60 protein-coding genes (2 of these 60 running past the window's edge) are annotated in these 55186 nt (G+C 64.1%); 30 read left to right on the top strand and 30 right to left on the bottom strand.

Annotation, left to right across the window (positions count from 1 at the left end; translation table 11 throughout):
- Both G3572_RS09245 and G3572_RS09240 read left to right on the top strand, forming a co-directional pair.
- Positions 1 to 388: the 3' portion of a DsbA family protein gene (locus G3572_RS09245; RefSeq protein ID WP_164611027.1), read on the top strand. It extends 296 nt beyond the left edge of the window; 388 of the gene's 684 nt are visible here — the last part of the coding sequence; the start codon falls outside the window, past its left edge; its stop codon occupies positions 386 to 388.
- The gene (locus tag G3572_RS09240; protein ID WP_164611025.1) at positions 385 to 1512 is read left to right on the top strand and encodes a CaiB/BaiF CoA transferase family protein; all 1128 of its coding nucleotides are present in this window, start codon (positions 385 to 387) and stop codon (positions 1510 to 1512) included. Before G3572_RS09245 ends, G3572_RS09240 begins: the two co-directional genes overlap by 4 nt.
- Before the next feature lie 13 nt (positions 1513 to 1525).
- Here the strand turns inward: G3572_RS09240 and lpxK are convergent, their stop codons facing one another.
- Genes lpxK through G3572_RS09225 form a run of 3 tightly spaced genes read right to left on the bottom strand, consistent with a single transcriptional unit; the run spans position 1526 to position 3954 of the window.
- Positions 1526 to 2500, bottom strand: coding sequence for a tetraacyldisaccharide 4'-kinase (lpxK, locus tag G3572_RS09235; RefSeq protein ID WP_164611023.1), 975 nt, complete (start codon positions 2498 to 2500; stop codon positions 1526 to 1528).
- Positions 2500 to 3696: a 3-deoxy-D-manno-octulosonic acid transferase gene (locus G3572_RS09230; protein ID WP_164611021.1), complete on the bottom strand. Its 1197-nt coding sequence runs from the start codon at positions 3694 to 3696 to the stop codon at positions 2500 to 2502. Before G3572_RS09230 ends, lpxK begins: the two co-directional genes overlap by 1 nt.
- A 12-nt stretch (positions 3697 to 3708) precedes the next feature.
- A complete protein-coding gene (locus G3572_RS09225; protein WP_164611019.1) occupies positions 3709 to 3954 on the bottom strand; it encodes a DUF4170 domain-containing protein in 246 nt (81 codons plus the stop codon).
- A gap of 327 nt (positions 3955 to 4281) precedes the next feature.
- Between G3572_RS09225 and G3572_RS09220 the strand changes: the two genes are divergently transcribed.
- From G3572_RS09220 to G3572_RS09200, 5 genes are read left to right on the top strand one after another with little or no spacing between them, the layout of a single operon-like run.
- On the top strand, positions 4282 to 4842 hold the full coding sequence (locus G3572_RS09220; RefSeq protein ID WP_164611017.1) for a lytic transglycosylase domain-containing protein: 561 nt from the start codon (positions 4282 to 4284) through the stop codon (positions 4840 to 4842).
- A gap of 7 nt (positions 4843 to 4849) precedes the next feature.
- Positions 4850 to 6925: a flagellar biosynthesis protein FlhA gene (locus G3572_RS09215; RefSeq protein ID WP_164611015.1), complete on the top strand. Its 2076-nt coding sequence runs from the start codon at positions 4850 to 4852 to the stop codon at positions 6923 to 6925.
- Positions 6922 to 7692, top strand: a complete 771-nt coding sequence (locus G3572_RS09210; protein WP_164611013.1) for a flagellar biosynthetic protein FliR — start codon at positions 6922 to 6924, stop codon at positions 7690 to 7692. Before G3572_RS09215 ends, G3572_RS09210 begins: the two co-directional genes overlap by 4 nt.
- 6 nt (positions 7693 to 7698) lie before the next feature.
- Positions 7699 to 8787: a flagellar type III secretion system protein FlhB gene (gene flhB, locus G3572_RS09205; RefSeq protein WP_164611011.1), complete on the top strand. Its 1089-nt coding sequence runs from the start codon at positions 7699 to 7701 to the stop codon at positions 8785 to 8787.
- Positions 8784 to 9113 (top strand): hypothetical protein, encoded by a 330-nt coding sequence (locus tag G3572_RS09200; RefSeq protein WP_164611009.1) that lies wholly within the window; start codon positions 8784 to 8786, stop codon positions 9111 to 9113. Before flhB ends, G3572_RS09200 begins: the two co-directional genes overlap by 4 nt.
- A 121-nt stretch (positions 9114 to 9234) precedes the next feature.
- Here G3572_RS09200 and G3572_RS09195 read toward each other — a convergent pair whose 3' ends face one another.
- The 9 genes from G3572_RS09195 to G3572_RS09155 are packed head-to-tail and all read right to left on the bottom strand — an operon-like array spanning position 9235 to position 13721.
- A complete protein-coding gene (locus G3572_RS09195; protein ID WP_164611008.1) occupies positions 9235 to 9708 on the bottom strand; it encodes a flagellar basal body-associated FliL family protein in 474 nt (157 codons plus the stop codon).
- A gap of 10 nt (positions 9709 to 9718) precedes the next feature.
- Positions 9719 to 10438, bottom strand: a complete 720-nt coding sequence (gene flgH / locus G3572_RS09190; protein WP_164611006.1) for a flagellar basal body L-ring protein FlgH — start codon at positions 10436 to 10438, stop codon at positions 9719 to 9721.
- Between the two features lie 9 nt (positions 10439 to 10447).
- A complete protein-coding gene (gene flgA / locus G3572_RS09185; RefSeq protein ID WP_205518651.1) occupies positions 10448 to 10867 on the bottom strand; it encodes a flagellar basal body P-ring formation chaperone FlgA in 420 nt (139 codons plus the stop codon).
- Positions 10867 to 11652: a flagellar basal-body rod protein FlgG gene (gene flgG, locus G3572_RS09180; protein ID WP_164611001.1), complete on the bottom strand. Its 786-nt coding sequence runs from the start codon at positions 11650 to 11652 to the stop codon at positions 10867 to 10869. Before flgG ends, flgA begins: the two co-directional genes overlap by 1 nt.
- 9 nt (positions 11653 to 11661) lie before the next feature.
- Positions 11662 to 12372 (bottom strand): flagellar hook-basal body complex protein, encoded by a 711-nt coding sequence (locus tag G3572_RS09175; protein ID WP_164610999.1) that lies wholly within the window; start codon positions 12370 to 12372, stop codon positions 11662 to 11664.
- 1 nt (position 12373) lies between these two features.
- Complete coding sequence (locus tag G3572_RS09170) at positions 12374 to 12640, bottom strand: flagellar biosynthetic protein FliQ (protein ID WP_164611321.1); 267 nt, start codon at positions 12638 to 12640, stop codon at positions 12374 to 12376.
- A gap of 8 nt (positions 12641 to 12648) precedes the next feature.
- A complete protein-coding gene (gene fliE, locus G3572_RS09165; RefSeq protein WP_164610997.1) occupies positions 12649 to 12939 on the bottom strand; it encodes a flagellar hook-basal body complex protein FliE in 291 nt (96 codons plus the stop codon).
- A 10-nt stretch (positions 12940 to 12949) separates the two neighbouring features.
- Positions 12950 to 13330 carry a flagellar basal body rod protein FlgC gene (flgC, locus tag G3572_RS09160; RefSeq protein ID WP_164610995.1) on the bottom strand — a complete coding sequence of 127 codons (381 nt, stop codon included), beginning with the start codon at positions 13328 to 13330 and terminating at the stop codon, positions 12950 to 12952.
- Between the two features lie 10 nt (positions 13331 to 13340).
- Complete coding sequence (locus tag G3572_RS09155; RefSeq protein ID WP_164610993.1) at positions 13341 to 13721, bottom strand: FlgB family protein; 381 nt, start codon at positions 13719 to 13721, stop codon at positions 13341 to 13343.
- Positions 13722 to 13805: 84 nt separating this feature from the next.
- Between G3572_RS09155 and G3572_RS09150 the strand changes: the two genes are divergently transcribed.
- Positions 13806 to 15116 carry a FliI/YscN family ATPase gene (locus tag G3572_RS09150; protein ID WP_164610991.1) on the top strand — a complete coding sequence of 437 codons (1311 nt, stop codon included), beginning with the start codon at positions 13806 to 13808 and terminating at the stop codon, positions 15114 to 15116.
- Here G3572_RS09150 and G3572_RS09145 read toward each other — a convergent pair whose 3' ends face one another.
- The 6 genes from G3572_RS09145 to G3572_RS09120 all read right to left on the bottom strand — a co-directional run bounded on the left by G3572_RS09145 (position 15117) and on the right by G3572_RS09120 (position 18879).
- Positions 15117 to 15932, bottom strand: coding sequence for a DUF1217 domain-containing protein (locus G3572_RS09145; RefSeq protein ID WP_164610989.1), 816 nt, complete (start codon positions 15930 to 15932; stop codon positions 15117 to 15119). It lies immediately after the preceding gene.
- Entirely contained in the window at positions 15929 to 16333 is a 405-nt protein-coding gene (gene flbT / locus G3572_RS09140; protein WP_164610987.1) for a flagellar biosynthesis repressor FlbT, read from the bottom strand. The genes G3572_RS09145 and flbT overlap by 4 nt, the downstream gene beginning before the upstream one ends.
- Positions 16330 to 16707, bottom strand: coding sequence for a flagellar biosynthesis regulator FlaF (flaF, locus tag G3572_RS09135; RefSeq protein WP_354004009.1), 378 nt, complete (start codon positions 16705 to 16707; stop codon positions 16330 to 16332). Before flaF ends, flbT begins: the two co-directional genes overlap by 4 nt.
- Before the next feature lie 67 nt (positions 16708 to 16774).
- Positions 16775 to 18085 carry a flagellin N-terminal helical domain-containing protein gene (locus G3572_RS09130; protein WP_164610985.1) on the bottom strand — a complete coding sequence of 437 codons (1311 nt, stop codon included), beginning with the start codon at positions 18083 to 18085 and terminating at the stop codon, positions 16775 to 16777.
- A gap of 196 nt (positions 18086 to 18281) precedes the next feature.
- Positions 18282 to 18602: a hypothetical protein gene (locus G3572_RS09125; RefSeq protein ID WP_164610983.1), complete on the bottom strand. Its 321-nt coding sequence runs from the start codon at positions 18600 to 18602 to the stop codon at positions 18282 to 18284.
- Positions 18592 to 18879, bottom strand: coding sequence for a rod-binding protein (locus G3572_RS09120; RefSeq protein WP_240335469.1), 288 nt, complete (start codon positions 18877 to 18879; stop codon positions 18592 to 18594). Before G3572_RS09120 ends, G3572_RS09125 begins: the two co-directional genes overlap by 11 nt.
- Positions 18880 to 18990: 111 nt before the next feature.
- On the opposite strand from G3572_RS09120, the gene fliK reads away from it, so the two are divergent.
- Entirely contained in the window at positions 18991 to 20454 is a 1464-nt protein-coding gene (gene fliK, locus G3572_RS09115) for a flagellar hook-length control protein FliK (RefSeq protein ID WP_164610981.1), read from the top strand.
- 12 nt (positions 20455 to 20466) lie between these two features.
- A complete protein-coding gene (locus tag G3572_RS09110) occupies positions 20467 to 21129 on the top strand; it encodes a flagellar hook capping FlgD N-terminal domain-containing protein (protein ID WP_164610979.1) in 663 nt (220 codons plus the stop codon).
- Positions 21130 to 21169: 40 nt separating this feature from the next.
- On the opposite strand, the gene ubiB is transcribed toward G3572_RS09110, so the two are convergent.
- On the bottom strand, positions 21170 to 22699 hold the full coding sequence (gene ubiB / locus G3572_RS09105) for a 2-polyprenylphenol 6-hydroxylase (RefSeq protein ID WP_164610977.1): 1530 nt from the start codon (positions 22697 to 22699) through the stop codon (positions 21170 to 21172).
- The gene (gene ubiE, locus G3572_RS09100; RefSeq protein WP_164610975.1) at positions 22700 to 23449 is read right to left on the bottom strand and encodes a bifunctional demethylmenaquinone methyltransferase/2-methoxy-6-polyprenyl-1,4-benzoquinol methylase UbiE; all 750 of its coding nucleotides are present in this window, start codon (positions 23447 to 23449) and stop codon (positions 22700 to 22702) included.
- 110 nt (positions 23450 to 23559) lie between these two features.
- On the opposite strand from ubiE, the gene mutM reads away from it, so the two are divergent.
- From mutM to G3572_RS09055, 9 genes are all read left to right on the top strand, one after another.
- Positions 23560 to 24411 carry a bifunctional DNA-formamidopyrimidine glycosylase/DNA-(apurinic or apyrimidinic site) lyase gene (gene mutM, locus G3572_RS09095; protein WP_164610973.1) on the top strand — a complete coding sequence of 284 codons (852 nt, stop codon included), beginning with the start codon at positions 23560 to 23562 and terminating at the stop codon, positions 24409 to 24411.
- A 61-nt stretch (positions 24412 to 24472) separates the two neighbouring features.
- A complete protein-coding gene (locus G3572_RS09090; RefSeq protein ID WP_164610971.1) occupies positions 24473 to 25249 on the top strand; it encodes an enoyl-CoA hydratase in 777 nt (258 codons plus the stop codon).
- A gap of 153 nt (positions 25250 to 25402) precedes the next feature.
- Complete coding sequence (rpsT, locus tag G3572_RS09085; RefSeq protein ID WP_100196539.1) at positions 25403 to 25678, top strand: 30S ribosomal protein S20; 276 nt, start codon at positions 25403 to 25405, stop codon at positions 25676 to 25678.
- A 526-nt stretch (positions 25679 to 26204) separates the two neighbouring features.
- Entirely contained in the window at positions 26205 to 27569 is a 1365-nt protein-coding gene (gene dnaA, locus G3572_RS09080; RefSeq protein WP_164610968.1) for a chromosomal replication initiator protein DnaA, read from the top strand.
- Between the two features lie 225 nt (positions 27570 to 27794).
- Positions 27795 to 28913, top strand: coding sequence for a DNA polymerase III subunit beta (gene dnaN / locus G3572_RS09075; RefSeq protein ID WP_164610966.1), 1119 nt, complete (start codon positions 27795 to 27797; stop codon positions 28911 to 28913).
- A gap of 73 nt (positions 28914 to 28986) precedes the next feature.
- The gene (recF, locus tag G3572_RS09070) at positions 28987 to 30075 is read left to right on the top strand and encodes a DNA replication/repair protein RecF (RefSeq protein WP_164610964.1); all 1089 of its coding nucleotides are present in this window, start codon (positions 28987 to 28989) and stop codon (positions 30073 to 30075) included.
- A complete protein-coding gene (locus G3572_RS09065) occupies positions 30072 to 30692 on the top strand; it encodes a LysE family translocator (RefSeq protein WP_164610962.1) in 621 nt (206 codons plus the stop codon). Before recF ends, G3572_RS09065 begins: the two co-directional genes overlap by 4 nt.
- Positions 30693 to 30773: 81 nt before the next feature.
- Complete coding sequence (gene gyrB / locus G3572_RS09060) at positions 30774 to 33224, top strand: DNA topoisomerase (ATP-hydrolyzing) subunit B (protein ID WP_164610959.1); 2451 nt, start codon at positions 30774 to 30776, stop codon at positions 33222 to 33224.
- Positions 33225 to 33413: 189 nt separating this feature from the next.
- Positions 33414 to 33584, top strand: coding sequence for a hypothetical protein (locus G3572_RS09055; protein WP_164610957.1), 171 nt, complete (start codon positions 33414 to 33416; stop codon positions 33582 to 33584).
- Positions 33585 to 33660: 76 nt separating this feature from the next.
- Here the strand turns inward: G3572_RS09055 and G3572_RS09050 are convergent, their stop codons facing one another.
- The gene (locus tag G3572_RS09050; protein WP_164610956.1) at positions 33661 to 34992 is read right to left on the bottom strand and encodes a formimidoylglutamate deiminase; all 1332 of its coding nucleotides are present in this window, start codon (positions 34990 to 34992) and stop codon (positions 33661 to 33663) included.
- Positions 34993 to 35091: 99 nt separating this feature from the next.
- Between G3572_RS09050 and hutI the strand changes: the two genes are divergently transcribed.
- The 5 genes from hutI to G3572_RS09025 are packed head-to-tail and all read left to right on the top strand — an operon-like array spanning position 35092 to position 40810.
- Positions 35092 to 36291 carry an imidazolonepropionase gene (gene hutI / locus G3572_RS09045; protein ID WP_205518650.1) on the top strand — a complete coding sequence of 400 codons (1200 nt, stop codon included), beginning with the start codon at positions 35092 to 35094 and terminating at the stop codon, positions 36289 to 36291.
- On the top strand, positions 36288 to 37820 hold the full coding sequence (hutH, locus tag G3572_RS09040; RefSeq protein WP_164610952.1) for a histidine ammonia-lyase: 1533 nt from the start codon (positions 36288 to 36290) through the stop codon (positions 37818 to 37820). The genes hutI and hutH overlap by 4 nt, the downstream gene beginning before the upstream one ends.
- A complete protein-coding gene (hutG, locus tag G3572_RS09035) occupies positions 37820 to 38611 on the top strand; it encodes an N-formylglutamate deformylase (RefSeq protein ID WP_164610951.1) in 792 nt (263 codons plus the stop codon). Before hutH ends, hutG begins: the two co-directional genes overlap by 1 nt.
- Before the next feature lie 10 nt (positions 38612 to 38621).
- Positions 38622 to 40307 carry a urocanate hydratase gene (hutU, locus tag G3572_RS09030; RefSeq protein WP_164610949.1) on the top strand — a complete coding sequence of 562 codons (1686 nt, stop codon included), beginning with the start codon at positions 38622 to 38624 and terminating at the stop codon, positions 40305 to 40307.
- Positions 40304 to 40810, top strand: a complete 507-nt coding sequence (locus tag G3572_RS09025; RefSeq protein ID WP_164610947.1) for a HutD/Ves family protein — start codon at positions 40304 to 40306, stop codon at positions 40808 to 40810. Before hutU ends, G3572_RS09025 begins: the two co-directional genes overlap by 4 nt.
- Here G3572_RS09025 and hutC read toward each other — a convergent pair.
- The 8 genes from hutC to G3572_RS08985 form a co-directional block, all read right to left on the bottom strand.
- Positions 40807 to 41523: a histidine utilization transcriptional repressor HutC gene (gene hutC, locus G3572_RS09020; RefSeq protein WP_164610945.1), complete on the bottom strand. Its 717-nt coding sequence runs from the start codon at positions 41521 to 41523 to the stop codon at positions 40807 to 40809. The genes G3572_RS09025 and hutC overlap by 4 nt on opposite strands.
- Before the next feature lie 64 nt (positions 41524 to 41587).
- Positions 41588 to 42721: an aromatic ring-hydroxylating oxygenase subunit alpha gene (locus G3572_RS09015; protein WP_164610943.1), complete on the bottom strand. Its 1134-nt coding sequence runs from the start codon at positions 42719 to 42721 to the stop codon at positions 41588 to 41590.
- Between the two features lie 95 nt (positions 42722 to 42816).
- A complete protein-coding gene (locus G3572_RS09010; RefSeq protein ID WP_164610941.1) occupies positions 42817 to 44076 on the bottom strand; it encodes a flavin-containing monooxygenase in 1260 nt (419 codons plus the stop codon).
- A gap of 93 nt (positions 44077 to 44169) precedes the next feature.
- Positions 44170 to 45114, bottom strand: a complete 945-nt coding sequence (locus G3572_RS09005) for a LysR family transcriptional regulator (RefSeq protein WP_164610939.1) — start codon at positions 45112 to 45114, stop codon at positions 44170 to 44172.
- A 12-nt stretch (positions 45115 to 45126) separates the two neighbouring features.
- A complete protein-coding gene (locus G3572_RS09000) occupies positions 45127 to 45798 on the bottom strand; it encodes a DUF1028 domain-containing protein (protein ID WP_164610937.1) in 672 nt (223 codons plus the stop codon).
- Positions 45795 to 46214 carry a RidA family protein gene (locus tag G3572_RS08995; protein WP_164610935.1) on the bottom strand — a complete coding sequence of 140 codons (420 nt, stop codon included), beginning with the start codon at positions 46212 to 46214 and terminating at the stop codon, positions 45795 to 45797. Before G3572_RS08995 ends, G3572_RS09000 begins: the two co-directional genes overlap by 4 nt.
- Before the next feature lie 91 nt (positions 46215 to 46305).
- Positions 46306 to 47466: an acetylornithine deacetylase gene (gene argE / locus G3572_RS08990; RefSeq protein WP_164610933.1), complete on the bottom strand. Its 1161-nt coding sequence runs from the start codon at positions 47464 to 47466 to the stop codon at positions 46306 to 46308.
- Positions 47463 to 48362, bottom strand: coding sequence for a phosphotransferase family protein (locus tag G3572_RS08985; protein ID WP_164610931.1), 900 nt, complete (start codon positions 48360 to 48362; stop codon positions 47463 to 47465). The genes argE and G3572_RS08985 overlap by 4 nt, the downstream gene beginning before the upstream one ends.
- A 68-nt stretch (positions 48363 to 48430) precedes the next feature.
- Between G3572_RS08985 and G3572_RS08980 the strand changes: the two genes are divergently transcribed.
- Positions 48431 to 49066 carry a class I SAM-dependent DNA methyltransferase gene (locus G3572_RS08980; RefSeq protein WP_164610929.1) on the top strand — a complete coding sequence of 212 codons (636 nt, stop codon included), beginning with the start codon at positions 48431 to 48433 and terminating at the stop codon, positions 49064 to 49066.
- Here the strand turns inward: G3572_RS08980 and G3572_RS08975 are convergent.
- The gene (locus G3572_RS08975; RefSeq protein ID WP_164610927.1) at positions 49037 to 49810 is read right to left on the bottom strand and encodes a DeoR/GlpR family DNA-binding transcription regulator; all 774 of its coding nucleotides are present in this window, start codon (positions 49808 to 49810) and stop codon (positions 49037 to 49039) included. The genes G3572_RS08980 and G3572_RS08975 overlap by 30 nt on opposite strands.
- A gap of 240 nt (positions 49811 to 50050) precedes the next feature.
- Here G3572_RS08975 and G3572_RS08970 point away from each other — a divergent pair, with 240 nt between their 5' ends.
- The 5 genes in view from G3572_RS08970 to G3572_RS08950 are tightly spaced (at most 6 nt apart) and all read left to right on the top strand, a layout consistent with a single transcriptional unit that may run on beyond the window.
- On the top strand, positions 50051 to 50986 hold the full coding sequence (locus G3572_RS08970) for an ABC transporter substrate-binding protein (protein WP_164610925.1): 936 nt from the start codon (positions 50051 to 50053) through the stop codon (positions 50984 to 50986).
- 6 nt (positions 50987 to 50992) lie between these two features.
- Positions 50993 to 52009 (top strand): quaternary amine ABC transporter ATP-binding protein, encoded by a 1017-nt coding sequence (locus G3572_RS08965; RefSeq protein ID WP_164610923.1) that lies wholly within the window; start codon positions 50993 to 50995, stop codon positions 52007 to 52009.
- Positions 52006 to 53991: an ABC transporter permease gene (locus tag G3572_RS08960; RefSeq protein WP_164610921.1), complete on the top strand. Its 1986-nt coding sequence runs from the start codon at positions 52006 to 52008 to the stop codon at positions 53989 to 53991. The genes G3572_RS08965 and G3572_RS08960 overlap by 4 nt, the downstream gene beginning before the upstream one ends.
- A complete protein-coding gene (locus G3572_RS08955) occupies positions 53988 to 54869 on the top strand; it encodes a phosphotransferase (RefSeq protein ID WP_164610919.1) in 882 nt (293 codons plus the stop codon). Before G3572_RS08960 ends, G3572_RS08955 begins: the two co-directional genes overlap by 4 nt.
- A gap of 1 nt (position 54870) precedes the next feature.
- Positions 54871 to 55186 carry the 5' portion of a GcvT family protein gene (locus G3572_RS08950; RefSeq protein WP_164610917.1) on the top strand. It continues 2117 nt past the right edge of the window, so the window shows 316 of its 2433 coding nt (coding positions 1-316); it begins with the start codon at positions 54871 to 54873; the stop codon falls past the right edge of the window.

The raw sequence follows: 55186 nt of genomic DNA, 5'->3' as shown, positions 1-55186 counted from the left end.
GATCCACTTCATTTACCGCGAGGTTTACTTTGACCGCTATGGCCTGTGGGCGGCAATGGTGGCCCGCTGTGGCGGCGAGATGAAATACTTCGGTGTGCAAGACATGCTTTATCGCGATGTCCAGAACTGGGCCGGTTCGGATGATCCGAATGTCGTCGTCGCCAATCTGAAAAAGATCGGGCGCACCGCGGGCATGGACGATGCCCAGCTCGATGCCTGCATGCAGGACGGCGCGAAGGCGCAAGCGATGGTGGATCACTACGAGACGGTGATGAAGGAGTATGAGGTGCAGGGCACCCCGACACTTATCATCAACGGCACCAAACATTCGAACATGTCCTATGCCGATCTGAAGGTCATTCTCGACGCAGAGCTTGCAAAGGAATGACGTCTCCGCTGGCCGGGGTTAAGGTCATTGAACTGGCGCGCATCCTTGCGGGCCCGTGGGCCGGACAAACCTTGGCCGATCTCGGAGCGGATGTCATCAAGGTGGAGGCCCCCGAAGGCGACGATACCCGTCGCTGGGGGCCGCCCTTCATCGAGCGCGAAGGCGACAGGTCGGCGGCCTATTTCCACGCGACAAATCGGGGTAAGCGCTCTGTCACATGCGATTTCCGCACCCCCGAAGGCCAGCAAACCGTGCGCCGTCTGGTGGCGGATGCCGATGTGGTGATCGAGAATTTCAAGGTGGGCGGTCTGGCGAAATACGGGCTGGATTATGATAGCCTGCACAGATTGAACCCCCGCTTGATCTACTGTTCCATCACTGGCTTTGGCCAGGACGGGCCCTATGCGCATCGCGCGGGATATGACTTCATCATTCAGGGCATGGCTGGACTGATGAGCGTGACCGGCTCTCCTGAAGGCCAGCCCCAGAAGGTGGGCGTCGCGGTGACCGATATCTTCACCGGCATCTATGCTGCTACGGCTATTCTTGCGGCTTTGCATCAACGGCACAGCACAGGCCTTGGCCAGCATATCGACATGGCGTTGATGGATGTCGCAGCCGCGACGATGGCCAATCAGGCGATGAACTATCTCGCGACAGGCTCCGCGCCCACCAAAATGGGCAATGCACATCCCAATCTGGCCCCCTATGCAGTCTTTGATTGCGCGGATGGCTGGCTGATCCTTGCGACGGGAAATGACAGCCAATATCAGCGGCTGTGCAAGATCCTTGGGTTGGCTGACATGGCGACCGCCCCTGACTTCCTGACCAACGCGGACCGCGTGCGCAATCGGGATGCCCTGACAGCCCGCCTGACAGCGGCAACACGCACTTGGTCAAAATCCGATCTTCTGGCTGCCTGCGAAGGAGAAGGCGTGCCCGCTGGTCCGATCAATGATCTGAAAGAGGTGTTTGCCGATCCGCAGATCGTGGCGCGCGGCATGCAAATTGCGCCGGATGGTGTGCCGGGGGTGCGCTCTCCGTTCCGCTTCTCGGGTGCAGAGCTTGCCTTGTACCGACCCGCGCCGAAACTTGGCGAACATCAGGCAGAGACAGAAAGCTGAGGGCAGGCCGGGGTCAAGCCAGCCCGGCGATCGCATGATCCAAGGCTGACCAATCCTCTACCTCCAACCGGACCACAAGCGTCAGGACCTTGGGCCGGAAACTCGCAGGCAGGCGGACCTGATCTTTCTCGGTGGTCACCAGTTGCGCGCCCAAGCCATCTGCTTCGGCTTCGAGTCGTCGCAGCAAAGTATCTGACAAGGGCTGATGGTCGTCGAGGGACACGGCCCGCACAATCTCGGCCCCTTGGCTCCGCAGAGTGGCAAAGAACTTTTCAGGATGCCCTATCCCAGCAAAGGCAAGCACGCGCTGCCCCTGCCAGTCCATGCCCATCTTCAACGGACGCAGCACACCGCGCAGGTGAGGCAGGGCAATCAGGTGGCCCCAATCGCGCTGAAACCGCTCTTGCGCCGCTGGGTCACCGATAGACAAAAGCGCATGCGCCCGTGCCAGTCCTGCCGCCACGGGTTCCCGCAACGGACCTGCGGGAAGGCACAGGCCATTGCCAAAGCCGCGCTCCGCATCGACCACTATCAAGGACAGATCCTTATGGACCGAGGGGTTCTGAAAGCCATCGTCCAACAGGATCAGCTTAGCGCCAGCTGCTTCGGCGGCCCGCGCGCCTGCCGCACGGTCCTTTGCCACCCAGGTGGGCGCGAAGGCGGCCAGCAAAAGGGGCTCATCGCCGACTTCGGCTGCGCTGTGCCGCAGCGGGTCGACCCTTACCGGACCGGCCAACGCTCCGCCATAACCACGCGATACAACCTGAGCGCCGGAAACCCGCATCAAAAGCGCAAGCGTCGCGGGTGTTTTGCCTGTGCCGCCTACATTCAGATTGCCAATGCAGATGACCGGAACCGACGCGCGATACCCGGTGCGTGCGACCCTGCGTGCCGTCGCAGCACCGTAGGCGAACCCCAAGGGCTGTAGCAATCGCGCGGCAAGGCCCGGTGCCGTTCGAGGGTTCATCCAGAACGCGGGCGGGCGCATCAGGTCTCTCCTGCCAAGGCACGGCGGACCACTGCCATCACCCGCTCGGTCACCTCTGCCCCGTCCGAAGCCACGATCCAAGCCGATTGCGCAAGTCGGGCCGCACGGTCTGGCGACAACAGGTCTGACAGGGCCTCGCCAAGATCTCCGGCACTCCCCACCGCGCGTGCCGCACGCGCTGCGCCAAGCCGCCCGAATGTGCTGCCAAACACACCCGGACGCGGTCCGTAGAGAATCGCCGAACCAAGCGCCGCCGGTTCCATCGGATTGCGCAGGCACCCTTGCCCCGCCAGACTTCCGCCCATGAAGGTGATCGGGGCAAGCCGATACCACAGCCCAAGCTCCGCCATGCCATCGGCCACGAACACCTCGACCTCGGGGTCGGGCTCCTGGTCCTCTGCCCGCTCTGCCACGATCCACCCCTCCTCGTCGGCAAGCCGCTTGGCCAAGGCAGGTGCGCGCCCTGGATCTTCCGGGGCAATGATCAGCAATAGGCGATGCGCCAGGCTTTGCGCAGCCCGGTGCGCGGCGATCACGGCGCTTTCCTCTGCCTCGGGCAGACCGGCGGCAAGCCAGACCGGCCTTGTCGCCAACAGCTTGGCCAATGCCGCGCGCTCTGCCTCGAGGCATGGCAGTGCAGCGCTGTCTTCTTCCATGCGACCGACCACACTGACCGCCGACAGCGCCGCCCCGTTCTTGCGAAATGCCCGGGCTGCGACTTCATCCATCGTCAGCACATGGCTGAACCCCTGCAGAGCAGACCGCATCAGCCCCGGGTACCACCCGTTGCGATCCTTCAACACATAGGGCGCCCGTCCGTCGACGATGATCGGACGCAGCCCGCGTTCCTCTGCGGCATGCAAAACGGCAGGGCGCAATTCGCCATCCGAAAACAGGGCTAAATCCGGTTGCCAATGGTCAAGAAACGCCCGCGCCTCGGCGGGACGATCCTCGGGCGGCTGCGCCCTGAGAATGCCTTGGCGTGCAGGCAAGGCATCCGCACAGGTCATCAAAACCGAGACATTTTCTTCATCGATCAGACGACTTGCAAGTTCCAGAAGGCCACGCGCCGTTTCGACGCTTGGGGCGTGCATCCAGACCAGCCGGCCAGTCGGCCGCTCCGCCCACACGGTTGCGATGGACGGCGCGCGCCGGGGACGCAAATTGTAAAGCGTCAGGCCAAGCGAATGCACCATCTGTCTGGACGATTACCGGCCCAGTTCTTCCGTGGGCGATGCTGGCTGCTCTTCATCCCGCAGGCGATGAATATGTGCGATGAAATAGCGCATATGGGCATTGTCCACCGTGCGCTGCGCCTCTGCCTTCCACGCCTTGTGCGCCGAGGCATAATCGGGAAACATTCCCACAATATGAATGTCGTTCACATTGGCAAAAGTCGATTTCGACGGATCTATCAATTCGCCGCCGAAAACCAAATGCAGCCGTTGGGTCATCTGTCCGCTCCGTCACTTTTGGGGGTTGCATCCACCATCGCGCGCAAGGGTAACGAGGCCAGAGGCAGGGTCAACCCCGCTTCCGGCCCGTAAACGTTTCCGTTTTGGAAAGATTCGCTTCGTATGGTCCGAAAGATCGCCAGAACGGCGCTTGCAACCACATAGGTGAATCCCATGCAACAAAGGCCCGTCTTGCTGCTTGGCTGGGGGCTGTGTTCTTGGCTGTTGCTTCAGGCGTGGTCACCACCCCTCGCATGGGCGCGCATGCCGGCAGGCGCAGCGCAGCTTTGCGATGTTGCTGCAGCAGATGCGGCCGCAAAAACCGGCGTGCCGCTCGACATTCTTCTGGCGATTTCACGGGTTGAATCGGGCCGCAACGTGGGTGGCGTTCTGTCACCGTGGCCTTGGACCGTCAATCAAGCGGGTGATGGTGCATTTTTCGACTCGTTGGGCGATGCAACAGATCATGTTCTGCGCGCCTTGGCGGATGGGCAACGAAACATCGACATCGGCTGCTTTCAGATCAACATCCGTTGGCATGCGGCAGAGTTTACCTCGCTTGAGGCGATGTTTGATCCTGACCAGAATGCCCACTACGCAGCGCGCTTTCTGCTGAAGCTGTTCGATGAATTCGGATCATGGGACGCCGCGATCGGCGCCTACCACTCCCGGCAAAGCGGGGCCGCCACTTCCTATCAGGCCAAGGTGTCGGCCCTGCTCGCAACGGTCCCCCAGACCCCACGTGCCGCGTCATTCAGCGACGATCAACCGGCCAGATCGGCCCTGCGCAGCAATCGCTACCCACTTCTTCGACCGGTCGGGGCGGGCGGGCTTGGCTCATTGGTAGCCAGCGCCCAAGACCGGCCCGCCGTGCCCTTGTTCCGGTAGGCTCATGATGACCGTCACGCCCACGCTCGCCCTGTTGTTCCGCCCCACAATCCTCCTTGCCTTGGCGCTCATGGCTGTCATCGTGATGATGGTGCTGCCTGTTCCGGCGTGGCTGCTCGATATCGGGCTTGCCCTGTCTTTCGCGCTCGCCATCCTGATGCTGACGGTAACCCTTTTCATCGAACGTCCGCTCGATTTCTCCGCCTTTCCGACCATCCTGCTATCCTCCCTGATGTTGCGCCTCTCGCTCAACGTCTCCTCGACCAAGCTGATCATCGGAGAGGGACACACCGGCACCGACGCCGCAGGCGCGGTGATCGCGGGGTTTGCCAGTTTCATCATGGGCGGCAATGTGCTGTTGGGTCTGGTCATCTTCTGTGTGCTGCTGATCGTGAACTTCATGGTCATCACCAAGGGCGCTGGCCGGATGGCCGAAGTGGGCGCGCGCTTTGCCCTTGACGGCATGCCGGGGCGACAGTTGGCAATTGATGCCGACATGGCTGCCGGAGCGATCGATCACACCGAAGCAAAAGAGCGGCGAGAGCGTGAACTGGCCGAGACAAACTTTTTCGGCTCACTTGATGGTGCGTCGAAATTCGTCAAGGGCGACGCTGTTGCCGGGCTTCTCATCACGCTTCTCAACATCGTCATGGGTTTGGTCATGGGAATATTCATCCATGACATGCCGGTTGCGCAGGCATTCAAGACCTATGCGATCCTGACGGTGGGCGATGGGCTGGTCAGCCAGATTCCGGCTGTCATCATATCGGTGGCGGCTGCCCTTTTGCTTGCACGGGGGGGCGCGAAAGGCGCGGCAGATGTTTCGTTCTTTGCCCAGCTCGGCCGTTATCCGGGCGCGTTGGGCACTGTGGCCGTGCTGATGGCTCTTTTTGCGCTCGTCCCCGGTATGCCTTTTATTCCTTTCATCCTGGGCGCGGCTGGTCTGGCGGCCACGGCGGTATGGGTCCATCGCCGCGATACGCACCGCAGCGCTGGCCCCCTTCCTGTGGCTGAACCCGTCCGCAAACGTATCCTTGGCGATGTCCTCGATTTTGACGAACTGCATCTGGAGTTTTCGCCTGACCTTGTGGCGATGGTGCTGGACCCGGCCACCGGACTGGATGGCCGCATCGGAAACATGCGCAACCATATCGCGGCCAGTTACGGGCTGATTTTGCCCGAAATACGCTTGACCGATGAACCGGCGCTGCCTCCCGGCACCTATCGCATCAAGATTCAAGGGGTAGAGCGGGTGACCAATCGGCTTATGCCCGACCGCTCGCTGATGCTCCTCAATGAAGGCATTCCGGCCCCGGACGGGATCGATGTCAGCGAACCGGTCTACGGCACTCCCGCCCGCTGGATATTGCCCGAACGGCAGGAGGATGCCGTGATCGCTGGGTTGACGGTGGTTTCCCCGCCCGAGGTGTTGGCAACCCATCTTCTGGAAGTCATCCGCGCAAATCTCGCCAGGCTTTTGTCTCTGCGGGGCCTGCGCCGCCTGTTGGACGAATTCGTCACCGTCTCCGACTCCGCGCGGGCCGATGCCAATCGCAAACTCCTTGATGAGATGATTCCCGAAAAGGTGCCGGTTGATCTGCTTCTGTCCGTCTTGCGGCTGCTCCTTGACGAAAGGGTGTCTATCCGCAACCTGCCGCTTATTCTTGAGGCAATTGCCGAAGGCAGGGGCCTGTCATCGCCCGAAGCGGTTTGCGAACACGTCCGCCACAAGATCGGCTTTCAACTGGTGGCCGAGCTCAAGCGCCAAGATGGCACCATTCCCCTGATCCAGATCGCACCCGAATGGGAAAAAACATTTTTATCCTATCAGGTTGAGGGCGAGAGGGGCCAGAGTGACATTGCACTGCCCCCCGACCAATTCGCGCGCTTGTCCGGCTTGCTTGCCGAAAAGGTGAACCGCGCTGCCGAAGGCGGCATAACCGCCGCAGTGGTGACGACTACCCTACGGCGGCGCTTTGTGCGGACTGTCTTGGCCGCAAAGGGTCTGACCGCGCCCGTTCTCTCCTATGATGAAATCGGGCTTGAAGCGCGCCCTGCCATCGTCGGCCTCGTTCCGCTATGAACGAGATTTTGTCGCTGCTTCTGTCATATCACAGTCAGGCGGCTGAACAGGCCGAGGCTGCTGCGCTCCTCTTCCTTCGGATCGGCGCGGTGATGGCCACCTTGCCCGCCTTTGGTGAAACGGTTGTCCCGGCGCGGATCAGGCTGGTTCTCACCCTTATGTTTTCTGCCGCTGTTTTCCCCGCGGTGCAGCCCGACCTTGCGGGCATCGCTCTGGGTGAGGCTTTTGCGCCGGAAGTGGCCATAGGGCTCGTCCTGGGTCTGATGGTGCGTCTCTTTATCCTCTCGCTGATGACGGCCGGGGCCATTGCCGCCAATGCCACCTCGCTCTCACAGCTTTTTCCCGCCGGAGCGGAGGCGCAGCCGGCGATTGCCAAGCTGCTCGTCATGGCGGGCCTTGCGCTTGCGCTTACCGCGGGCCTTCCCCTGCGCGTGATTGACTATCTTCTGCTCGGTTATGATCTTTTGCCTGCGGGGATATGGCCATCGGCCGCGCTTCTGGCAGACTGGGGCGTTGCCCAGATCGCGCGCGCCTTCGCGGTCGCCTTCATGATCGCGATGCCCTTTGTGATTGCCTCGCTGGTTTACAACGTAGGCTTGGGCGTCATCAACCGCGCCATGCCGCAACTGATGGTCATGTTCGTTGGCGCCCCGGCGCTCGGTCTTGGCGGGCTGATGCTGATCGCCTTGGTCGCACCGCTTGCCCTGTCGGTCTGGTTGCAAATGCTGAAAACATTCCTCGCAGCACCCGCTGCACCGCTCCAGTAGGCCAAGATGTCGAAAGCCGAAGATCAAGCCGCGGCCGACAAAGAGCATGAACCGACAGAGAAAAAGCTGGCGGATGCGCGAAAGCACGGCGACGTTCCGAAATCGGTCGAACTGATGGCGGCTGCGGCCTACGCCGGCCTGCTGCTTGCAGTTGCCATCGGGGGGCAGGCCATTCAGGGCGCAGCTTTTGCCGGCAAGGTGCTGATCGATCAGGCGCCCGAGATTTCAAGACTGGCTGCAGCCTCTGCGCGCAGCTTTGTGGGCGGCCTGCTCTACTCTGTGCTGATGCCGCTTGCGCTGTTCCTTGTGGCTCCGGCAGTGGCTGTTGTTCTTGCCGTTGTGGTGCAGCGCGCGTTTGTCTTTACCCCTGACAACCTTATGCCGATGCTGTCGCGGATTTCGCCTTCGGCGACGGCAAAGAAGAAATTCGGCCCAGAGGGTCTGGTCGAGTTTGCCAAGAACTTCGCAAAGCTCTCCATCGTCAGCATCGCGCTCGCCGTGCTGTTATACGGCCAGTCCGACAGCATTCTTGCGACCGCCACACTCGATCCGCGTCAAGGTCTGGTGCATCTGATCGCCTTGCTCGGTCAATTTTTGCTCTGCATCATCCTCATAACCGCCGTGATCGGCGGGGCAGATCTTCTCTGGCAGCGTCATTTGCACATGCAGCGCAACCGCATGTCACGCAAGGAGCTGATGGACGAAATGAAGGACAGTGAAGGTGATCCCCTCAACAAGCAAAAAAGGCGTCAGCGCGGGCAAGAAATCGCCATGAACCAGATGCTTGTGGATGTGGCGACCGCCAATGTGGTTATCGTGAACCCGACCCATTATGCTGTTGCCTTGCACTGGAAGCGCGGGGCGCGGACGGCACCCGTGGTTGTCGCCAAGGGCGTCGATGAGATCGCGCGCCGGATACGGGAAACAGCCGCCGAGCATGGCGTTCCTGTCCATTCCGATCCACCAACGGCTCGCTCGATTTTTGCGACGGTCGATATCGGTCAGCCCGTTGCACGGGATCATTATCGCGCTGTGGCGGCCGCGATCCGCTTTGCCGAGAAGATGCGAAAACGCAGCAAGGAGCGCGTCCAATGACTCCCAAAGATCGGTTGAGACGGTTGGAAAAGATCACGCTCCTTTTGCGGGAACGCGAGTTGTCGCGCTTGGCGCAGGCGTCTGCGCAGAAGACCCGCACCGAGGCTCAGTTGATGGCGCTTGACAAAACCGGCGCACCACATGGCCTCGATCCGGTGGTCGCCGCCCAGGTTACAGATCGGTTTGGCCTTTGGACGACCAATCGGCGCATCTTGCTCAACCAGAAGCTGGCGCGGGAGACGGTCGCCTGGATGGAAGCAAAAACCGAGGCGCAGCGGGCCTTCGGGCGCGCGGAAGTCCTACGCAAGCTTTGCCTGAAACCTTGAACCGCCGGCAGTTGACTGCTCACGAGTCCCGTCACGGGTGACCTGCGGCAACTTTTCCTGTTCCGTGGCCGCGCCCAAACGCGGCCGCCGTTGCCAGGCCTTTCTCGACACCCTGCGACGCTTAGCTGTCCTGGCGGATCATATCCGTAATCAGAACGCTCTTTATCTTGTCGCCCATGACCTTGCTTGCAACTTCCTTCAGCCCGACGCGCAGCGTGACAAGATTGTCTGCATCCGTGAATGATCCGCGGAAGCCACCAGTATTGGCATGATCGAAGAGCAGTTGCAGGAAGCCATCACGCAGCTTTGGTTCTTGCGCGTAGACCTGCTCTGTGGCGCCGAGCGAGACCTCGAGGCTCAGGGACAGAATGACGAGAGAGCTGATCCGGTTCTTCTCGACCACCGGAACGATGAACTGGTTGGTCAGCTTGACAAACTCTGATATGGGCTCGCCGGGTTTTGCGGCCTCACCCTCGGTTGTCGTTGTCTCGGTGTCACCCTCGGCAGCCTCTACAGGCGGGCGCAGGAACACGCCGGCACCAAGCCCGGCGCCTGTGCCAAGCACCACAAGAATGATCGGGAGGAGCTTTTGCATCTGTATCGCCTCAGAACGGCAAGAGAATATCGGTGATCTGCTGGCCGTAGCGCGGTTGCTGCACCTCCGAGATCTGCCCGCGGCCGCCATAGGCTATGCGCGCGCCGGCAATCTTGTCATAGGTGACCTCATTGGTTCGGGAAATGTCAGCCGGACGCACATAGCCTGTCACGATCAGTTCCCGCAGTTCAAAGTTCACCCTGACCTCTTGTTGGCCTTCGATACGCAGAACCCCGTTCGGCAACTTTTCAACCACCGTCGCGGCCACCCGCAAAGTCAGCTTTTCGTTGCGCGAAACCGACCCCTCACCGGAAAACGTGGAAGCGGAGTTGGTTTTGACAGCCTCTGCCATCGTCGCCCCTTGCGGGAGCTTTTTATCGAGCCTCTGCGGAATGCCAAAAAGTTGCGGCATGCCCATCGACTGGCTACCAGTGCGGGATCGTCCGCTTGAATTCGAGATTTCCGCGCTGTCATCGATCTCGATCACGACCGTCAGAATATCCCCCCTGTTCCCTGCGCGCCTGTCACCCAGGAGCGACGCCTGTCCGGCGGTCCAGAGCGAGGAGGCATCTGATACACCTGACGGATCGGCCTGTTCCGGCAAGGGATTGGAATACATCGCATGATGCTGGTAACTCCCTTCCAGCGCCGTAAAATCAGGGGCTTTGCCCACCTGATCGAGAGAGGCGCATCCCGCCAAAAATGTGAGAGAACACAGTGCGACCCGCATGGTTTGACCTTATCCTTCTGATGGGCTCACGCTGACACTGCCATCGGGCATGATCCGCCCCTGAACCGTGTTGCGTGACCCGAGATTGACGACCGGGATGACATCGCCAATACCGCCACGGTCGAGCGCACGCCCTTCCGTGAAGATGGCCAGCGTTCCCGAGACGAATGACAATGAGACGACTTGATTGCGCTGCACGATCGCGGGCGGTCCGACCTGCTCGGCGCGAATGGGGCGGCCGGGGTAAAGGGCAACCCGTGCCTCCTTTCCAATGATCGCAGCGATGTCCGTTACGCTTTGCGGGATGACAGCCTCGACCACGGAGAGATCCTCTGTTGCGATCACCTGACCCGCCCGGATCACCCGGTTGGCAACCACTGCATCCGCAAGCGCCGGAAACGGAACGAGGCAAAGCAGCAACCAGCGCATCACCGCACCTGTGTGGTTGCCGACAGCATCTGATCGGCGGCGGTGATCACCTTGGCATTCAATTCATAACCACGCTGCGCCTTGATCAATTCCGTGACCTCTCGCACGGCATCAACCGAGCTTTCCTCCAGATATCCCTGCCGCAGCGTTCCCAGCCCGTTCTGGCCGGGGGCTGCCTGCAGCGGAGGGCCGGACGCTTCGGTTTCCGCAAAAAGGTTGGAGCCCATCGCCTCCAGACCCTTTTCATTGGTGAAGCCGACAAGAACCAGCTCGCCCAGCAGCTCCGGTTCGACCCGATCCGCGAAGTAGGCGTAAACCTCGCCTCCGGAATTGATCGCAAGTGAACGCGCGTCGGACGGAATCGTGATCCCCGGCGCAACCTGATTGCCCTGCGAGTCGACGATCAGACCCTCGCCCGTTCGTTTCAGAGCGCCGTCCCGGGTGTAGGCGGCAATACCGCCCGGTAAAGTCACCTCGAGATAGCCCTGTCCTTCGATCGCAACATCAAGATCGCCCCCTGTCTGTGTCAGTGAGCCCTGGGACAGGATCACGGAAACCGCCGCGGGCCGCACGCCAAGACCCAGCTGAACGCCGGTGGGAAGCATTGTGCCGTCGCTTGCGGCAATGGAGCCGGGACGCGCCAATTGCTGGTAATGCAGGTCGGCGAAGTCGGCCCGGCGGGCGTTATAGCCTGTCGTCGACATGTTAGCGAGGTTATTGGCGACCACATCCACCCGCATCTGTTGGGCAGCCATGCCCGTTGCGGCAATTTGCAGGGCTTTCATCGGCGCCTCCTATCGACCAAGTGTTTGAATAACGGTGCGTTGCCGCTGATCTTCGTTATCGAGGAATTTCTGGCCCAGTTCATAGGCACGCTGCACCGCAATCATCCGGGCAATCTCGGAGACAGGTTGCACGTTGCTGTCCTCAAGGAACCCTTGGCGGATGACGGGAGTCTCGACCGGCTCTACGTCATCCGCTGCGAACATCGTGCCGGTCTGGTGTTGCAGCGTCAGCGGATCGACCGGTCGCCAAACGCCAATCTGGGCCACCGGCTGACCGTCGGCCGAGATTGTGCCATCGGGCGCGACAGAAACCGTTCTTGCCCCGAATGGAACCGGCACCGGTGCGCCTCCGGCATCCAAGACGGCATGGCCGTCCTGTGTCACCAGCACCCCTTCGCCAGAGGCGGTGAAGGCTCCGGCGCGCGTCAACCGCTCGCCTTCGGGGGTGGCGATCAGGAAGAAGCCCTCGCCCTGTAGCCCAAGATCAAACGTTCCTCCGGTGTGCGACAACCCCGCTTGGGAAAGATCGACCTGCCGGGCATTTGCATAGGCCATCGACAGCGACGGCTCGTCCTCAAGCCGCGCGATATACTCGGAAAACACCACACCTTCCCGACGAAAGCCGGTGGTTGATGCATTTGCAATGTTGTTGGCAATCACCTGCATTTCCCGGGTGAGGCCGGATTGCCGGGTGAGGGTCGTATAGCCGGGCGTTTCCAATTCAGCCTCCTTCGATCAGCGGGATGATGGCATCGGTAAAAAAGGTAACGAGGGTGGCGGTCATGAAGCTCATCGACACCCAAAACACGATCAGCATGGCCCCGACTTTTGGCACGAAGGTCAGGGTCATCTCTTGGATAGAGGTCAATGCCTGAAACAGGCCCACGGCAACGCCAGCCACCAGCGCAACTATGAGCAGAGGGGCAGAAATGATGACGGCAATCCAAAGGCCCTGACGAAGGATGTCAAAAATGGCTCCTTCTGTCATGACGCTGGTCATACCGGCATCCTCAGGATTTCCTGATAGGCCTCCACCACCCGGTCGCGCACCGTGATCACCGTGTCGACAGCGGTTTGAGAAGAAGCCAGCGCTTCGACCAAGGCATGTGGATCGGCCCCGCCTGTCATCGCAGCGCGGGCCACATCCTCGCCCCGTGCAAGTGTTTCGGAAAACGTCCCGAGGAAGCGTGCGACACCTTCTTCGGCCGAGTTCGGCAGCGGATCGGGGGCCGCTGCCGAACGGGTCTGCGCATAGGCCTGAGCGGCCATGGACTTTTTGATATCCATTCTGGATCTCCTATCGACGGATAAGATCGAACAGGCTTTGCGTCATCTGCCGCGCCTGATCGAAGAGCCTGAGGTTCGCCTCGTAGCTGCGCTGCGCTTCGCGCGCGTCAGCAATCTCGATCACCAGATCGACGTTCGATCCATCATAGTGACCGGTCAAGTCAGCCAGGGGGTGGCTTGGGTCATAAACCTTTGGCAGGGCGGTTTGATCCAGCCGGACCTTGCCAACCGAAACTGCCCCCGTCTCCACTTCGGACTGAAAGGAAACCAGTTTACGATGATAGCCAGGCGTGTCGGCATTGGCTATGTTTTCAGAGACATGCCGAAGTCGTCTGGCCTGCGCCTCCATCCCGGAGGCGGAGAGCGAAAGGGCCTGCATCAGATCTGTCATGTTGCCACCTTCAAGTGTTGCGGCCAAGCGATGTACGAATGATGGCGGAGGTGCTGCGATAGACAGCCAGAGCCATTTCGTGGCTCTGGCGGGCCTCGATCGCCTTCATCATTTGCAGGTCCAGTGAAACATCGTTGCCATTCGGGGCCATGCCGGTGCCAGAGGGCACGGCACGCGCCATATATGAACGATCATTCGAAAAGTGGCCCGGGCGCGTTGAATTTACAGCAAACGGGGTCTGGTCATAAAGCGCGCCAAAGGCGGGTAGATCCATTGCGCGAAACCCCGGCGTGTCAGCGTTGGCAATATTGCGTGCCACCACTTCAACCCGCGCGCCGGAGTGGGCTGCAAGTGCCTGTGCCATTCTGGTCAGTCCAAGTTTCTCAAACATCGGGGCTTCTCCCTCGATCCGCTTCACCAGTTCTTAGGGGTGATTCCTTTAGAAACTGTAATCAGCGAACAAAGGGAGAATCCCGTGGCCACAATTTTTGCCCCACTGAACCATCACATCACGCAGATTGGTTTGTCGGTGCCGATCGGTCGAATACAGCGCGTCTCTGGCGGCACGATCTCTGTCCGTGGTCTGCAACACGCGGCTGCCTTGGGGGACCGGATCTCGATCGGTCGCGAAGCATCAGCGGGTGGAGAGGTGATTGGTATCAGCGCAGACAGTCTGACGGTTCTCCCCGATGAGAACATGGACGGCCTTTGCATAGAGGGTGAAGTCGCGCTGCTTGGTCCGGCCCGCATCGCGCCAGATGACAGCTGGATCGGGCGGGTGATTGACCCGCTCGGGCGACCGCTTGACGGCAGGCCGTTGTTCTCGGGCGGCACATTTCGCAGCCTGATCGCACCACCACCGCCACCCGCCCAAAGACGGCGCCTGGGCGAACGGTTGAGCACGGGAAAAGCCGCGTTTGATACCCTATTGCCGATCGTTCGCGGTCAACGCATCGGGCTGTTTTCCGGCTCTGGCGTCGGGAAGTCGAGCTTGCTTGGCAGCTTCGCGCGCGCACTTTGCGCAGACGTGGTCGTGGTCGCGCTGGTGGGAGAGCGGGGGCGAGAGCTGCGCGAGTTTACTGAAGCAGTCCTTGGGCCCCGGGGAATGCAGCGCTCCGTCGTGGTCGCGGCGACGTCGGATAAATCGCCGCTCTTGCGCAGGCGCTGCGCGCTTACCGCGATGGCTGTTGCTGAACACTTTCGTGACAAAGGCTTGCACGTGCTCTTGCTCGTCGACAGCATCACCCGCTTTGCCGAGGCACATCGCGAAATTGCCTTGGCCGCGGGTGAGGCGCCAAGCTTGCGGGGCTATCCCCCGTCATTGCAGCACGCGATCATGGCGCTCGCAGAACGGGCTGGCCCGGGTGCTTTGGCCCAAGGGGATATTACGGCCGTTTTCACGGTTCTGGTTGCTGGCTCTGATATGGAAGAGCCTGTTGCCGATGTATTGCGCGGCGTTCTTGACGGGCATGTGATTCTTGACCGCCAGATTGCTGAAAGGGGCCGCTTTCCTGCCATTGATCTTTTGCGATCCGTCTCGCGCAGTTTGCCTGCTGCGGCAAGTGATGTGGAAAATGCCCTTATTGCGCGCACCAGAAGTCTGCTTGCAGCCTGGGACCGCGCAGAAATGATGGTGCAGGCAGGTCTCTACCAGAGGGGAAGTGATCCGCTGGTGGATCAGGCTATTCGCCTTTGGCCCGCGTTAGATGCTTTTCTTGCCGAGGACGCACCGGACAATGGCGTTGAAGGGAGTTTTGCGCGGCTTGCAGACTGTCTGCAAGGATGATCAGGGCCTCCGAAACGCCCGCGGGGCTTGCTGCAAGAGGGTCAGGGCGATCTGCCCTGTTTGGAGCGAGGATGCGCTCTCGCTGATCTCGGACCGCACCAGAAACTGTCTTATCAGTTTGTCGACTTTCGCGGGGTCAATGAATTGATTCACATCCCCCGAGCCAAGCAATGCTTTGCTTCGCGCCTGAAGAGTTTCTGCCTGCTTGTCGATATTGATCGCGCCGAATGACGCAGGAAGCCCAAAGGCGCGCTCAAACACGGTCCTGAGCGGCGGATTACCCATGATGGTATACCATTTTGAAAGCGAGGAGGCGCTTGTTTTTGCAAGCTCGGGGAGTTCCCGCTCCAGATTGAGGGCAAGCCGCATGTCTTCGTTCTGGGTTCCCACAGCGACGGCGAATTGCTGCTTCTTGTAAGATCCCAGAATCTTGTCAGCAAAGTCGGAGAGCTTGGTGCTCGGGGTTGCGAAGTTCCCGAAGCCGAAAGCATTGGAGAATTTTTGATATTGCTTATTGGCCAGTTTGTTGGCGAGCGAGTCTGTCTTGAGCGTGCCGCCTTCAAGAATTTTGCGGATGAAGAACTTGTTCCCGATGTCCGCTTCCAGCCCAAACGCCCCGAGAGCAACGCGCAGCAACCTTGGGTCATTCACCAGTTGCTCAGCGGTGGTGATGCTGCCGATCTTCTCGCGAAAATACGCCTCATCCCTCCGAACGGACGGTTGCGCATTGAACGTGGCGGTTTGCTGCGCCATTGTGCGTTTGAGGAATGCCCAACCTGCATATCCTCCAATCGGCAGAACCGGTGTGAAACTCATTCTTGCCTCACCGCCAAAAGCCGCTCCTCCCGTGGCAAAAGGCTGCGAAGACATTTCAGAGTTTGGTAATGCTGCTCTTCCAGAACGGCTTTGCTTGCCAGTGAAAGCTGTAACCTGCTGTCCGGGTCGGTCAAAACCTGGCTCAGCTGCTCGATGCCGCGCAACAGCTGCAAGTGCGCCTCTTTGGCCGACACATCGCCGGACAACACAAGCTGCGCGATGTAGCAGACCCGCCTGACCGGCGTGTTCACCTCTTCCGGGTGGATCGCATCCCGCAGCCTCAGAATATTGGCATTTGGGGTCATGATTGCCAGTCGTGACCGTCGGTCTCCGTTCTCAACAACTGCGCCGTTGATCAGAACCCTCTCATGAGGGCTGAGTTTCAAGACAAGACCGGTCATTTTGTGACCCCCTGTCCGCGCAAACCGCGCATAACTGCGGTGTTCACATCAATCAGCACCTCGACCGAACCGGCGCCATCCAGTATGCGGCGGGTATGCACTTCTGAAAACTCATAAAGATAGAACAGTTGCGCCCGCAAGGAAGCCGGCAGCGCGTTGCCCGGCGAGGCCACATCGCTCGCCAAGGTGGACCAAAGGGCCAGATTGTCGGCCAAGGCCTGAACCAAGGCCGGAAAATCAGAGCTGCGGCCTTGCCATGTGGCCGACATTTTTTGTGTGGCGCGGGCCAATGCCTCGTATTCGATGCTGCGCAAGGGGCGCAGGCTGGCATCCGGGCGCGTATACCCCGTTTTGGTGTGAATGAGCGCGTTCACGGCGAATCCTTCGCTTTGCATCATCATGGGTCAGGGGTGGGCCGGGGTGTCCCCCCGGCCCTGGCCATCAACGGAAGAGTGCCAGAATGCTCTGTGGTGCTTGGTTCGCGATCGACAGCGATTGTGTTGCCAACTGCTGCTGAACCTGCAGCGCCTGCAGACGGGCCGATGCCTCTTCCATGTTGGCGTCGACCATCGAGCCGATGCCGGATTTGAGCGAGTCGACCAGTTTGCTCACATACTCCGTCTGGGTGTCGATCCGCCCCCTGACCGAGCCGAAGGTTGCCGCCGAGTCGACCGCTTTTTGGATCAGACCTTCCACCGCGGCCAAGGCGCCCTTGGCCCCACTTTCCGTGCTGACATTCAGGGTGCGCAGCGCTTCCAGACCGCCGCCGATGGTGTTGCCGGCGTTTGCGGTCACGCTCATCACGTTGACTTGAATGGTGTCGGTCGCCGTGGTGGAGTTCGAGGTGATCGAGAGGCCGTTGCCAGACGCGCTGATCGAAAGCGCATCCGGCGAGAGGTTGTTTTCGGCGGCGAAGCGCGCATAGGCGTTGGACAGGGCCTTTGCCACATCGGCTGCCGTGTCCCCCTCACGGGTGACATAGCGGATCTGGCTGGCGGCAGCTTCGGTCTGGGTTGCGGCCGCCGCTGTCGACGTCCGGAAGGTGGCCTGGTTGAAGGTGCTGTTGTCAGCATCCGTACCGAAGATGTTCAGCGCATAGGCCGTGCCCGCAGCAAAGCCCGCCGCCGAGCCACCAAGCGCAAGCGTGGCAGACCGGGTGGTGTTGTTCAGCGTGGTGGTGGCGACCGCGTTGTTGAAGGTGCCGCCCGTGGCCGCGATAGCCGAGGCACCCGTGCCAAGGTCTTGTTTGGTTACGCCAATCGTGCTGGCTGCTACGCTTCCGCTGCTGTTGCGGTCGAGCGAGCTCAACACCGAGACCGTGCCGGAGCCGGCGGTGGTCGAGGCGTTGGAGAGCAGGTTCAGGCCGTTGAACTGGGCTGCGCCCACCACCGAGTTAATCTGGTCACGCAGCGCCGAAATATCGGTCTGGATCTTGGCACGGTCAACGTTGGCCTCTTGCGCGGCGACGATCTTGCCCTTGATGGATGTCAGAAGGTTTGTCACCGTTTCGGCAGCGTTCTGAGCGACCGCGACGGTCGAAGAGCCCAAGGCGAGGCTATCGGAAATGCCCTTGAAGCCTTTGACATCCGACTCCATGATCTTGGAAATGGCCCAGACCGCCGCGTTGTCCTTGGCGTTGCCAACGGATTTGCCGGTCGAAATCTCGGACTGGACCTGGCCCATGTTCTTGTTGATCGCCTTCATGGTCTGGAGGGCAACCATCGCGCCATTGTTGGTCAGAATGGAAGACATGTTCGTTTCCTTCACAAATGCCGCGCTTTTCGCGGCCAAAGCTGCCATCTTGCGACGGCTGGAAGGGCATTCTTGCCGATGCCGAGGGGTTTTCCCCCGGCGCCACCCCGACCTCGGGGCGCAAGACCGATACAAACCTCCAACTCCTAATCATCGGTGAATTGCGAAGGGTCAAACACGGATGATTTGAGACAATTCAGACGCGTCTCGAGTTTGGCGCCCCGAAGGGGACGGTAGCCTTCGCGCCGGCACGGTCGTAAGTGGTAAGACCTTTGTTTGCTTCGATGATTTCACTGGTGCGACGACGTGCGGCACGCACGCCAGCCAGGGCTGCTTCCAGGCAGTTCGCCGTGCGCGTGGCCTCATCCCTGAGGCGCGCAAGGCTCTCGGCGTCTGCACCGGAAAGCATGTATTCACGGCTGATCAACTCTGGCAGCAGATCGACGAGGTCCCGATAATTGCCTGCGATCACGGCTTGCCGGACAAGGCGCAGCGTTTCTTGTGCATTAGCGGTCATTCTGTTTTTCCTGAGCTTTCAGCAGCGATTCGAATATGGTCTGCGCAAGTCCCAGACCGCCCTTGTCCACAATCAGTTTGGCCTGTGCCGCGCGCAGGTATGAGGCAAACTGATCCTCGCCCACCCCGCCACCAAAGCTTTCGGGCGCTTTGCCCAAGCTGGTATGGGCGAGCATTTCGGAAAGGAATGCCGTTTCCAGTTCCTTTGCCTTTTCATGAAGTTGCGCGCGATCAGGCATCAACAAGCCTGTTCCGCTCCGCCCCGGGTCTACCAACATTTGACACTCCGTTTGAGTTGAATTGTCCCGAATATCTGCGATGTGGGTAAACAGTCGGTAAGCAATTCACTGCAATCTGCATCTTGCCGTCATCAGAACCGGGAATGCAGAATGCAGGTAAATCTACTGCCAATCACTATTGTGGCACAGCCGACGGTGGTCACGGACGTTCAGGATATGTCCGGGTCTTTTGCAGCATCCTTGGCCGCGCTGACGGTCCCGACTGCGCCAGAGATCGGCACAGCCCTCATCGTGACATCCGCGGTAGAAGGTAAAGCGCCCGGCCCTGCATTGCCGGAAGGTGCGGTGGATGATCAAAGCACCATTGCGCAGACTTTTACGCCGCCGGAGGTGGATATAGAGGGCGTTGGCTTACTGGAAACTCCACTCGGTGGGGCGCAGCCGTTGCCCGCGCCTCCCGCCCGACCTACGCTCGCATCCATCCCACAAATGTCCGGCGCCGAGCAGCTATCGGTAGAGCAGACGATGGAACAATCCGCCGCGATATTCGGGATTTTGCCACAGTCAGAAGGTGTGGCAAGGGTGACCAACCTCACAGGTCCTGCGTCTCGTGATGAAAATGAACGACCGTTCGTAAAACTTTATATACCTTCCGAACTGGCTGACACACCCGTCGATGCCATCTTGCTGCCGCCGTCTCGCACTGTCAGGCCGGCGCCCAACGGACTGGTTATGGAGCCGAAAGCTCAGCCGACAGGCACACCGTCGCTCCCGTCAGCCAATGCGTCCGGTAATGATCGTCCTGCGCCTCCGCCCCTCGTTCCGGACTCTGCGCGCCCATTGGATGATGCGGCCAAACCAGCGATCACTCCGCCGCCAAGATCGGTTGCTTTGGCCCTGGCGCCTCTCGCGTTTTCGCCTGTCGCCCAAAAGGTGGAACGGACCCCGGTGGACGGGGAGCGGTCTTTGCTTACCGAGGTCAATCCCGCTCCCTTCAGCAAAGTGGGTCCGCTGCCCGCAGATCCTGCGCAAGCCGCATCACGCCCCCTGCTGACTGGCGCAGAACGCGCCTCGGCCCCACCCTCGGAGCGGCAAGGGAATGGGTTCCCGAATGGTGAAGTGCCTATGGACACTCAAGCGCAAGCGCCAGTTCTGGTGCGCGACGTTCCGATGCCAGCCAGCCCTGCTCCGCCAACGCCAACGGTCGTTTCCAGCCAAGCGCTTACACCGCAAATCTCGCATGTCATCGCGCAATCCGTCGCAACCCGGCCAGATGGCACCGTGGAACTGATGCTACGTCCCGAAGAACTCGGCCAGTTGCGTTTTGACTTCGCCACCAATGGCGAGCGGTTGACCGTCGTTGTTTATACAGAGAGGGCCGAGGCGATGGATTTGTTCCGTCGCCATGCCGATCACTTGCTGACCGAACTGCGCCTTGCAGGCTTTGCGCAGGCCTCTCTCAGCTTCGGGGAATGGTCACAGCGCGGCGGTCGGGCGGCTGCACCACTTTCACGCGCAGATCAGCTTTCCGAAACCGCCGTGTCCCAAATATTACCACCCTCGCCTCCTTCGCAAGCCTCCGTCGCCACGGGGCGGCTCGACTTGCGACTTTGAAAGGACTTCAGAATGGATATCCTGCAATCCCAACAAAGCCCGGCCGCTGGCTGGGCTGCATCCGCCACGCAACCGAAATCGGCGCTTGCCAGTGCCGATTTTGAAACCTTCCTCAAGATGCTGACGGTTCAGATGCAGAACCAGGATCCGATGAATCCGATTGATTCGGCGGATTATGCGGTTCAGCTTGCAACTTTTTCCGGCGTCGAACAGGCAGTCCGCACCAATCAGCTTCTGGAATCCTTGCAAACGCAGTTCGGGGTTATGGGAATGGCCCAACTTGCGGGCTGGGTGGGGCAGCAGGCCCGGTCTGGCGCGCCTGTCTATCTGGATGGTGAGGCGATTGCGATTTCCACCAATTCGCACCCTGTTGCCGACAGGGTTGTTCTGGTCGTCAAGGATGCGCAGGGCCGGTTGGTGGCGCGTGAAGATTTGGCTCCGTCAAACGATCTTTACCTTTGGCCGGGGCGCGATCCGGCGGGTGCGCCACTGCCGGTGGGGAACTATTCCCTCGCCCTCGAAAGCTACCGCGGCGCAGACTTGCTGGCCAGCGCACGGGCCGAGCATTACGCCCCGATCCAGGAGGTGCGCGGCGGGCCAGAGGGTGTCAAGATTGTCCTTCGGGGCGGGATAGAGGTGGCAGCAACAGAGGTGACAGCGCTTCGGGCACCATGACAGAGCCTTTACCGCCGCCCTCTTGAAGATCAGTCGCCTGCTAAATCAATGTGCCCACCCAAAGCCCGAGCGCAAGCATCGCCGCCCCTGTCAGGGCAGTCCACATCGGCCAGCGCGTCTCGCTGGCCTGCACCTGCTTGGGTGCTTCCGCCTGCGCGATCAGCGCCCGTTCGACAAGTTGGGGCATGCGGGGGCCAAACCGCGCCAGAACGCGCGCCGTCTTGGCCAGATCGCGCAACACAGCCCGCGGACCGATGTTCTTGGCAATGTAACCTTCGACAATCGGCTTGGCGACCTCCCAGATGTTAATGTGCGGGTCCAGACCGCGCGCCACGCCTTCCACAACCACCATCGTTCGCTGCAGAAGGATAAGCTCGGTCCGGGTTTCCATCCCGAAACGCTCTGTGACCTCGAAGAGATAGGCCAAGAGCCGCGCCATCGAGATGCGGCTGGCATCCATGCCGAAAATCGGCTCCCCAACGGCGCGCAAGGCGCGTGCAAACTCGTCTATGTCGCGGTCGGGCGGCACATAGCCCGCCTCGAAATGCACCTCGGCGACGCGGCGGTAATCCTTGCGGATGAAACCAAACAGGATTTCGGCATAAACACGGCGGGTATATTCATCAATCCGTCCCATGATCCCGAAATCATAGGCGATGATGTCACCATTTGCCGCAACCTTCAGGTTGCCCTGATGCATGTCGGCATGGAAGTAGCCATCGCGCAGCGCGTGGTTCAGGAACAGTTGCAAAACCCGCGCGCCAAGAACTTTGCGGTCATGCCCTGCCGCATCAATCGACGCGTTATCGTTCAGGCTGATTCCTTCCGCCCAATCCAGCGTCATCACGCTGCGGCCGGACAGGAACCAGATTGGCTTTGGCACCTGAAACCCCGCATCGCCCGCAGTATTCGCGGCAAATTCGGCCGCCGCGCTCGATTCGAGCCGAAAATCGAGTTCCCCCATCACCACGCCCTCAAAGTGGCGGATCACATCGAGGGGGCGCAGGCGGCGCGAAGAAGGAGAGATGACTTCAATCGCCTGAGCGGCAAAGTAAAAGGCATCAATGTCCTTGCGGAAGGCGCGTTCAATTCCCGGACGCAGAACCTTTACCGCCACCTCGCGCCCATCTTCTGCCAGTGTTGCCTTATGCACCTGTGCGATCGATGCCGCAGCCACCGGCTCGGAAAAGCTGCTGAACACCTGATCGACCGGCATCTGCAATTCTGCCTCGATCATCGTCTTTGCGACATCGATCGAGAAGGGTGGCAATTTGTCCTGCAGATACTTCAGCTGCAGCGCCAGTTCGTCACCCACGACATCGGGTCGGGTCGAAAGGATCTGGCCGAACTTGATATAGGCCGGGCCAAGCGCTGTCAGCGCCCGAGTCAGGGGCGGCAAGGCAGGATCGCCGCGCAAGCCCAAGGGCTTGAACGGCCATCCCAGAATGCGTGCGACAAACCTTAACCGGGGAGGGGCGCGAAACGCCTCCAGCACCACCCCGATCGCACCCGTGCGCTCCAAAGTGGCAAGCGTGCGGACAAGTCGCCAGAAGTTATGGGGGCCACGCACTTAGAGCTTCCATCCCGAATGAAGGGCCGCGATTCCCATCGTCTGATTGCGGTATCGCACCTGATCGAACCCGGCCTGCCGGATCATTGTCGCAAAGCTTTCCTGATCCGGGAACTTGCGGATGCTTTCCACCAGATACTGATAGCTGTCACGATCCCCTGCAACGATCTGCCCCATCACAGGGATCACGTTGAAAGAATAGAGATCATAGGCTTTTTGCATCAGGTCGTTCGGAATCTGGCTGAATTCCAGCACCATCAGACGCCCGCCGGGGCGCAAGACACGGTAAGCCTCTGACAATGCCTCGGAAATGCGTGTGACGTTCCGAATGCCAAAGCTGATCGTGTAAACGTCAAAGCTGTTCGACGCGAAAGGCAGGGCCATGGCATCGCCGACAACCCAATCCAGCCGGTCAGCCATGCTGTCCGCCTCGGCCCTCTGCCGGCCAGCGACCAGCATCGATTCGGTCATGTCGCAGACCACGGCACTGGCACCGGGGGCCCGCTTGAGAAAACGGAACGCAACGTCACCCGTGCCGCCGGCTACATCCAGCAACCTCTGGCCGGGCCGCGGGGCAAGCCAATCCATCATGGCATCTTTCCACAAACGGTGGACCCCGCCGGACATCAGATCGTTCATGATGTCATATTTGCTGGCCACGCGCGTGAAGACGCCATGCACCATCCCGGCCTTCTCGCCTTCGGGAACGGTCTGGTAACCGAAATGCGTTGTGTTTTTGTCGTCGGTCATGGGCCTTGCCCTTTATTGCCTGCCAGTCTTCTTATAGGGCGCATGCGCGCGGCTGCAATGCGCCACCCTGTCCGGGCGGCGCCACGCGCGATTGTGCAGGAGTGTCCCCCATGCCCGAACTGCCCGAGGTTGAAACCGTTCGTCGTGGCCTTTTGCCCGTGATGGAGGGTCAGCGGATCACCCAGGCCACGGTGAACCGGGACGGTTTGCGCTGGCCCTTCCCCGCCAATATGGCGGCGCGCCTTTCCGGCGTGCGGGTCAACGCCCTGCGGCGGCGGTCCAAGTATATTCTCGCCGATCTCTCGAGCGATGAAACCTTGCTCATCCATTTGGGCATGTCGGGCCGAATGTTGATTTCAGGTCAAACCTTTGGCAGCTTCCATCATGACCATCCAGCCCCGCAAAAGCACGATCACGTCGTGTTCGACATGGAGGGCGGCGCGCGGGTGATCTTCAACGATGCCCGCCGCTTTGGTGCTATGGACCTGATGCCGACTGCGGGTGCAGATTCGCACCTTCTGCTCGCGGTGCTCGGCCCAGAGCCTTTGGGCAACGGGTTTGATGAGGCTTATCTGCAAGCGCGACTGCGGGGGCGTAACACGCCGATAAAATCGGCACTGCTCGATCAGCAGATCATTGCCGGTCTTGGCAATATCTATGTCTGCGAAACCCTGTTCCGCGCGGGCATTGCGCCACAAACCAAGGCAGGTGCGCTTTCCGATGGTCAGGTGGCCGGTCTTATTCCCATCATCCGCGATGTGCTGGCCGAGGCGATAGAGGCGGGGGGCAGCAGCCTGCGCGATTATCGGCAAGCCGATGGAGAATTGGGCTATTTCCAGCACAGTTTTCAGGTTTATGGCCGCGAGGGACAGCCCTGCGTCGCCCCCGGATGCGACGCGACAATCGGCCGGATCGTGCAGTCCGGGCGGTCATCCTTCTACTGCCCTTCCTGTCAGCGCTGACTTGCCATCGGGCAAGATGCTGTTAGGAGTCACGTCAAAGCCAACCTTGGAGCCCATGCGCATGGCCTATGATACGCTGATCGTCGAGGTCGAGGATTATGTCTCCCTCATCCGGCTGAACCGTCCAGACGCGCTGAATGCGCTCAATTCGAAGCTGATGAAGGAACTGGCAAGTGCCCTGCAGGCCGCCGACCGTGATGACAACGTGCGTGTCATCGTGTTGACGGGGTCGGAAAAGGCCTTCGCCGCCGGTGCCGATGTCAAGGAAATGGCCGAAAAATCCTTCACGGACGTATATTTCGACAACCTCTTCGGGGTTGAGGCCGAAATCATCGCTAGGGTGCGCAAGCCCATCATCGCCGCCGTGTCTGGCTATTGCCTGGGGGGCGGGTGCGAATTGGCGATGCTGGCGGATTTCATCATCGCGTCTGATACCGCGAAGTTCGGTCAGCCCGAAATCAACCTCGGCATCGTCGCGGGCATGGGCGGCACCCAGCGGCTCACCCGTTTTGTCGGCAAGTCAAAATCGATGGATATGCACCTGACCGGACGCTTCATGGAATCCGCCGAGGCCGAGCGTTGCGGGCTGGTCAGCCGGGTCTTTCCGGCAAAGGACCTGATGACCGAAGTCATGAAGATCGCGCAGAAGATCGTCGAGAAATCGCTGATCTCATCGATGGCCGTCAAGGAATGCGTGAATCGCGCACAGGAAACCTCGCTGGCCGAAGGCCTCCTGTTTGAACGTCGCGTGTTTCATGCAATGTTCGCTACCGAGGACCAGAAAGAGGGCATGGCGGCCTTCATGGAAAAGCGCCAGCCGCAGTTCCGCGACAAATAAGCGGTTTTTCCTGTTTTCTTTTGGGTCAAACCATCCTATACGCCGCCCCACATGCGCGTGGGCCCGCTTAGGCAAGAATCATCCCCTCCTCAAAGGTGGGGTCTTGGGGCTTTCGTGCGACCGCATTGATCAGACCCAGGAAAGGCCACCACAATGGCAAACAGTGAACAGTCCAAAAAACGCGCCCGCCAGTCCGAGGCGCGCTATGCCGTGAACAAGGCCCGTCGCTCGCGCATCCGCACCTTCGTCCGCAAGGTCGAAGAGGCCATTGCATCGGGTAACGCCGAAGCCGCTGTCGAAGCTCTCAAGAACGCCCAGCCGGAACTGGCTCGTGGCGTGACCAAGGGTGTGCTGCACAAGAACACCGTTTCGCGCAAGATCTCGCGCCTGTCCTCGCGCGTAAAGGCTCTGTCGGCCCCCGCCGTCTGAGTCGATCTGCCGAGTTTTGTGTCAAGGGCGTCCTCCTCCGAGGGCGCCCTTTTTTCTTGGCAGTTGCGTGTTTTCAGGCGCTTTCCCGCTTACTCGTTGCCGATTTGCCAAAGCCCCCGGATTCGCTCCGATCATTCTTCTGTCAACCGAATAGATCGGTTGCGAAGGCCCTTGGCGGCTTGCTAGCTTCCGGATGCGATTCACGTCGTCTTGGGGGACATGACGCGGTCTTGAACAGAACATGACGAATCTTGCTGCCAGCTTATTCGCCAATTTTTGTTCTAGATCAAAGTGTTATGCTGTCTGCGGGAACTTCCGCACTCAGGGTTGATCAGCGGGGCTGGCTTCTATGGGCCGGCGTCGTTGTTCTTTGGTGTGTCCTTGACTGGTCCGGTCTTGGATCAGCCCGTCCGCATGCTTTGTAGGCGGGGCTGGTCAGGGTTTCGGGTGGGTCAGGTTGTGTGTGCGAAACAAGCTCGACCGGGAAACTGGATGTGGCGGGCAAATAAAAAACAGGTCAAAGCGAATGACGAACGACACGTGGGGACAGGTTCGGGAAGAACTGATCAAGAGGGTTGGCCAGAACAACTATACGACTTGGATCGAACCGCTGCGCCTCTCGCACCTGAAGAACGGGGTCGCCAGCTTCGAGGTGCCGACGACCTTTTTCGGGGATTGGGTCTCGCGCAATTTTGCCGACCATATCCGGGGTCAACTGGCAGTGGCCGGCTCGCCGGTGGAGCGCGTTGAATTCACGGTCGGTGCGGCACCCGCGCGTGCGCCTGCTGCGAAATCCGGGTCCCGCTCTGCCGCCAAGCCTGCACGGGCGCGTGCGGTCGGTGCCGAGGAGGTGACGGGCGCGCAACTGGAGCAGCGCTTCACCTTCGACAATTTCGTGGTGGGCAAGCCGAACGAATTGGCACATGCCGCTGCCCGCCGTGTCGCGGAAGGTGGGCCGGTGACCTTCAACCCGCTGTTCCTCTATGGGGGCGTCGGGCTCGGCAAGACGCACCTTATGCATGCCATCGCGCATGAGTTGAAGATCAACCGCCCTGACCTGCATGTTCTCTACCTCTCGGCCGAGCAGTTCATGTATCGCTTTGTTCAGGCGCTGCGGGACCGGCAGATCATGGACTTCAAGGAGCTGTTCCGCTCGGTCGACGTGCTGATGGTCGATGACGTGCAGTTCATCGCCGGCAAGGACAGCACGCAGGAGGAGTTCTTCCACACCTTCAACGCGCTGGTCGATCAGAACAAGCAGATCGTGATCTCTGCGGACCGCGCGCCGGGGGAGATCAAGGATCTGGAAGACCGCATCCGCTCGCGTCTGCAATGCGGGCTGGTGGTGGACCTGCACCCTACGGATTACGAGCTGCGGCTGGGCATCTTGCAGGCCAAGCTGGAGCATTATTCCAACCAGTATCGCGGCCTGACGATGGCGCCGGGGGTGCTGGAGTTTCTGGCCCACCGGATCACCACCAATGTGCGGGTGCTGGAGGGGGCGTTGATGCGGCTCTTTGCCTTTGCCAGCCTCGTCGGGCGGGAGATCAATCTGGATCTGGTGATGGAGTGTCTGTCCGATATCCTGCGCTCGTCGGAAAAGCGGCTGACGATCGAGGAAATCCAGCGGAAGGTGGCCGAGCATTACAACGTCCGCCTGTCGGACATGATCGGGCCCAAGCGGCTGCGAACGATCGCGCGGCCCCGGCAGGTGGCGATGTATCTGTCCAAGCAGATGACCAGCCGGAGCCTGCCGGAGATTGGCCGCCGTTTTGGCGGGCGGGACCACACCACCATCATGCACGGGGTCCGCAAGATCGAGGAGCTGATGGCGGCGGACGGGCAGCTGGCCGATGATGTGCAGCTTCTGAAGCGGCTCTTGCAGAGCTGAGGCGGCGCTGCCCCCTGTGTTACACTTGGGCGGCGCCTTTGTTTTCAAGGGGTTGAATTTTCGGGTTAACAGAAAATTCACGCCTTGACCGCAAGGGCCGCCGCGCGGGCGGTGCGGGGCCTTGACCTTGGCCACAAAGCCCCACAATGTCGGGTCAAACACTTGTGAACCCGCGCAAAACGGGTATTGTCGGCGTCCCTTAGACGCCCGACAGGGGGATGGATGATGAAGCTTTCGATTGAACGTGGCACGCTGCTCAAGGCTCTTGCGCAGGCTCAGTCCGTGGTGGAACGGCGCAACACCATTCCGATCCTTGCTAATGTGCTGATCGAGGCCGATGGCACGCAGGTGTCTTTCCGGGCCACCGATCTGGATATCGAGGTGGTGGACCGCGCCCCCGCCATGGTGGAGCGCGCTGGCGCCACGACGGTTTCGGCGGTGATGCTGCACGAGATCGTGCGCAAGCTGCCCGATGGCGCGCTGGTCAACCTGACCGAGGACCCGTCTTCGGGGCGGCTGTCGATCATGGCGGGGCGCTCTTCGTTCAGCCTTGCGACGCTGCCCAAGGAAGATTTTCCGGTGATGGCGACATCGGAATATTCGTCGAACTTCTCGGCCCCCGCGCCCGCGCTGCGCCGGTTGTTCGACAAGGCGAAATTCGCCATCTCGACCGAGGAGACCCGCTATTACCTGAACGGCGTCTACCTGCATGTCGCCACCGGTGAGGGGGGCCCCGTGCTGCGCGCGGTGGCGACCGATGGCCACCGGCTGGCGCGGATTGACGCGGCGCTGCCCGACGGGGCGACGGGCATGGCGGGCGTGATCGTGCCGCGCAAGACGGTGAACGAATTGCGCAAGCTGCTGGATGATGACGAGGCAACGATCGCGGTGTCGGTGAGCGAGACGAAGATCCGCTTTGCCACCCCGGCCATCACCCTGACATCGAAGGTGATCGACGGCACCTTCCCCGATTACACCCGCGTGATTCCGACCGGGAACACCCGCCGGCTGGAAGTGGATGCGAGCGAATTTGCCAAGGCGGTGGACCGCGTGGCCACCGTGTCGAGCGAGCGCAGCCGTGCGGTGAAGCTGTCTTTGGACGAGGACCGGCTGATCCTGTCGGTCAACGCGCCGGATTCGGGGGCTGCCGAGGAAGAACTGGCGGTGGCCTATAGCGACGAGCGGCTGGATATCGGGTTCAACGCCAAATACCTGCTGGAAATCGCGAGCCAGGTGGACCGCGAGAATGCGGTGTTCCTGTTCAATTCCTCGGGCGATCCGACCCTGATGCGCGAGGGGAATGACACCAGCGCGATCTATGTCGTGATGCCGATGCGCGTGTGACCGGCGTCGGACCGGGGGTTTCACACCCCCGGACCCCCGTGGGATATTTATGAACAGATGAAAGGGGCAGCGTTTGGCTGGCCTTGCGATCACATCCCTGGTGCTGTCGCAGTTTCGCAGCCACGGCCTGACGCGGCTGGCCTTTGACGGGCGGCCTGTGGCCATCCATGGCCCGAACGGCGCGGGAAAGACCAATATTCTGGAAGCGGTGTCGCTGCTGTCGCCCGGGCGCGGGTTGCGGCGGGCGGCGGCGGAGGAGCTGGCGCGGCGGCCCGGGGCGATCGGCTGGAAGATTTCGGCCGAGGTGGACGGGTTGGACGCGCCGCATGAGGTGGTGAGTTTCGCCGAGGGGCTGGAGCCGCGCGTGGTGCGGATCGACGGCAAGGCGGCGACGCAGGCCAGCCTTGGCCGCGTGCTGCGGGTGCTGTGGCTGGTGCCGGCGATGGACCGGCTTTGGATCGAGGCCGCCGAGGGGCGGCGGCGGTTTCTGGACCGGATCACCCTGAGTTTCCTGCCCGATCACGGCGAGGCGGTGCTGGCCTATGAAAAGGCGATGCGCGAGCGCAACCGGATGCTGAAGGATCAGGTTCGCGATGCCCACTGGTATGGCGCGGTGGAGGCGCGGATGGCGGAGGCCGCCGCCGTGATCGACGCCAACCGCGCGGCGGCGCTGGTGCGATTGACCCGCGCGCAGGAGGGGGCGGAGACGGCCTTTCCGCGCGCCGATCTGCTGCTGGTGCATCCCGAGGGGGAATATGGCGATCTGGCCGCCGAACTGGCGGCGGGGCGGGCGCGGGACATGGCGGCGGGGCGCAGTTTGCAGGGGCCGCACCGGGTGGACCTTGCGGCGGTCTATGCGGCCAAGGGGGTGGCGGCGGCGCAATGTTCGACCGGCGAGCAGAAGGCGCTGCTGATTTCGCTGATCCTTGCGAATGCGCGGGCGCTGGCCGCCGATCTGGGCCGCGCGCCGGTGGTGCTTCTGGACGAGGTGGCGGCGCATCTGGACGCGGCGCGGCGGGCGGCGCTGTATGACGAGATCTGTGCGCTGGGGGCGCAGGCGCTGATGACCGGCACGGAGGCGGGGTTGTTCGACGGTTTGGCGGGGCGCGGGCAGAGCGTGATTGTGGCCGAGGATGGCGGCGTGTCGGAGGTGCGGGGATGACGGTGACGCTGCACCAGCTGGGGCTTTATGCGCTGGCGATGGCGGGGCTTTGGGTGATCCCCGGTCCGGTCTGGGTGGCCCTGACCGCGCGGGCGCTGTCGGGCGGCATGGCGGGGGCCTGGCCCCTGGCGGTGGGGGTGGCCTTGGGCGATCTGATCTGGCCGCTCTGCGCCATTCTGGGGCTGGCCTGGGTCTTGTCGCTTTATGGCGATCTGCTGGGGGTGATGCGCTGGGTGGCGGCGGCGGTGTTCATCGTGATGGGGGCGCTGCTGCTGCGCAAGCCCGCGGCTGTGCCGGGGGCGGACAGCCGGATGACGCGGCCCGGTGTCTGGGCCGGGTTTTCGGTGGGGGTGGCGGCGGTGATCGGCAACCCCAAGGCCATTCTGTTCTACATGGGGTTTTTGCCGGGGTTCTTCGATCTGGGGCGGGTGTCGGGGTGGGATGTGGCGGCGATTCTGGCGATTTCGGCCTTGGTGCCGATGCTGGGCAATCTGGGGCTGGCGCTGTTTCTGGACCGCGCGCGGCGGCTGTTGCAGAGCCCGGCGGCGCTCAGGCGGCTGAATGTGGTGTCGGGGGTTCTGCTGATGGCGGTGGGTTGCGTGATTCCCTTTACCTGACCGCTAAATCTTGGGGGTGAGGGGTGACATTCCCGGCCCCTGCGGGTATAAATCGCGGACATTATTTGGGGTTCAAGACGTATGGCCGAAGCTGCCCGCAAACCCGCCGAATACGGCGCTGATTCCATCAAGGTTCTCAAGGGGTTGGAGGCGGTTCGCAAGCGCCCTGGCATGTATATCGGCGATACCGATGACGGGTCGGGTCTGCACCACATGGTCTACGAGGTGGTGGACAACGGGATCGACGAGGCGCTGGCCGGACATGCGACGGCGGTGACGGTGAAGATCCACGCGGATTCCAGCGTATCGGTGCGGGACAACGGGCGCGGGATTCCGGTGGACATCCACGCCGAGGAGGGCGTTTCGGCGGCCGAGGTCATCATGACCCAGCTGCACGCGGGCGGGAAGTTCAACAACACCGATGAGGGCGGCAATGCCTACAAGGTGTCGGGGGGGCTGCATGGCGTGGGCGTGTCGGTGGTCAACGCGCTGTCGGAATGGCTGGAGCTGACCGTCTGGCGCGACGAGACGGAGTATCGGGCGCGGTTCGAGCATGGCGAATGCGTGGAGCATGTGAGGGCCATCGGGCCGGCGCCGGGGATGCGGGGAACCGAGGTGCGGTTTCTGGCGAGCGCCAAGACCAACAGCCCGGACGGGACGTTCTCTAACCTCGACTACAGTTTCAAGACGCTGGAGAACCGGCTGCGGGAACTGGCGTTCCTGAACTCGGGCGTGCGGATCATCGTGGAGGACGAGCGGCCCGCGGAGCCGCTGCACACCGAGTTGTATTATGAAGGCGGGGTGCGGGAGTATGTGAAATACCTCGACCGGTCCAAGTCCAGCATCATGGCCGAGCCGATCTACATGATCGGGGAGCGGAACGGGATGACGGTCGAGCTCGCGATGTGGTGGAATGACAGCTACAACGAGATGGTGCTGCCGTTTACCAACAACATCCCGCAGCGCGACGGGGGCACGCATCTGGCGGGCTTCCGGGGGGCGTTGACGCGGACGATCAACGGCTATGCGCAGTCGAGCGGGATCGCCAAGAAGGAGAAGGTGGATTTCACCGGCGACGATGCGCGCGAGGGGCTGACCTGCGTGCTGTCGGTGAAGGTGCCGGACCCGAAATTCTCGAGCCAGACCAAGGACAAGCTGGTTTCCAGCGAAGTGCGGCCTGCGGTCGAGAATCTGGTGAACGAGAAGCTGGCCGAGTGGTTCGAGGAAAATCCGGCGCAGGCCAAGGTGATCGTGGGCAAGATCATCGAGGCGGCGCTGGCGCGCGAGGCGGCGCGCAAAGCGCGGGAGCTGACGCGGCGCAAGACGGCGCTGGATGTGGCAAGCCTGCCCGGCAAGCTGGCCGATTGTCAGGAGCGCGATCCGGCGAAATCTGAAATCTTCCTCGTCGAGGGTGACTCGGCCGGTGGGTCGGCCAAGCAGGGGCGGTCGCGCTCTAACCAGGCGGTGCTGCCGCTGAAGGGCAAGATCCTGAACGTGGAGCGGGCGCGGTTTGACCGGATGCTGGCGAGCCAGGAGATCGGCACGCTGATCACCGCGCTGGGCACCGGCATTGGCCGCGACGAATTCGACATCAAGAAACTGCGCTACCACAAGGTCGTCATCATGACGGACGCTGACGTGGATGGCGCGCATATCCGCACGCTGATTCTGACCTTCTTCTTCCGGCAGATGCCGGAGCTGATCGAGGGCGGGTATCTCTATATCGCGCAGCCGCCGCTGTATAAGGTCGCGCGCGGCAAGTCCGAGGTCTACATCAAGGATCAGGCGGGGCTTGAGGATTACCTGATCGACATGGGGCTGGACGGCGCAATTCTGCGCCTTGGCAACGGCGAGGAACTGGCGGGCGAGGATTTGCGCCGCGTCATCAACGGCGCGCGGCAGTTCCGCCGTGTGCTCGACTCCTTCCCGACCAACTATCCGCGCAACCTGCTGGAGCAGGCGGCGCTGGCGGGCGCGTTTGACCCCGGCCAGGCCGATGCCGATTTGCAGGCGGTGGCCAGCACGGTGGCAGACCGTCTGAACATGATCGCGGCGGAGTATGAAAAGGGCTGGGCCGGACGGATCACGCAAGACCACGGCATCCGGCTGAGCCGTATCCTGCGCGGGGTCGAGGAATTGCGCACGCTGGATGGCGCGGTGCTGCGGTCGGGTGAGGCGCGGCGCTTGTCTGCGGTGGCGCGCGAGACGCGCGACACCTTCCGCGATCCGGCGAAACTGGTGCGCAAGGACCGCGAGCAGGTGGTTTACGGGCCGACCGATTTGCTGAAATCCATTCTGGCCGAGGGCGAGAAGGGCCTGACCCTGCAACGCTACAAGGGATTGGGCGAGATGAACCCCGAGCAGCTTTGGGAAACCACGCTGGACCCCGAGGCGCGCACCTTGCTTCAGGTGAAGGTGGAAGATCTGGCCGAGGCGGACGACATTTTCACCAAGCTGATGGGCGATGTGGTGGAGCCGCGCCGCGAGTTCATCCAGCAAAACGCGCTGAACGTGGAAAATCTGGACTTCTGATCGCGCGCGGCGGGCGGGGGGAAAGTTTCGGGCGATCCCCTCGGGTTCTGTGATTGTCGGGCGGCGGCACTGGTGGAGCCGGTGCCGAGCCCCCATATCGGACTACGGGGCGCGCTGATGGCGCGCCGCATCATGGCAGGCTCTGTCCCGGCCGGTTTTCAACCGCATTTGACCGACAGGAGCCAGCACATGGGATATTCCCCGCAAAAGACGCCCTTTGACCTTGCCGATTTTCTGAGCAAGCCGGCAACCCCCAGACCGCGCAAGTGGAATCGGCTCGGGTCGGGGCAGCGGCCTGCTGCCGTGCCCGAAGCCACGGCAGGTGACACGGTGGCTGTGGAGCCGCCCGCCAAGGCGTAACGCCGCCGCAGCTTGCCTGCGGCTTTGCCCGAAGATGACGCCCGCAGCCGCTGTGCTGCGGGCGTTTTGCTTGCGGTCAGACCAGCGCGCGGCAGGCGGCGGCGGCGGCGCTGCGCAGGCGGTCGCGGTGGATGTGGCGGCCTGCCTGCACCAGATGCGCGCCGTTTGCCCAGACATCGGCAACGGTGATGTCGGTGCCGAAGATCCAGCGGTCGATCAGGCGGTCATCGGCCATGTCGAACCCCATGCTGTCGTGCAGGGCCACCAGATCGGCGGGGGCGCCGGGCGCAAGTTGCGGCGTGGCTGCGCCAAGCGCCTGCGCGCCGCCCGCGGTGGCGGCGTGGAACAGCCGCGCGCCAGTCGACCCATGATCGGCGCAGATATTGCGCCCGCGTGTGCCGAGGCGCTGGGAATATTCGAGCATCCGCGCCTCGCCCGCCGCGGTGATCTGCACATTGCTGTCGGTGCCAAGGCCGATGCGCCCGCCTGCGGCAAGGAATTGGGCAGCGGGGAAGATGCCGTCACCCAGGTTCGCCTCGGTGATCGGGCAGAGGCCCGCGACGGCGCCGGTGGCGGCGATGCCGAGGATTTCGGCCTCGGTCAGGTGGGTGGCGTGGATCAGGCACCAGTCTGGCCCCACGGGGGCGTGGGCGAGCAGGTGTTCCACCGGGCGCTGTCCGGTGAAGGACAGGCAATCGGCCACCTCTTGCTGCTGTTCGGCGATATGCAGGTGGAAGGGCCGGTTGGGGAAGGCCTGCGCGAGTGTGGTGATCTGCGCCATCGTGGCGGCGCGCAGCGAATGGGGCGCAAGGCCGATGCGGTCTTGCGGACGGGCGAGGGCATCGCAGGACTGGATCAGGCGGGCGAAGGAGTCTGCGTCGTGCAGGAAGCGGCGCTGACCCTCGCCCGCCGGTCTGGGGCCGAAGCCGCCATGGGCGTAGAACACCGGCAGGTGGGTGAGGCTGATGCCGGTGTCGGAGGCGGCGGCGAAGATGCGGGCCGACATCTCGGCGGGGTCGGCATAGGGGCGGCCATCGGGGGCGTGGTGCAGGTAGTGGAATTCTCCGACGCGGGTGAAGCCTGCTTCCAGCATTTCGGCATAGGCGAAGGCGGCGATGGCCTGCATGGCGTCGGGTGAGAGCGCGAGGGCGAAGCGATACATCATCTCGCGCCATGTCCAGAAGTTGTCGGGCGTGGGGCCGCGTTGTTCGGTGAGGCCGGAAAAGCCGCGCTGGAAGGCGTGGCTGTGCAGGTTGGGCAGGCCGGGGAGGAGGATGTCGGCGCGGTGGTCGCCGGGCTGGGGGGTGGTATCGGCGGTGATGCTGGCGATCTGGCCTGCGCGGAGGGTGAGGCGGACATTGCGCGCCCAGCCATCGGGGAGGAGGGCGGTTTGTGCGAAGACGGTCATTGCAGGCTCCGGTCCGAAAGGGGCTAGGCAGGCGGCTTTGATTATGTATATACTTAATGAGCGCGCAGGGGAAGCCTTATGTGCCGGATCGGGGGGGCGATGGGAGCCACGCTTTGGACCAATGCACGGGTGGTGACAGCCGATGGCGGCATTGACCGCGCGCCCGTGGCCGGCGCGCTTGAAGTGCTGACCGAAGGCGGGCGCATCGTGGCGGTGGGGCGGGGGTTGGCCCGCGCCGGGGTTGAGGTGGTGGATTGCGGCGGGCGGTTGCTGACGCCGGCGCCGGTGGATTGCCACACGCATCTGGTGTTCGGCGGCGACCGCGCGGGCGAGTTCGAGCGGCGGCTGGAGGGGGTGCCCTATGCGCAGATCGCGCGCGAGGGCGGCGGGATCAGGGCCAGCATGCGCGCGACGCGGGCGATGGGGGTGGAGGATCTGGTGGCGGCGAGCCTGCCACGGCTGGACCATCTGCTGCGCGAGGGGGTCTCCACCGTCGAGGTGAAGTCGGGCTACGGGCTGTCGATCGAGGCGGAACTGAACATGCTGCGCGCGGCGCGGGCGCTGGGCCGCGCGCGGGCGGTGCGGGTGGTGACGACGTGGCTGGCCGCCCATGCGCTGCCGCCGGAATATGAGGGGCGGGCCGAGGCCTATATCGCCGAGGTGGCGATTGCGGGGCTGGAGGCGGCGGTGGCCGAAGGGCTGGTCGACGCGGTCGACGCCTTCTGCGAGGGGATCGCCTTTACGCCCGCAGAACTGGCCCCGCTGTATGACCGGGCGCGGGCGCTGGGCCTGCCGGTGAAGATCCATTCGGAACAGCTCTCGCATCTGGGTGGCACGGCGTTTGCCTGCGGCTATGGGGCGCTCTCGGCGGATCATCTGGAACATGCGACCGAGGCGGATGCGCGGGCGATGGCGGCCTCTGGCACGGTCGCGGTGCTGTTGCCGGGGGCGTTTTATGCCTTGCGAGAGACGGTTTTGCCGCCCGTGGAGGCCTTCCGCGCGGCGGGGGTGCCGATGGCCCTGGCCACGGATTGCAACCCCGGCACCTCGCCGCTGACCTCGATCTTGCTGACGATGAACATGGGCGCGACCTTGTTCCGGATGACGGTGGCGGAGTGCCTGCTGGCGGTGACGGCGCATGCCGCGCGGGCCTTGGGTCTTGGCAACGAGACGGGGCGGATCGCGCCCGGATTGTCGGCGGACATGGTGCTGTGGGACGTGGAGACCCCGGCGCAACTGGTGGCGCGGATCGGGTTCAACCCGATCCATGCCCGCATTTTCAAGGGAGAGGTCGCATGACCGAGATGATCCTGACCCCCGGCGCGGTGCCGCTGGCGACCCTGCGCACCCTGTATTGGCAGGGCGGCGCGCCGCGTCTGTCGCCGGAATGCGCGCCCGCGATTGCGCGGGCGGCGGCGCGGATTGCCGAGGTCGCGGCAGGGGATGCGGCGGTCTACGGGGTGAACACGGGGTTCGGCAAGCTGGCGTCCATCCGCATTGCGGCGGGGGATGTGGCGCAGTTGCAGCGCAACCTGATCCTGTCGCATTGTTGCGGCGTGGGTGCGCCGCTGGATGGCGCGGTGGTGCGGCTGATCCTGACGCTGAAACTGATGTCACTGGGGCGGGGGGCATCCGGCACGCGGGCAGAGGTGAGCACCCTGCTGGAGGCGATGCTGGCCAAGGGCGTGATGCCGGTGATCCCCGAAAAGGGGTCGGTCGGGGCCTCGGGCGATCTGGCCCCCTTGGCGCATATGGCGGCGGTGATGATCGGCGAGGGCGAGGCGTTTTATGCGGGCGAGCGCCTGACGGGAGCAGAGGCGCTGCGGCGGGCGGGGCTGGAGCCTGTGGTGCTGGCCGCCAAGGAGGGTCTTGCGCTGATCAACGGAACGCAGGTTTCTACCGCGCTGGCGCTGGCGGGGCTGTTCCGTGCCGAGCGCGCCTTGCGGGCGGCGATCGTGACGGGTGCCATGTCGACCGATGCGGCGATGGGATCGACCGCGCCCTTTGCGGCGGAGATTCACACCCTGCGCGGGCATCAGGGGCAGATCGACGTGGCGGCGTCCTTGCGCGCGCTGCTGGCGGGCAGCCAGATCCGCGACAGCCATGTGGAGGGGGACGAGCGGGTGCAGGACCCCTATTGCATCCGCTGCCATCCGCAGGTGGCGGGGGCGGCGCTTGACATCATGCGCAATGTGGCCCGCACGCTGGAGGTGGAGGCCAATGCCGCGACCGACAACCCGCTGGTGCTGTCGGATGGGTCGGTGGTGTCGGGCGGGAACTTCCATGCCGAGCCTGTGGCCTTTGCCGCCGATATCGTGGCGCTGGCGGTGGCGGAGGTCGGCGCGATTGCGCAGCGGCGGATTGCTCTGCTGGTGGACCCCGCGCTGAACTTTGGCCTGCCGGGGTTCCTGACGCCGAAACCGGGCCTCAATTCCGGTTTGATGATCGCCGAAGTCACCTCTGCCGCCCTGATGAGCGAGAACAAGATGCTTGCGCATCCGGCCAGTGTGGACAGCACCCCCACTTCGGCCAATCAGGAGGACCATGTGTCGATGGCCTGCCACGGCGCGCGGCGGCTTCTGGACATGACGCAGAACCTGTTCTGGATCATCGGGGTGGAGGCGATGGTGGCGGCGCAGGGCGTGGGCTTGCGCGGGCCGCTGGCAACCTCGCCCGCGTTGCAGGCCGCGATTGCGGCGGTGCGGGCGCGGATTCCGGCGCTGGAGGCCGACCGCTTCATGGGGGGTGACATGGAGGCGGCGGGCGATCTGGTGGCATCGGGCGCGCTGGAGGCGGCGGGGGCAGACCTGCTGCCTTGGGTGGCGTGATGGAGCCCCTGGTGGAGCAGGGCGACGGGCCGGTCATTCTGGCCTTTCCGCATGTGGGAACGGGGGTTCCGCCCGAGGTGGCGGTGCGGCTGAACGCCGAGGGCCGCGTGCTGCGCGATACGGACTGGCATATTCACGAGCTTTACGCGGGGCTGATTCCCGGCCTGACCACGGTAACCGCGACGCAATCGCGCTATGTGATCGACCTGAACCGCGACCCTTCGGGCGCGAGCCTGTATCCGGGGCAGGCGACGACGGGGCTGATTCCCGAAACCACATTCGACAATGTGCCGATCTGGGAGGTGCCGCCGGGGCCTGCGGACGTGGCGCGGTGGCTGGAGGCGGTGCATCGGCCCTATCACGCGGCGCTGGCTGCGCAGGTGGCACGGGTGCGGGCGCGGCACGGGGTGGCGGTGGTCTATGATTGCCATTCGATCCGGTCGCGCTGTCCGTGGCTGTTTGATGGTGTGCTGCCCGATCTGAACATCGGCACCAATGGCGGCGTCACTTGTGCGCCCGCGCTGGAGGCGGCGGTGTGCCGCGTGGCGGCGGCGTCGGGGCGCACATGGGTGCTGAACGGGCGGTTCAAGGGCGGCTGGACCACCCGCCACTACGGGCGGCCGCAAGAGGGGGTTCATGCGATCCAGATGGAACTGGCGCAGGAGAGCCATCTGGAAACCGAAGCGCCGCCCTTTGCGCTGGATACCGCGCGTGCGGCGGACCTGCGCCGGACGTTGACCGAAATTCTTGCCACGCTGGCCGATCTGGCCCCGCGTCTGGCCCGTGCCTGAGGAGAGAGCCATGACACGCCACAACACCCGCGATATCTATCCTGCCACCGGCACGGAAATGACCTGCAAGAGCTGGCTGACCGAGGCGGCGCTGCGGATGCTGATGAACAACCTGCACCCCGATGTGGCGGAAAACCCGCATGAGCTGGTGGTCTATGGCGGGATCGGCCGGGCCGCGCGGACATGGGAGGATTTTGACCGCATCTGCGCGGCCTTGCGTGATCTGGAGGCGGACGAGACGCTGCTGGTGCAGTCGGGCAAGCCGGTGGGGATTTTCCGCACCCATGCGGATGCGCCGCGCGTGCTGATCGCCAACTCCAACCTTGTGCCGCATTGGGCGACCTGGGCGCATTTCCATGAACTCGATCGCAAGGGGCTGATGATGTATGGCCAGATGACCGCCGGGTCATGGATCTACATCGGGACCCAAGGAATCGTGCAGGGGACCTACGAGACCTTTGCCGAAGCGGGGCGGCAGCATTACGGCGGGTCTTTGCGCGGGCGCTGGATTCTGACGGCGGGGCTGGGCGGCATGGGCGGTGCGCAGCCCTTGGCGGCGGTGATGGCGGGGGCCTGTTGCCTTGCGGTGGAATGTGACGAGACGCGGGCCGATTTCCGCATCCGCACCCGTTATTGCGACGCCAAGGCACATACGCTGGACGAGGCCCTGGCGCTGATCGAGGGGTGGACCAAGGCGGGCGAGGCGAAGTCGGTGGCGCTGATCGGCAATGCGGCGGAGGTGTTCCCCGAGATCTACCGCCGGATGCAGGCGGGGGAGGCGCTGCCGAACGGGCGGCCCGATATCGTGACCGACCAGACCTCTGCGCATGACCCGCTGAACGGCTATCTGCCGAAGGGGTGGAGCGTGGCTGAATGGCAGGCCAAGCGCGAGAGCGAGCCTGCGGCGGTGGAACGGGCGGCCCGCGCCTCTATGCGCGATCATGTGGCGGCGATGGTGGGGTTCTGGAACGCGGGGGTGCCGACGCTGGATTACGGCAACAACATCCGGCAGGTGGCGAAGGAGGAGGGGCTGGAGACTGCCTTTGCCTTCCCCGGCTTTGTGCCGGCCTATATCCGCCCGCTGTTCTGTCGGGGCATCGGCCCGTTCCGCTGGGCGGCGCTGTCGGGCGACCCCGAGGATATCTACAAGACCGACGCGGCGATGAAGAAGCTGTTCCCCGAGAATGCGCATCTGCACAACTGGCTGGACATGGCGCGGGAGCGGATTGCGTTTCAGGGGCTGCCCGCGCGCATCTGCTGGATCGGGCTGGGGGACCGGCACCGCGCGGGGCTGATGCTGAACGAGATGGTGCGGTCGGGCGAGTTGAAGGCACCGGTGGTGATCGGGCGGGATCATCTGGATTCCGGCTCGGTGGCGAGCCCGAACCGCGAGACGGAGGCGATGAAGGACGGGTCGGACGCGGTGAGCGACTGGCCGCTGCTGAACGCCATGCTGAACGTGGCGGGGGGCGCGACATGGGTGTCGCTGCATCATGGCGGCGGGGTCGGCATGGGCTTTTCGCAGCATTCGGGCGTGGTGATCGTCGCGGATGGCACCGATGAGGCGGCGCGGCGGCTGGAGCGGGTGCTGTGGAACGACCCCGCAACCGGCGTGATGCGGCACGCGGATGCGGGCTATGACAGCGCGCGCGACTGTGCGGTGGCGCATGGGCTGCGGCTGCCGGGGATCTTGTGAGCGGGGTTTACCCCGCCAGCGCCCGCGTCTTTCGCCCTTGGAAGAACGGCGGCGGCACCACGGCAGAGATTCTCTGCTGGCCCGAGGGCGCGGGGTTTGACGACTTCACGCTGCGGCTGAGCACCGCGCGGGTGGAGGCATCGGGGCCATTCTCGGAATTTCCGGGGGTGGATCGGGTGCTGACGGTGATCGAGGGCGGGCGGATGGTGCTGCGCCTTGGCGGGCAGGCGCATGCGCTTGCGCCTCTGGAGCCCTTTGCCTTTGCGGGGGATGTGGCCTGCGCGGCGGAAGTGGATGCGCCGCTGCTGGATTTCAACGTGATGGTGCGGCGGCCGCTGCGGGCGCGGGTGGGGGCAGGGCCGCTTGACCCCGCCGCGCGCTTTGCGCTGTTGCTGGCGCCGGTGGCGGGGCTCGATCGGCTGGATCTGCTGGAGATGGCGCAGGTGGATGCGGGGCTGCGCGCCGCCGTGACGGGGGCGCCCGCGCTGTCGGTCTGGCTTTAGCGCGAGTCGGCGGTGAAGCGGCTGACCAGTTCGTGCCGCGCGCCGGGATAGGTTTGCACCACCAGCGTGACCCATTGGCCCGCGCTTTCGGTGCGGCGGGTGACTTCGAGACAGGCCTCGCCCGTCGCCAGTGCCAGCGCGCGGGCGGTGGCGGGGCTGGCCGCGATGGCGCGGATGCGGTGGTCGGCCGATGTCCACGGGATTTCGCGCAAGAGCCATTGGCCGGGGGCGATCTGCGCAAAATCCTCGGTCAGCGCGTCGGGGGCGGCGGCGGGGTTGATGAGCCGCTGTTCCAGACAGAAGGGCTGGTCGCCCGCGTAATGCAGCCCCGTCAGCGCCAGCACCGGCGCGGCGCTGTCGATGCGGGCGGCCTTGAGTTCATCGGGGCGGGGCGGGCGCAGATCGCGCGCGGTCAGGGCAAAGTGCCACGGCAGGCCGAGCGCCTCGACCTCGGCCTGAATGTCGGGGATGGCCATGACCGCCGCCTGTGCAACGGGCTGCGCCACGAAGGTGCCGAGCCGCTTGCGGCGGACAAGGTAGCCTTCGCGCGTCAGTTGGCCCAGCACCTTGTTCATCGTCATGCGCGACACGCCGTGTTGCTCGGCAAGGTCGGTTTCGAACGGCAACCGGAAGCCGGGGGGCCAGTCGCCGCCGGTGATCCTGTCGCGCAGGGCGGCGAGGATACGGTCGTGATGGGTGGTGCGGCTGTCCACAAAGGCCCCTGTTCTGGTCAGCGGCCAGAATAGGGAAGCGGGGCCTTGGGGACAAGGCAGACGGTCAGGGCATCTTGCTTGCGATATAGGTCGCAAATTCGAAGTTCGGCCGCTCCAGATGGCTGAGTGCGCCGGGGGCCGACATGCTGGCGCAGAGGCCGCGATAGACCCGTTCCACACAGCCCTTGTCTTCGACATTCACATCATCGAGCAGCGCCTTGAGCGCGGCGAAATGCGCGGGGGCTTCGGGGTCGGCGGCCCAGTCGGGGGCAAGCCCGCCGCCGAACAGCACCCGCACCTTTCCGGGGCCGTCCGGAGTCAGGCAGAGATACCAGAAGTAACCCGGCGTGAGGGTGATGAGCAGGGCCGGATAGATGGAGAGAAGCCATGTGATGCGGCGCTGATCGCCGGTCAGCGTGGTGTTGGACGGATGCGCCAGCGTGAGCGGCAGCGAGTCATTCTTGACGATGTAATGGTAGTTGAAGGCGGGCGAGCCTTCGGGGCAGGTCATCTTCAGCAGGTCCACCGTGCCGCCGATGGTGTCGGCGTGGCAGACCGGCAGGTGGTAGCTTTCCATGAAATTCTCGGCCAGCACCTTCCAGTTGGTGTTCCAGTGGAATTCCTCGCGGAAGGCTTCGACGTAATGCTCCATGTCGAGATAGCCGACGAGGTTCTGCACATCGCGCAGGGCGTCGGACGGGGGCGGCGCATCGGGGTTGAGCGTGACCATGATCCAGCCGAGCCAGTTCTCGACGCGGATGGGCGGCAGGGCGATCTGATCCTTGCAGAAGGATTCATTGAGCGTCATCGCGGGCGCGCCGCGCAAGGTGCCGTCGAGGTTATAGGTCCAGGCGTGATAGGGGCAGGTGATGGCGCGGGTGTTGCCGCGCCCTTCGAGCAGCGTGCTCATCCGGTGGCGGCAGACGTTGGAGAGGCCGCGCAGGGTGCCTTCACGGTCGCGCAGGATGATGACGGGTTCGCCCGAGATATCCATCGTGAGGTAATCGCCGGGATTGGGCAGGGCATCGGCGCGGCCTGCACAAAGCCATTCACGCGCGAAGATGTGCTGCTGTTCGAGCGCGGCGAAGTCGGGCGAGGTGTAGACCGATTTCGGCATGGCGCTGGCGCGGGCAAAGGGTTGCGCGACATTGGCACGCAGTTCGGCCAGCGGGGTCAGGCTTGTGTCGTGCGTTGTCATCTTGCACCTGTGGCGGCTGGGGTTGCGGGAAGCATGCGGCAGGTTCGGGGGCGGGGCAAGCGGCGGCTGGCGGTTTGGGCCGCGCTGCCTGCCGATCAGGCGGGGGCGGGCAATCGGGCGGCGACAGGGGCGGAGGCTTTGGCGGCGATATGGGCAGCCAGCCGTTCGGCGTCGCGCCACGCGCCCCAGATGAAGGCCGAGCCGCGACAGGAGAGCCAGGGCAGGCCGACGAAATAGAGGCCGGGGATGGGCGAGATGCCCTCGGCATGGATCGGACGGCCCGTGGTGTCGCAGGCCTCCATCTTGATCCAGCCGAAATCGGGCGCATAGCCGGTGGCCCAGAGGATGGTGGTGATGCCGTGCGCGGCGAGATCGAGCGAGAGGATCGGCTGCGTGACGCAGGCGGGAAGCGGGGCAAAGACGCGGGCCTGCGGTTCGGGCGGCAGGTCAAGGCCGTGGGCGGCGGCATAGGCATCGGCCTCGTCCAGCACCGAGAGGTAGTTGGCATCGCCCTGCGCGATGTTGTGGGCGAGGTCGTTGTTCAAGGTGATTTCGCCGTCCGCAAAGCCGTTGGCGCGGCCGAGCAGGACCACGCCTTGCGCGGCGAGACGGCGGAAATCCATCGTCTGGCCGCCATAGGCGCCGCTGACAGCGATGGTGATATGCTCGGTGCCGGGGGGGCGCTGTTTGGCGTCCCATTTGCCAAGCTTGCCCAGCCACCAGACGAAATCCTGCCCCCGATAGCGGCGCGGCGGGCGGTCATGCGGGCCGATCGACAGATAGACCTGACGGCCCGCGCGCTGGAGTTCCTCGGCGATCTGCGCGCCGGAGGAGCCTGCGCCGACCACCAGCACCGCGCCTTGCGGCAGTTGGTCCGGATTCTTGTAGGCGCTGGAGTGCAGTTGCATCAGGCCGGGCTGCGGCGGGACCAGCGGCGGGATCAGCGGCTTCTGGAAGGGGCCGGTGGCGACGACGACGTGATCGGCGGTGATCTCGCCCTGCGGGGTTTCGGCGCGGAACTTGCCGGCGGGGGTGCGGTGCAGGGCGGTGACTTCCACCCCGCAGCGGATGGGGGCGTTGATCTTGGCGGCGAAGGTTTCGAAGTAATCGGCGACGCTGTCCTTGCCGGGAAAGGCATCGGGGGAGATGCCGGAAAACTCCATCACCGGAAAGCGGTCATGCCATGCGGGGCCGTTGGCGACGAGCGAATCCCACCGCGCGCTGCGCCAGCGTTCGGCGATGCGGGCGCGTTCCAAGACCAGATGCGGGATGCCGTGCTGTGACAGGTGGGCGCTGGTGGCGATGCCCGCCTGACCGCCGCCGATGACAAGGGTGTGGATGGTTTCGCTGGGCATCGGGCGCGACCTTTCGGCTGGGGATGGGCCGAGTGTAGGGCGGGTCTTGCTTTGGCAAAACCATGATCTGCTTCAGCCGGGGTTAGGCTGGACCTAAGCTTCGGGGTCGATGCCCGGGCGCAGGCTGCGCACCTTTTCGGGTGTCAGTTGTGCGCGGCAATGGGCGACGAAGCTGCGCAGGGTGAGCGAGGATTGCGCGCCTGCGGGCAGGATCAGGCCCAGTTGCATCGGACGCACCTCGCCCGTGAGCGGGACGAAGCGCAGCGGCTGGCCATCGGGCGAGCGGCCCGACCAAGGGCGGATGTTGGCGATGGAATAGCCGAAGCCTTGGCCCACAAGGCTTTGCATCACCCCCATGTCACGGGTGCGTTCGACGATGCGGGGTTTCAGTCCGGCGGCGTGAAAGCAGGACAGGAAGTAATCGGCCGAAAGCGGCAGGTCGAGCAGCACCATCGGGTGCGGGGCCAGATCCTGCGGGGTCAGGCTGGCTTGCGCGGCGAGGGGGTGGCTGGCGGGCAGCACGGCATAGGGCGTGAGGCTGGCCAGCGGCACGAATGCGAGATCGGCGGGGATGTCGAGATCATAGCCCAAGGCTGCGTCGAGACGGGCGTTGCGCAGGCGGTCGTAAAGCTCGGGCTGGTCGCCTTCGGACTGGTGGAAATCGACCTGCGGGTGCAGGTCGGTGAAGCTGCGGCGCAGTTGCGGCAGGATGACCTGCGCAAAGGTGATGAGCCCGCCGACGTGCAGCGGGCCCTGCACGGTTTGCGTGATGCTGGCGGCCAGATCGTTCAACTGGCCCGCCTGTGCAAGGACCTGCCGCGCGTGGTCAAACATCTGGCGGCCCGCGCTGGTGAGCGACAGGCCCTGCGCGTGGCGGCGGACAAAGAGTTGCAGGCCGAACTCTTGTTCCAGATGGGCGATGGCGGCGGAAATGGAGGGGGAGGAGACGTTGATGCGTTCGGCGGCCACCGCGATAGACCCCGCCTCGCCCACCGCGACGAGGTATTCGAGTTGGCGAAGGGTGAAGCGCAGGGGCATGGCGGGCTATGGCTATTCGTCGCCGGGGACGCCGTAGCTGGGCGCTTGCGTCGGGTCGGTGGCGCGTTGGACATAGGCCTGCATCTGGGGGCAATACACATCCCATGCGGCGCGCAGCATGGCGATGGGCGTGTCGGCCCAGTCGATGCGCAGATCGGCCAGCGGCCATGGCAGGCGGTCCGCCAGTTTCAGCCCTGCGGAATGGACGGGGCCAGCCTCGCCGCCCGCCGCAAGGCCGGATTCAAGGGCAGCCATCAGCCGCTCGCCCAAGGGGCCCTGAGCGGATTCGAAGGCGGCGATCATGGCGGCGGGGACGCCGGTATGGGCGAGCAGGTTGCCGCCCGCGGCGCAATCGGTGCCGGTGGCTTCGCCCCAGAGGCCAAGCACCTGCGCGCCGGAGTGGATGGCGGTGCGGCCCTGCGCGTCGATGGCGAGGAGTTGGCGGTAGGCGATATGCGGGCGGTCTGCGGTGACCTGCGCCATCGCCTCGGGTGCGGAGAGGCCGGCTTGCATATGGTCGAGCAGCAGGGGGCCGAGGGCGGGGTCGGTGACGTTCTGGCTGGCGACCGCGCCCACGCCTGCCCGCACATGGGCGCAGCGCGCCGCCACGGCGGGCGAGGAGGAGGCGATGACCATGCCGAACTGGCCTGTGCGCGCGCAGCGGGCGATCAGCGAGAAGGTCATGGCTCGTCCGGAATCACGGCGGTGCCGTCGATTTCCACCAGCCATTCGGGACGGGCCAGCGCGGTGACGACGACGCCGGTCGAGACGGGATGCACGCCTTTGATGTATTCGCCCATCGTGCGATAGACCGCCTCGCGGTGGCGCACATCGGTGAGGTAGACCACGACCTTGCACAGATGCTCCATGCTGCCGCCGACCTCTTCGAGCAACTGGCGGATGTTCTGCATGACCTTGTGGGTCTGTTCCACCGGATCATGGCTGTTGATATTCTGCGCGGTATCAAGGTCTTGCGGGCATTGGCCACGCAGGAACACCATGCGCCCGCGCGCGACGACGGCCTGCGCCAGATCATTGTCAAGCTTCTGCTCGGGGTAGGTGTCCTTGGTGTTGAACTTGCGGTGGCGGGTGTGGGCCATGACGGTTTCCTGTGTGCGGCTGTGGCGGCAGGATGGGGCGGCTTTGGCTAAAGCAAAAGCATGGCTTGCCTTGGCTTTGCTTAGGCTGGGGCTAATCACTGCCGCTGGTCAAGCAAAACCGCCGGAGCGCGGCATCAAGGGCCGCGTCGCAGGCGGCGAGCTGGCTGGTTTCGATGTATTCGTCGGGGCGGTGGCCTTGCGCCATGTCGCCGGGGCCGCAGATGACGACGGGGACGCCAAGGCTTTGCGCGAAAAGGCCGCCTTCGGTGCCGTAGCTGAGTTTGAAAGCGCTGGTGCCGGCGGGCAGGCAGGCGGCGAAGGCGCTGACGGCGGGGGAAGCGGGCGTGGAGAGGCCGGGGTAGCTGCCGGTTTCGGTGAGGGTGAGGCTGGCCGAGGGATGGGCGGCGCGGTGCGGGGCCACGATCTCGGCGGCCAGATCGTGCAGGCGCAGGGTGAGGGCGGCGGCGTCGTCGCTGGCCAGCAGGCGCGCTTCCATCAGCAGTTCGGCCTTGTCCGGCACGAGGTTGACGACGGTGCCGCCGGTCAGCCGCCCGACATGCAGGGTGGCGTGGGGGATGGAGTAGCCGTCCTCGGCGGGGCCGCTGCGCGCGATGTCATCCTGAAGGGCGCGCACGCCGGCCATGAAATCGGCGGCCAGATGCAGGGCGTTGAGCGCCAGAGGGGCCTCGGAGGAATGGCGGGCGGTGCCGGTGGCAGTGACGGTGAAGGCCAGCTTGCCCTTGTGGCCAAGGCCAAGCTGCATGGCGGTGGGTTCGCCCACGACCACCAGATCGGGGCGGATGTTGCGCGCGGCAATCGCGGCGAGCATGGGGCGGACGCCGACGCAGCCGACTTCCTCGTCGTAGGAAATGGCAAGCCAGAGCGGGCGGGTGAGCTTGGGCGCGCGCTGGGCCAGCGCCAGCATGGCGGCGACAAAGCCCTTCATGTCGGTGGTGCCGCGCCCGTAGAGGCGGGTGCCTTGGCGGGTCATCTGGAAGGGCGGCACCGTCCAGTCCTGCCCTGCGGCGGGGACCACATCGACATGGCCCGACAGCATCAAGCCGCCGGGGGCATCGGGGCCGAGGCGGGCGAGCAGGGCGGCTTTCTGGCCGGTGGGGTCGGGAAAGCGGGTGCAATCGGCGCCGAGGGCGGTCAGCGCCTGTTCGACTTCGGCGATCAGGGGCAGGTTGCTGTCGGCGCTGACGGTGGGGTGGGCGACGAGGCGGGAGAGCCAGAGTTCGGTGGGGGTCATGATGCTTGCAGGGTGGCCAGATGGCGGGCGAAATCGGGCGTCGCCATCAGCGCGCGGCAGCGGGCAAAGCGGGTGTCGGCATAGGCCTGAAAGTCATCGGCAGGGTTGCCGTTGGCAAGCTGGATCAGGCCCCAGAGCGTCCACAACAGATCACACATCGCCTTGTAGATCACCATGCGCGCGGCATCTTGCGGCGGGGCGGGGCCGTTGAAATAGGCGGCGAGGAGTTCGGTATCTTGCGCCGCGTCAAACTCTGCCTCGACCGAAAGATCGCCCAGATCCCACATCGGATCATTCATGCCGGCATATTCCCAATCGACGATCCACATGCGGGTGCCGGTATCGAGGAAGTTCTCGCACAGGGGATCGCAATGGCAGGGGACGAGGGGCGCGGGGTTGCGGGCGAGGGCGCTGCGCACCGCCCCCGCCTCTGCCACCACGGCGTGATAGCCTTGTGGCAGGGTGACATCCTTGCCCGACAGCAGGCGCAGGTAGTCGTCGATCATGGCGAAAAGCTCGAAGCGGGTGGGGAAGGTCTGGCCCGAGTGGTGCAGTTGGCGCAAGGCGTGGGCGGCGCGGGCGGGCGCGCCGGGGCGGCTGCGGAAGGCCTGCGGCGTCATGGTGGTGGTGCCGTCGATGTAACGGGTGACCATGATACCTTTGGCGGGGCTGTTGTAGAGCACGGTAGGGCTGACGCCGGCCTTGGCTGCGGCCTCGGCGGCCACGGCCTCGGCAGCGCGGTCGATGTAATCGGCGGTGCCTTCGCCCGGCACGCGCAGGATGGCATCGCCCAGCCGGTAGACGCGGTTCGTCAGCCCGCCGAGGCGCTCGGCCTTGCCCTGCCATCCGGCAAGCGCCGGAATATCTGCGATGATGGCCGCGATATCGTCTTGCATGGTGCTGCCCCGTTGCCTTGGCCTGCGCTGTGGCCCAAGCTAGCCGCCAAGTCGCAGGGGAGTCCAGCATGAGCACCGATCCGCAGCACGGCCAGCATGACGGTCATTTGGGCAAGGTTTACGAGGCGCAGGCCCCCGAGCAGGTGGCGGCGGCCTATGACGCATGGGCCGCGAGCTATGATGCCGAGATGGCGGCGGCGGGGTATCGGCACCCGTCGATCGGTTGCGCGCTGCTGGCCCGCCATGCGCCGCGCGGCACCGGACCGGTGCTGGATGCGGGCTGCGGCACGGGGCTCTTGGGCGACTGGCTGGGGATCCTGGGTTTTGCGCCGGTCGAGGGGTTGGACCTTTCGGCGGGGATGCTGGCGGTGGCGCGGGCCAAGGGGCGCTATGCGCGGCTGCATCAACTGGCGCTGGGCGGGCCGCTGCCCTTTGCAGACGGGGCCTTTGCCGCCGTGATTTCCACGGGCGTGTTCACCACGGGCCATGTGGGGGCCGAGGCGCTGCCCGAGCTGGTGCGGATCACGCAAGGCGGCGGGCCGCTGGTGCTGACGGTGAAGATGACGCTGTGGGACGGCGGGTTCGCCGAGGCGCTGCACGGGATGGCCGGGGTCGAGGTGATGGAGACGACCGCGCCCTATGTCTCGATGCCCGGAGAGCCCGGCACGATACCGTCACTGGCCGTTGTGCTGCGCCGCCGCTAGCTGCACGTGCGTTCCCGCCTGTGACAGCGCCGCCGCCACATCGGCGGGCGGGGCGGCATCGGTCAGGATCATGTCCAGCGCCTCGAAGCCCGACACACGGATGAAGCCGCGCCGCCCGAACTTGGTGGCATCGGTCACCACCACGCGCCGCGCGCCGCAGGCCAGCACGGCGCGGGCGAATTCCGCCTCTTGCAGATCGTAATCCATCACGCCGCTGGCATCGACCGCTCCGGCAGAGATGATGGCGTGCTGCACGGCAAAGCTGCGGATGAAGCCGAGCGCCGAGGCCCCGAGCGATGCGCCGGAATCGCCGCGCAATTCGCCCCCCGCCATGAAGACGCGGTTACCGTTCACCGTGGCCAGCGTGCGGGCGATGTCTGACGAATTGGTGACCACGGTCAGCCGGCGATGGTTCAGGAGTTCGCGCGCGACAAAGCTGGTGGTGGTGCCGGTGTCGAGCATGAGCGAGTCGCCATCGGCAATCTGGGCGGCGAGGGCGCGGGCGATGGCCTGCTTTGGCCCCGCGTTTTCGCGCATCCGGCGGTGGAACGGGGCCTCGCCCATCTGGCCCGCCAGTCCCACCGCGCCATGCACGCGCACCACCGCCCCGGCATCGGCCAGCGCACGCACATCGCGCCGCAGGGTTTCGGTAGAGACGTCCAGCGTTTCGGCCAGCGCCGTCACCGACAGCGCGCCCTTGTCTTCCAGCAGTTTGAGAATCGCGCCGTGGCGGGGGGTGAGCATGGGGCGGCGTCCTGTAGGGCGTTTGGGTTTTGCGCATAGTTTGCCCGTTTATTCAGTGAAAGACAAACAAACGGTCAGCAAAACCACATATCTCCCAATTTTTCGTTGACAGGGGACGGGGAGAGGCCCGCTAAATAGGCGATGACCAGAAGGCGCAGGCCGCTGTCACGCCCCAAGCGCCCGGACCCCGACACACAGGCTGCGCCATGTGCGGCCCCGTTCCAGACCAGGGAGAAACCGATGCGCCTGACAGTTACCCTCGCCGCCGTTCTTTGCGCCAGCACCGCGATGGCACAGGATTCGACCGACCCGATCAAGCTGACGCTGCATGACTGGACGGGGCAGCTGATTACCACGCAGCTGATGGGAGAGGTGCTGCGCAAGGGCGACTATAATGTGGAATATGTGCAGGCCGATTATCTGGCGCAGTTTGCAGGGCTGGAGACGGGCGATCTGCATGTCGCAATGGAAATCTGGGAAACCACCGGGCGCGAGGCGATGGATGCCGCCGTGGCGACCGGCGGGGTGGAGGTGCTTGGCCCCACGGGGATGCAGGCGAAAGAGGAATGGTGGTATCCTGCCTATATGAAGGAAAAATGCCCCGGCCTGCCGAACTGGGAGGCGCTGAAGGAGCCTGCCTGCGCCGAGGCGTTTTCCACGCCGGAAACCGCGCCGAAGGGGCGCTATCTGGGCGGGCCGGTGACATGGGGCGGCTTTGACGAGGAACGGATCGAGGCGCTGGACCTGCCGTTCGAGGTGATCCACGCCGGAACCGATGCCGCACTGTTTGCCGAGCTGGAATCGGCCTATCAGCGGCAGGCCCCCGTTCTGCTGTGGATCTATGCGCCGCATTGGGCGCCCGCCAAGTATGAGGGGGAATGGGTGGAGTTCCCGACCTATACGGCGGAGTGCTATACCGATCCGGCATGGGGCGGGAACCCCGATGCCGCCTATGATTGCGGCAAGCCCTTTGGCGATATCTGGAAGGTCGGCTGGACGGGGCTGAAGGACAAATGGCCCGGCGCGCACAAGGCGATTTCGGCCTTCAGCATCGACAATGACGCGATGGGCGCGATGATTACCGAGGTGGACCTGAACGGCAAGACGGTGGAGGCCGTGGTGGCCGAGTGGATCGCCGCCAATGAGCCGACGTGGAGCGCGTGGATCGCAAAGTAAGCCGCGATGGACGCCGCGCCCGATACGCTTGTGTGCCGCAATGTCTGGAAGGTGTTCGGCGCGCGCGCCGCCGAGCAGATGCAGGCGGCGGGCGAGGATGCCGCGCGGCTGGTGGCGATGGGGCTGGTGCCTGCGGTGCGGGCGGTGAACCTGAGCGTGCGGCGCGGCGAGATTTTCGTCATCATGGGGCTGTCGGGGTCGGGCAAGTCGACGCTGGTGCGCTGCCTGTCGCGGCTGATCGAGCCGACGGCGGGGGAAATCCTGTTCAACGGGCAGAATCTGCTGGCGGCATCCGAGGCCGAGATGACGCAGATCCGGCGGCACAGGATGGGCATGGTGTTTCAGCATTTTGCCTTGCTGCCGCATATGACGGTGCTGGACAATGTCGCCTTTCCGCTGGAGGTGCAGGGCATGGCGCAGGCCGCGCGCGAGGCGCGGGCGCTGGAGATGATCACCCTTGTCGGGCTGACGGGGCGGGAGGCATCTTACCCACGGCAGTTGTCGGGCGGGCAGCAGCAGCGGGTGGGCATCGCGCGGTCTTTGGCGGCCGAGCCGGAGCTTTGGTTTCTGGACGAGCCGTTTTCTGCGCTGGACCCGCTGATCCGGCGCGAGTTGCAGGACGAGTTCATGCGACTGCAATCGCGGCTGCACAAGACGATCGTGTTCATCACGCATGACTTTGACGAGGCGATCCGGCTGGCCGACCGTATTGCCATCATGAAGGATGGCGCGGTGGTGCAGATCGGCACGCCGGAAGATCTGGTGCTGAGCCCGGCCACCGACTACGTGCGCGAGTTCACGCGGGCGGTGCCGCGCGCCAAGGTGGTGCGGCTGGCGTCCTTGATGACGCCGGGGCCGGTGCCTGCGGACATGCCCTGCCTGCCCGCCCGCGCCACGGTGGCCGAGGCGGGGCGGTCTTTCCTGTCGGGGGCCGAGCGGGTGGGGGTTTCGCGGGATGGTCAGGCCATCGGCACCGTGCGGCGCGAGGATGTGATCCGCCTGCTGCTGGGGGGCGAGGCATGAGCGCGCTGCTGCTGTCTGCCCCGCGCCCGTTTGACGGGCGGTGGCTGTGGTGGCTGTCGCTGGCCCTGTCGCTGGCACTGTGGCTGTGGGGGCGGGCGGCGCTGCCGCTGGCCTTCGATTACCCCAAGGCATGGCAGATTCCGGCGGCGGCCTGGATCGGCGGCGCGATCAACTGGCTGGTCAAGGAGGCGAGCCTTGGGCCCGTGGCCTTTTCCGACATCACCCGCGGGGTGGCGGCGGTGGTGGATGCGCCCTACCGGATGGTGCTGGCGCTGCTGGCGACGGGGGTGCAGCAACAGTCGGGCGGGGTGACGGTGCAGCATGTGCCGCCGCTGTCATGGATGGCGGTGATCGGGGTGATGGCGCTGCTGGGCCATTGGGCGGGCGGACTGCGCTTGGCGGCGCTGATGGTGGTGTGCTTTGGGTTCATTGCCGTGTTCGGCCAATGGCAGAGCGCGATGGTCACGCTGGCCTCGGTGCTGGTGGCGGTGCCGCTGGGGGTGGTCTTCGGGCTGGCCTTGGGGATTCTGGCATGGCGGTTCGCGTGGTTCGAGCGTGGCTTGCGACCGCTGCTGGACCTGATGCAGACGATGCCGGTCTTTGCCTATCTGGTGCCGGTGCTGATCCTGTTCGGTTTCGGCCCCACGGCGGCGGTGATTGCGACGCTGATCTATGCCACCCCGCCGATGACGCGGATCACCACGCTGGCGCTGTCGCGGGTGCCGGAGGAGGCGCATGATCTGGCGCGGATGGTGGGCTGCACGGGGCGGCAGCGGTTGTGGCGGGTGCTGGTCCCCTCGGCCCGCGCGCCGCTGATGGTCGGGGTCAATCAGGTGATCATGCTGTCGCTGAACATGGTCATCATCGCGTCGATGATCGGGGCGGGGGGCCTTGGCTTTGACGTGCTGAGCGCGCTGCGCCGGCTGGATTTCGGCGCAGGGCTGGAGGCGGGGCTGGCGATCGTGGCGCTGGCCATCGCGCTTGACCGGCTCAGTCAGGCGGTGGCGCAGCGCGGCACGGCAAACGACATCGGCTGGCAGCATCCGTATCTGGTGGCGGGTCTGGCGATGATCGGGGCGGGCTTTGCGCTGGGGCTGATCTTTCCGGCGGTGCAGACCTATCCCGAGGCGGCGCGGCTTTCCACGAGCGCGTTCTGGGCGGCGGCGGTGCAATGGATCAACCTGACCTTCTTTGACACGCTGGAGGCGGTGAAGACCTTTTTTCTGGTCTGGCTTCTGGTGCCGGTGAAGCGGTTCCTTCTGGGCCTGCCGTGGCTGGCGGTGGTGGCGCTGCTGGGGGTGGCGGGCTGGCGTCTGGGCGGCTGGCGGCTGGCGCTGCTGACGGCGGGGCTGTCTTTCCTGATCGCCGCGACGGGGCAATGGGAAAAGGCGATGGTCACGGTGTACCTGTGCGGCATCTCGACCCTGATCGCCATGGCCATCGGGGTGCCTGTCGGCATCGTTGTGGCGACACGGGAGCGGGTGTGGGCGGTGACGCGGGTGGTGATCGACACGGCGCAGACGCTGCCGAGCTTTGTCTACCTGATGCCCATCGTGATGCTGTTCCGTGTGGGGGATTTCACCGCGATGATTGCGGTGGTCGCCTATGCGGTGGTGCCCGCGATCCGTTACACGGTTCTGGGCCTGCAATCGGTGGACCCGCGTCTGATCGAGGCGGGGCGGGCGATGGGCTGCACGCCGTGGCAGATACTGACCCGCATCCGCCTGCGGCTGGCGCTGCCCGAGATATTGCTGGGCCTGAACCAGACGATCATGTTCGCGCTGTCGATGCTGGTGATCACCGCGCTGGTCGGCACCCGCGATCTGGGGCAGGATGTCTATATCGCGCTGACAAAGGCCAATCCGGGCAATGGCTTGGTGGCGGGGCTGGGCATCGCCTTCATTGCCATCATCGCGGACCGGTTGCTGCATGCCTATGCCCGCCGCGCGCGGGCGCGGCTGGGGCTGGAGGCGACGGCATGAGCGCGCCGGCGCAGATCATGGCGCTGCCCTGCTGGCGCGGCGTGCCGGAGGCGGTGCCGCTGGAGGGCGGGCTTTCCAACGAAAGCTGGCTGGTGACCGATGCGGCGGGGCGGCATGTGGCGCGCTTTGGCCGCGATTTCCCCTTTCACCATGTGGACCGCGCGCGCGAGGTGGCAACCGCGCGGGCGGCCCATGCGGCGGGGTTTGGCCCTGCGGTGGAATATGCGGCCGAGGGGGTCAGCGTGGTGGCCTATGTTCCGTCGCGCACATGGACGGCAGCCGATGTGCGCGCGGCCCCCGAGCGGACCGGCGCGCTGCTGCGGCGGTTCCATGACGGGATGGCCGAGCATGTTTCCGGCACGGCCCATATCTTCTGGCCCTTTCATGTGATCCGCGATTATGCGCGGACCATCGCGGCGGGGGGCAGCCCTTTTGCGCCCGATCTGCCGCGCTGGCTGGCGCTTTCGGCGCGGCTGGAGGCGGTGCAGGTGCCGATGCCGATCGTCTTTGGCCATCATGACCTGCTGCCCGCCAATATTCTGGACGACGGGCAGCGGCTGTGGCTGATCGATTACGAATATGCGGGTTTCGGCACGGCGATGTTCGATCTGGCGGGCGTGGCGTCTAATGCCGGAATGACCGCAGGGGAACGGCAGGCGCTGTTGCGGGCCTATCTGGGCCATGCGCCCGATGCCGCGTTCCTGCGCGCCTTTGATGCGATGCAATGCGCGAGCCTGCTGCGCGAGGCGTTGTGGGCGGCGGTGTCTGACCTTCACCTCGCCGCGCCGGGGGCCGATTACCGCGCCTATGCGGCAGAAAACTTCGACAAACTGGCGGAAAGCCTTTCCCGCTATTCCCAAACACACGGAACGCTTTGACATGACCCTTCCCACCCATGCCCAGATCATCGTCATCGGGGGCGGCATCATCGGCTGTTCGACCGCCTATCATCTGGCGCGCGACCACAAGGCCGATGTGCTGCTGCTGGAGCAGGGCAAGATCACCAGCGGCAGCACATGGCATGCGGCGGGGCTGGTGGGGCAGTTGCGGTCTTCGGCCAGCATCACCAAGGTGCTGAAGTATTCGGTGGAGCTTTACAAAGGGCTGGCGGCAGAGACGGGGCTGGATACCGGCTGGAAGATGACGGGTTGCCTGCGGCTGGCCACCACGCCGGACCGCTGGACCGAATACAAGC

The organism is Pseudotabrizicola algicola (assembly GCF_010915705.1).
Lineage (GTDB): Bacteria > Pseudomonadota > Alphaproteobacteria > Rhodobacterales > Rhodobacteraceae > Pseudotabrizicola > Pseudotabrizicola algicola.
This window is presented reverse-complemented; position numbering and strand designations above follow the sequence as displayed.

Coding starts and splice junctions, on each gene's coding strand:
- G3572_RS09240 (WP_164611025.1), top strand. CDS start 385: ATGACGTCTCCGCTGGCCGGGGTTAAGGTCATTGAACTGGCGCGCATC.
- lpxK (WP_164611023.1), bottom strand. CDS start 2,500: ATGCGCCCGCCCGCGTTCTGGATGAACCCTCGAACGGCACCGGGCCTT.
- G3572_RS09230 (WP_164611021.1), bottom strand. CDS start 3,696: ATGGTGCATTCGCTTGGCCTGACGCTTTACAATTTGCGTCCCCGGCGC.
- G3572_RS09225 (WP_164611019.1), bottom strand. CDS start 3,954: ATGACCCAACGGCTGCATTTGGTTTTCGGCGGCGAATTGATAGATCCG.
- G3572_RS09215 (WP_164611015.1), top strand. CDS start 4,850: ATGACCGTCACGCCCACGCTCGCCCTGTTGTTCCGCCCCACAATCCTC.
- G3572_RS09210 (WP_164611013.1), top strand. CDS start 6,922: ATGAACGAGATTTTGTCGCTGCTTCTGTCATATCACAGTCAGGCGGCT.
- flhB (WP_164611011.1), top strand. CDS start 7,699: ATGTCGAAAGCCGAAGATCAAGCCGCGGCCGACAAAGAGCATGAACCG.
- G3572_RS09200 (WP_164611009.1), top strand. CDS start 8,784: ATGACTCCCAAAGATCGGTTGAGACGGTTGGAAAAGATCACGCTCCTT.
- G3572_RS09195 (WP_164611008.1), bottom strand. CDS start 9,708: ATGCAAAAGCTCCTCCCGATCATTCTTGTGGTGCTTGGCACAGGCGCC.
- flgH (WP_164611006.1), bottom strand. CDS start 10,438: ATGCGGGTCGCACTGTGTTCTCTCACATTTTTGGCGGGATGCGCCTCT.
- flgA (WP_205518651.1), bottom strand. CDS start 10,867: ATGCGCTGGTTGCTGCTTTGCCTCGTTCCGTTTCCGGCGCTTGCGGAT.
- flgG (WP_164611001.1), bottom strand. CDS start 11,652: ATGAAAGCCCTGCAAATTGCCGCAACGGGCATGGCTGCCCAACAGATG.
- G3572_RS09170 (WP_164611321.1), bottom strand. CDS start 12,640: ATGACAGAAGGAGCCATTTTTGACATCCTTCGTCAGGGCCTTTGGATT.
- fliE (WP_164610997.1), bottom strand. CDS start 12,939: ATGGATATCAAAAAGTCCATGGCCGCTCAGGCCTATGCGCAGACCCGT.
- flgC (WP_164610995.1), bottom strand. CDS start 13,330: ATGACAGATCTGATGCAGGCCCTTTCGCTCTCCGCCTCCGGGATGGAG.
- G3572_RS09155 (WP_164610993.1), bottom strand. CDS start 13,721: ATGTTTGAGAAACTTGGACTGACCAGAATGGCACAGGCACTTGCAGCC.
- G3572_RS09145 (WP_164610989.1), bottom strand. CDS start 15,932: ATGAGTTTCACACCGGTTCTGCCGATTGGAGGATATGCAGGTTGGGCA.
- flbT (WP_164610987.1), bottom strand. CDS start 16,333: ATGACCGGTCTTGTCTTGAAACTCAGCCCTCATGAGAGGGTTCTGATC.
- G3572_RS09130 (WP_164610985.1), bottom strand. CDS start 18,085: ATGTCTTCCATTCTGACCAACAATGGCGCGATGGTTGCCCTCCAGACC.
- G3572_RS09125 (WP_164610983.1), bottom strand. CDS start 18,602: ATGACCGCTAATGCACAAGAAACGCTGCGCCTTGTCCGGCAAGCCGTG.
- G3572_RS09120 (WP_240335469.1), bottom strand. CDS start 18,879: ATGTTGGTAGACCCGGGGCGGAGCGGAACAGGCTTGTTGATGCCTGAT.
- fliK (WP_164610981.1), top strand. CDS start 18,991: ATGCAGGTAAATCTACTGCCAATCACTATTGTGGCACAGCCGACGGTG.
- G3572_RS09110 (WP_164610979.1), top strand. CDS start 20,467: ATGGATATCCTGCAATCCCAACAAAGCCCGGCCGCTGGCTGGGCTGCA.
- ubiE (WP_164610975.1), bottom strand. CDS start 23,449: ATGACCGACGACAAAAACACAACGCATTTCGGTTACCAGACCGTTCCC.
- mutM (WP_164610973.1), top strand. CDS start 23,560: ATGCCCGAACTGCCCGAGGTTGAAACCGTTCGTCGTGGCCTTTTGCCC.
- G3572_RS09090 (WP_164610971.1), top strand. CDS start 24,473: ATGGCCTATGATACGCTGATCGTCGAGGTCGAGGATTATGTCTCCCTC.
- rpsT (WP_100196539.1), top strand. CDS start 25,403: ATGGCAAACAGTGAACAGTCCAAAAAACGCGCCCGCCAGTCCGAGGCG.
- dnaA (WP_164610968.1), top strand. CDS start 26,205: ATGACGAACGACACGTGGGGACAGGTTCGGGAAGAACTGATCAAGAGG.
- dnaN (WP_164610966.1), top strand. CDS start 27,795: ATGAAGCTTTCGATTGAACGTGGCACGCTGCTCAAGGCTCTTGCGCAG.
- G3572_RS09065 (WP_164610962.1), top strand. CDS start 30,072: ATGACGGTGACGCTGCACCAGCTGGGGCTTTATGCGCTGGCGATGGCG.
- gyrB (WP_164610959.1), top strand. CDS start 30,774: ATGGCCGAAGCTGCCCGCAAACCCGCCGAATACGGCGCTGATTCCATC.
- G3572_RS09055 (WP_164610957.1), top strand. CDS start 33,414: ATGGGATATTCCCCGCAAAAGACGCCCTTTGACCTTGCCGATTTTCTG.
- G3572_RS09050 (WP_164610956.1), bottom strand. CDS start 34,992: ATGACCGTCTTCGCACAAACCGCCCTCCTCCCCGATGGCTGGGCGCGC.
- hutI (WP_205518650.1), top strand. CDS start 35,092: ATGGGAGCCACGCTTTGGACCAATGCACGGGTGGTGACAGCCGATGGC.
- hutH (WP_164610952.1), top strand. CDS start 36,288: ATGACCGAGATGATCCTGACCCCCGGCGCGGTGCCGCTGGCGACCCTG.
- hutG (WP_164610951.1), top strand. CDS start 37,820: ATGGAGCCCCTGGTGGAGCAGGGCGACGGGCCGGTCATTCTGGCCTTT.
- hutU (WP_164610949.1), top strand. CDS start 38,622: ATGACACGCCACAACACCCGCGATATCTATCCTGCCACCGGCACGGAA.
- G3572_RS09015 (WP_164610943.1), bottom strand. CDS start 42,721: ATGACAACGCACGACACAAGCCTGACCCCGCTGGCCGAACTGCGTGCC.
- G3572_RS09010 (WP_164610941.1), bottom strand. CDS start 44,076: ATGCCCAGCGAAACCATCCACACCCTTGTCATCGGCGGCGGTCAGGCG.
- G3572_RS09005 (WP_164610939.1), bottom strand. CDS start 45,114: ATGCCCCTGCGCTTCACCCTTCGCCAACTCGAATACCTCGTCGCGGTG.
- G3572_RS09000 (WP_164610937.1), bottom strand. CDS start 45,798: ATGACCTTCTCGCTGATCGCCCGCTGCGCGCGCACAGGCCAGTTCGGC.
- G3572_RS08995 (WP_164610935.1), bottom strand. CDS start 46,214: ATGGCCCACACCCGCCACCGCAAGTTCAACACCAAGGACACCTACCCC.
- argE (WP_164610933.1), bottom strand. CDS start 47,466: ATGACCCCCACCGAACTCTGGCTCTCCCGCCTCGTCGCCCACCCCACC.
- G3572_RS08985 (WP_164610931.1), bottom strand. CDS start 48,362: ATGCAAGACGATATCGCGGCCATCATCGCAGATATTCCGGCGCTTGCC.
- G3572_RS08980 (WP_164610929.1), top strand. CDS start 48,431: ATGAGCACCGATCCGCAGCACGGCCAGCATGACGGTCATTTGGGCAAG.
- G3572_RS08975 (WP_164610927.1), bottom strand. CDS start 49,810: ATGCTCACCCCCCGCCACGGCGCGATTCTCAAACTGCTGGAAGACAAG.
- G3572_RS08970 (WP_164610925.1), top strand. CDS start 50,051: ATGCGCCTGACAGTTACCCTCGCCGCCGTTCTTTGCGCCAGCACCGCG.
- G3572_RS08965 (WP_164610923.1), top strand. CDS start 50,993: ATGGACGCCGCGCCCGATACGCTTGTGTGCCGCAATGTCTGGAAGGTG.
- G3572_RS08960 (WP_164610921.1), top strand. CDS start 52,006: ATGAGCGCGCTGCTGCTGTCTGCCCCGCGCCCGTTTGACGGGCGGTGG.
- G3572_RS08955 (WP_164610919.1), top strand. CDS start 53,988: ATGAGCGCGCCGGCGCAGATCATGGCGCTGCCCTGCTGGCGCGGCGTG.